Raw genomic sequence first — 56846 nt, 5'->3', positions numbered from 1 at the left:
ACAGGGCACGCAGGAAGAAGAAGCCGCGCGCCTGCTCGGTGCCAACGGCTGGCAAATGTTCTGGCATGTCACCGTGCCGAACATCAAGTGGGGCCTGATCTATGGCGTGGTGCTGTGTACCGCGCGGGCCATGGGTGAATTCGGTGCGGTGTCGGTGGTCTCCGGGCACATTCGCGGGGTGACCAACACCTTGCCGCTGCACGTCGAGATCCTCTACAACGAATACAACCACGTGGCCGCGTTCGCCGTGGCGAGCCTGTTGCTGATCCTGGCGCTCTTCATCCTGCTGCTCAAGCAGTGGAGCGAAAACCGTATCAACCGCCTGCGCGCCAGCGCCGCGGAGGAATAATTCATGTCGATCGAAGTGCGTAACGTCAGCAAGAATTTCAATGCCTTCAAGGCGCTGGACAACATCAGCCTGGATATCCACAGCGGTGAACTGGTCGCGCTGCTCGGCCCCTCGGGCTGCGGCAAGACCACGCTGCTGCGGATCATCGCCGGTCTGGAAACCCCGGATAACGGCAATATCGTTTTCCACGGTGAAGACGTTTCCGGCCACGACGTGCGTGATCGCAACGTCGGTTTCGTGTTCCAGCACTACGCCTTGTTCCGCCACATGACCGTGTTCGACAACGTCGCATTCGGCCTGCGCATGAAACCGAAAAACCAGCGCCCGAGCGAAAGCCAGATCGCGGTCAAGGTGCACGAACTGCTGAACATGGTGCAGCTGGATTGGCTGTCGGATCGTTATCCGGAGCAGTTGTCCGGTGGGCAACGTCAGCGGATTGCGTTGGCCCGCGCCTTGGCAGTGGAGCCTAAAGTGCTGCTGCTCGACGAACCCTTCGGCGCCCTCGATGCCAAGGTACGTAAAGAGCTGCGCCGTTGGCTGGCGCGTTTGCACGAAGACATCAACCTGACCTCGGTATTCGTGACCCACGACCAGGAAGAGGCGATGGAGGTTGCTGACCGTATCGTGGTGATGAACAAGGGCGTGATCGAGCAGATCGGCTCACCGGGTGACGTCTACGAAAATCCGGCCAGTGATTTCGTTTATCACTTCCTCGGCGATTCGAACCGCTTGCTGCTGAGCGACGACAATCACGTGCTGTTCCGCCCGCATGAAGTGTCGTTGTCCAAGCATGAGCTGGAGGATCACCATGCGGCGGAGGTGCGTGATATCCGGCCGTTGGGCGCGACCACGCGGGTGACGTTGAAAGTAGAAGGGCAGACGGATTTGATCGAAGCTGAAGTGGTGAAAGATCACGACAGCCTGATCGGCTTGGCCAAAGGTGAAACACTGTTCTTCAAACCCAAGGTCTGGCAGAAAGTCGCCAGCCTTTAAGATCAAAAGATCGCAGCCTGCGGCAGCTCCTACAGGGGTTTCGGTTGGTCACACATTTTGTGATCGACCAAACCCACTGTAGGAGCTGCCGCAGGCTGCGATCTTTTAAAGCGGCCTAAGCCGCCGCTTTTTTGTTCGGATTAACCCGCACCACCCCCGCCCGCGCCTCGATCTGCTCTTTCAATTCATGCCGCATCCCGAGCATGAACGCCAACTCGGCCACCACAAACAACGGCCCGACGATCAGCCCCGATACATCATCGACAAACGCCGGTTTGCGCCCTTCATAGTGATGCCCGACAAACTGGATCACCCAGCCGATCACAAACATCGCCAGGCCGCTGCTCAACCAGACCATGGTGCTTTGCTGCGCCAGCACATGCCCGGCCCACACGGATAAACCCATCAGCACCGTCATCAATACCCCGAGCTTCACTTCCAGCCGCAGATAAAAACACGCCGAAGCCAGCGCCACGACAACGGCTGGAGATATCCACAAGCCGCCCAGCGACCATTCCGGCCGCGACAACAAAACCGCCACCGCCACCACAATCAGCGGAATGCCGATAAAGTGGCTGGCGATGTTGCGCGGATCGCGGTGGTAGGCGGCGTATTGACTGAGGTGGTCGACGAGGCTTTTCATTGTTGTTCCTCCGGTAGGGTTGATCGCATCATCCCTCGGGATCAGGGTTCGCTCTGTCAGGCAGGCGACAATCCAGGAGTGTTTATGCAAATTCGTTCACGGTTGATGAGCGGCCAGTGGTTCAGTCATCTGCCGGCGTCCTTTCAGGATAGCTTGCTGGCGGCGGCCCGGGAGCGGCGGCTGACGGCGGGGCAGCGCTTGTTCCAGCGCGGCGATGCGCCGTGCGGCTTGTACGCGGTGCTCGATGGCGTCGTGCGGATCGGCGCGGTGAGTGAGCAGGGCAAGGAAGCTTTGTTGAGTCTGGTAGAAGCGCCGCACTGGTTCGGCGAAATCTGCCTGTTCGATGGTCAGCCACGTACCCATGACGCCTACGCTGTGGGGCCGTGCACGTTGCTGAATATTCCGCAGGCGACGCTGCTGAAACTGCTCGATGAGAACCCCGTGTACTGGCGGCATCTGGCACTGCTGATGAGCCACAAACTGCGCCTGGCCTTCATCAACCTCGAACAACTGAGCCTGCTGCCGGCCCCGGCACGTCTGGCTCATCGCTTGCTGATGATTGCCGAAGGCTACGGCGAACTCGACTCGCCGCGTCGTGTACTGCAACTGCCGCAGGAGCAGTTGGCGTCGATGCTGTCGCTGTCGCGGCAGACCACTAACCAGATCCTCAAGGATTTGCAGGGGCAGGGGATTATCGGGCTTGGCTATGGCGAGATCGAAATCATTGATGCTGCGCGGTTGCGCGCCCTGGCCACGATCTAGGATCTAACACCGAACCATTGTAGGAGTGAGCCTGCTCGCGATAGCGGTCTGTCAGTCACAGATTGATCAACTGACAGATTGCTATCGCGAGCAGGCTCACTCCTACAGGGGATTTGTGCGGGATCAGGAGCCGCGATAGGTCGAGAAGCCGTAAGGGCTGAGCAGCAGCGGGATGTGGTAGTGCTGATCGGTCTGCTTCACTTCAAAAATCACCGGGATTTCCGGGAAGAACGTGTCGTGCTTGATCTTCTTGTAGTACTCGCCGGTCTTGAACACCACGCGGTATTCACCCGCTTCAAAAGGCTGTTTGGCCGGGAACAGCTCGGCAATTCGCCCCTGTTCATTGGTGGTGCCTTGGGCCAGCGGCTGCCAGTTCTGGCCGACGTGTTTTTCCAGGGTCACGTTGATGCCCGGCGACGGCAGGCCGTTTTCCAGGTTGAGGACGTGCACGCTCAGCGGATTGCCGGCAGCCAGAGCCAGGCTGGAAAAAGCGCTCAGGCCAAGCGCGGCGAAAGACATGCGCAAAGTGCTCATGGATGAATCTCCTTATTGGGAACGGGTAGTGGCCAGACCGGTTTTCTCGGCAGCCTTGATCGCACAGTTTTCGTCTTGCTCGCCGCCGCCGGAACCGGCCACGCCCATCGCACCGACCAGTTCATCAGCGGCGAACAAAGGGATGCCCCCACCAAGCAGCAGCAACTCGTCGAGGGTATTGAGATTGGCGGTTTCCGGGTTGCTGCGGGCACGTTCGGCGAACAGCCGGGTGGCAGTTTTGGTCGACAGTGCGGTGTAAGCCTTGCGCTGGCTGGCGGCGGTGTTGTGCGGGCCGACACCGTCGCCGCGCAGGGTCACTAGCAGATTGCCGCCCCGATCGAGCACCGACACCGTGCCGGTGCAGTTGGTCATTGCCGTGTCGGCGAGCAGGCGTGCGGTTTTCAGGTCGAGATCAGCGTGGCGCGGTAGCTCAGGACTGGCGGCAGCGACGCCACTGAGGCCGATCATCAGGCTTGCAACGAGGAATTTGACGGTCATGGACAGGCTCCAAAAGCGAAGGTCCTCACCTTAATCGCCGGTCCTCGTCAGAACCTCGTCAGTCTGATTACAAGTTTGTAATGGGCAACGCCGCCGAAGACGCCTAGCCTGTGTGTCTGAATAATCGAGGTGTGCCATGCGTTTGCTGGTCGTAGAAGATGAAGCCAAAACCGCGAATTTCCTCGCCAAGGGCCTGGGCGAGTCGGGTTTTGCCGTGGACGTGGCGCTCAATGGTCTCGATGGTCGTTACTTTATCGAGCAGCAGGAATATGACCTGATCATCCTCGACGTGATGCTCCCCGGCCTCAACGGCTGGCAATTGCTGCAGCTGATTCGCCAGCGCGGCGCCACGCCGGTGTTGTTCCTCACCGCCAAGGACGCCATCGAAGACCGCGTGCGCGGGCTCGAACTGGGCGCCGACGATTACTTGCTCAAACCCTTCGCCTTCGCCGAACTGCTCGCGCGGGTGCGCACCTTGCTGCGGCGCGGGCCGATGCGCGAAGCCGAGTCGTACAGCATCGCCGATCTGGAAATCGACGTGCTGCGCCGCCGCGTCAGTCGCGGCGGCCAGCGCATCGCCCTGACCAACAAGGAATTCGCCCTGCTGCAATTGCTCGCCAGTCGCCAGGGCGAAGTGCTGTCGCGCACGCTGATTGCCTCGCAGGTATGGAACCTGAATTTCGACAGCGACACCAACATGGTTGAAGTCGCGGTGCGGCGCCTGCGCTCGAAAGTCGATGATCCGTACATGCCGAAACTGATTCACACCGTGCGCGGCGTCGGTTATCAACTGGAAGCCCCTGACGATGCGCTCTAGGTCGATCGCCTGGCGCCTGGCGCTGGCGTTCGCATTGGTCTGCGCTTTGGTGTTGAGTGCGATTGGTGTGTTTCTCTATCGGTCGCTGGCCGCAGAAATCGCCTACCGCGACGACCTCGCGTTGCTCGGTCGACTGGAGCAGGTACGCGCCTTGCTTGCCGACAGCGACAGCCTCGACGCTTTGCAGGCGCGGCCGCGGTTGTATCAGAACATGCTCGGCAACCTCGACAGCCTGTTGCTGGTGCGCCGCGCCGACGGTTCCAGCGTGATCGCCATCAACCCGCGTCAGCGCGATCTGCCAACCCTCAACGCGATCCCCCGCGAGCAAACGCCGCAGCGCCGCGACGTGCTGACCTGGCAAGCGCCGGACGGTGCCGAGCTGGCGCTGTTATCCGGTGAGGCGCAAGGGCCGAACGGTGAACCGCTGACGATCATCGCCGGCAAGGTGCTGAGCGAGCGCGAGTCAATGCTCGGCAGTTATCGCATGCGCTTGTACTTGTCCGTTGGGATCGGTGCGTTACTGGCTTTTGCCTTGGGTCTACTGCTACTGCGAAGGGGCCTGCAACCGCTACGTCAGTTGAGCGAAGCGGTGCGCGGCATCGATCTGCGCAGCCTCGATCAACGGTTGCCCGACCATGGCACGCCCGCTGAACTGCTTGAACCGGTACAGGCGCTCAACGGCATGCTCGCGCGGCTGGACGACAGCGTGCAGCGGCTGTCGCAGTTCTCCGCCGACCTCGCCCATGAAATTCGCACGCCGTTGCACACCTTGCTCGCCAGCAACGGGCAAGCGCTGAATCATCCGCGCAGCACGGCGGAATATCAGGAGGTGCTGGCCTCGAACATGGAAGAGTTCGAACGGCTCAAACGCATGGCGGAGAACCTGATGTTCCTCGCCCGCGCCGAGCAGGCCGAGCGAGCGCTCAATCTGCAGACACTGGTTTTGCACAGCGTTGGTAGTGAACTGTGTGATTACTTTGAAGCCTTGGCGGATGACCGAGATCTGCGGCTGGACAACCAACTGCACGGCGAACTGCTTGCCGATCAGCAACTGCTGCAACGGGCGCTTGGCAATCTACTGGCTAATGCTGTGCGTCATGCTGACTCCGGAACCGTGATCAGCCTGCGTCGCCGTGACGAGTCGGGCTGGTGCTGGTTACAAGTGCACAACCATGGCCAGGCGATTGCGCCGGAGCATCTGGGCAAACTGTTCGACCGCTTCTACCGCGTCGATCCATCACGGGCAGAGCCGGGAGATTCGGGCGGGTTGGGGTTGGCGATTGTGCAGTCGATCATGCAGTTGCATGGGGGACAGGTGCGGGTCGGCAGTGATGCTGACGGCACCGTTTTTGAGCTAGGGTTTGTGGTGAGCAAGTGGTGCTTAAATAGAGAGGCTAATCAGATTTAAATTGGCTTGCAAAAAATATGCATTAAATAGAATGCATATTTGCTGATTTTTCTAAAATGCATCGTAAGTAATGCAGGCATCCACAATGGAAAAAATAGGTAAGTTGATTAGAGAGCTCCGTAAGGCTAAGGGACTTTCTCAGCAAATGTTAGCCCAACAGTACGGCATGAGCCGCGCGACAATTTCTGGTATCGAAAACAACACCGTTTCTGAGATTGGCTTGCGAAAGGTGGAGGCAATACTGAATGGTTTGGGCTATGAACTCGCTGCGGTTTCTCGACCGTCCCGTCCGACGCTCGATACGCTGAAAAAGGAAAACTTCCATCGCTAAGCCAATCTATCAGCTGAACAGTTCTCGTTAGCTGAGCATCAGCGCAAGCCATCCCGAAACTGCCCCGGCGTCAGCCCCGTCCAGCGCTTGAACGCACGGCTGAAGCTGCTGGTATCCGCAAACCCCAGCAGGTAACTCACCTCGCTCAACGAACACTGCGGATCGCGAAGATGCAGCAGCGCGAGGTTCTCGCGGCTCTCGTTGAGCAACGTATCAAAGCGATAACCCTCATCCGCCAGATGCCGTTGCAAACTGCGCAAGCTCAGGTGCAACGCCTGGGCAATCCGTTCAGCACTCGGCTCGCCTTCCGGCAATTGTTCTTCAATAGCATCGCGCACCTTGCGCTCCCAAGTCAGCGGCTTGAGCTGGGCCATCGTACGTTTCAGCACTGCCTCATTATGTTCAGCGAGCTCCGGGTTGGCGTCGTCGAGGTGGCTGTCGAAATCGGCGAGGGCGAATTCCAGGCGATCCTCGGCACAGCCGAAATGCACCGGGGCGCGGAAGACTTTGTGCCATTGGTGCGCATCGCTCGGCTCCGGACGGCGCAGATACACGGCGAGTGGCGCGTAATCGCGGCCGAGGCGATTGCGGCAGGTGCGCACGTAGATCGCGGTGAACGCATCGATGGCTTCGAAGGCTGGCGCCGGATTGCCTGACGGAATTTTCAGACGGAATTGATAGCGGTCTTCGCTGCGGCTCAGTTCCAGCTCCAGCGCATCGCTGACCACCGGGTGATAACGCACGATGCGTTCGAACACCTCACGCAAGCTACCGCTGGCGACCAGCGCGTAACCGAGGGCATGGAAGGTGGTCGGGCTGACAAAGCGTGACACGCGCAGCCCGATCGCCGGGTCGCCGCTGACCTGCACGGCGATTTCCCACAGGCGTGTAGTGCCGGACAGCGGGTAGCGCGCGTTAGGGTCGTCCATCAAGTCTGGATCGAGCCCGGCCTGTTGGCACAGGGCAATGCTGTCCAGCCCCAGCGCATCGAGTTGCTTGCGCAAGGCACGGGTCCAACTGGCGAGGGAGGTCGGTTCCTTCATGCTGATTGGCGCTTCCGGTCAACAGGTTGGCGTTCTCGGCTACCGCAATTGAAGCCTTGGCGAGGCACGATGCGAACATCATAAACCCGAGGATGGAAGCATGGACGGTACTTCTGCAAGTCCCCAGCGACACAATGCGGCCCAGCGATCAGCGCATATTCGCCAAGTGGTGCTGGCCAAAGGCGTCGAATTGCGTGAGCGTTACCCGATTCTCAAGCATCAGGATGCGTTGGGCGCGGGGATTCTGGCCTTTGCCCTGATCGGGATGATCGGCTCGGCGACGCTGTACATCACCGGCCATATGGCGTGGTGGGCGTGCCTGTTGCTCAATGCTTTTTTTGCTTCGCTGACCCATGAACTGGAACACGACCTGATCCACAGCATGTATTTCCGCAAGCAGCGCGTGCCGCACAATTTGATGATGGGCCTGGTGTGGCTAGCGCGGCCGAGCACGATCAACCCGTGGATTCGTCGGCATCTGCACCTCAATCACCACAAGGTTTCCGGCACTGAAACCGACATGGAAGAACGCGCGATCACCAACGGCGAGCCGTGGGGTTTTGCGCGCTTGCTGATGGTCGGCGACAACGTGATGTCGGCGTTCATCCGCATGCTGCGGGCCAAGACCTGGGCGCACAAGTTGAGCATCGTCAAGCGCTCGCTGAAGGTCTACGCACCGCTGGCGCTGGTGCATTGGGGGGCGTGGTATGTGTTTCTCGGTTTTCATGCGGCCAATGGCATCGCCTATCTGTTGGGTTCGCCGATCGAGTGGTCGGCGACCACGTTATCGGTGATGCAGGTGATCGATATCGCTGCTGTGGTGATCATCGGCCCGAACGTGTTGCGCACCTTTTGCCTGCACTTCATCAGCTCGAACATGCATTACTACGGCGATGTCGAGTTGGGTAATGTGCTGCAGCAGTGTCAGGTGCTGAACCCATGGTGGTTGTGGCCGTTGCAGGCGTTCTGCTTCAACTTTGGCAGCAGCCACGGGATTCACCATTTTGTGGTGAAAGAGCCGTTTTATATCCGCCAGATGACCGTGCCGGTGGCGCATAAAGTGATGCGGGAGATGGGGGTGCGGTTTAATGATTTCGGCACGTTTGGGCGGGCGAACCGGTTTGTTCGTCGGGATGAGGTGGTGAGTAAAGAGGTGCGTACAGCTCAAGCTTGATGGCTGACTGCACGGGCCTCATCGCGAGCAGGCTCACTCCTACAAGGGGAACGCATTCCAACTGTAGGAGTGAGCCTGCTCGCGATAGCTATACCTCAGGCAGCATCAATCTGGCTGGAAAGGCGACTCACTCAAAATCACCCCAGTCTCCTCGACATACTGCTGCCAATGCCCGATCAGCGCGCTGAGCTTCTCCGGCTGACTCTCCGCCAGATCATGAATCTCCCCCGGATCATTGCTCAAATCATAAAGCTGCCAGGTCGCCGGCCCTACCGGCCCGGGGATCCACACGGCTTTCCACGATCCCTGCCGAATCGCCCTTCGCCCAAACAATTCCCAACCCGTCACCGTGTGCTCGTCATGCACCTGCGCAGTCTCGCCAGACAAGAATCCCAGCCACGATTTGCCACGCAACGGCGCCACCGGTTTGCCGTGCCACTGCTTGCCCGGATGACGCACGCCAGCCAGATCGAGAATCGTCGGCGTGATGTCCATCACCGTGCCGAAGCCATGGCTGATCTGCCCTTTGATCGCCAACTGCGGGTAGTGCAGCAGCGCCGGCACGCGAATCCCGCCCTCAGTGGTAAACGCTTTGAACAGTCGCGACGGCGCGGTCGCTACCTGTGCCCAGTTCGGCCCGTACCAGACGTAAGAGTTGGCCCGACCAATGTTATCGAGGCTGTTGTCGTAGTGCTGGCTGAGGTACGTCACCAGTTCCGGGCCGAACTTGGGGAACGCTTCAAGCAGCGCGCCTTCGGCACCGTTGTCGGACATGAACAGGATGAACGTGTTGTCGAGTTGCCCTTGCTGGCGCAGGTAATCGACTACCCGGCCGATGTTCCAGTCCATGCGCTCGACCATCGCGGCGTAGACCTCCATCGCCCGCGCGGAAATCTGTTTTTGTTCGTCGCTCAACGCGTCCCATTGCTGGGTCAACTGAATCAGCGGATGTGGCTCAACGTCCGGCTCGATCAGGCCGAGGGCTTTGAGTTTTTCCAGGCGTTCCAGGCGCAGCACTTCAGGGCCGGCGTCATAGCGGCCACGGTATTTCTCGACGATGTCGGCGGGTGCCTGCAGCGGCCAGTGCGGCGCGGAGAACGGCAGGTAAGCGAAGAACGGCCGGGTCTGGTCACGCTCCTTGAGGTACTGCAGCAACTTGTCGCCAAAGGCATCGGAGGAATAGAAATCCTTCGGCAATTCGTCGAGAAACCGGTCATCTTCGATGTACAGCGCCGGGGTCGATTTCAGCAGGCCCGGTGTTTGTTCATCGTAGGTCGGCTCGAACCCATAGTGGTTGGCCGCGCCCGGCAGCAGCGAAAACGAACGCTCGAAACCCCGCGCATGCGGCGCCAGTTCAGCTTTCAAACCGAGGTGCCATTTGCCGCTCATCAACGTTTGATAACCGGCCTCGCGCAGCAGCTCGGGCAGCGCGACGACGCGGTCGTTGAGGTAACCCTCGTAACCCGGTTTGCCGATCAGATCCGGGGTCAGCGTCTCGGCCATGGTGCCAATGCCGGCGATGTGGTGGTCGGTGCCGGTCAGCAGCATCGAGCGGGTCGGCGAGCAGGTCGGTGCGGTATGAAAATCGGTCAGGCGCAGGCCATTGTTGGCCAATGCATCGAGGTGCGGCGTGGCGATTTCGCCGCCGAACGCACCGATGTCGGAGAAGCCTAAATCATCAGCCAGAATCACCAGAAAGTTGGGACGTTGCGGCATTGCGAAACTCCTGTTCAGCAGGCAATGAACGTCAGCGGCAGATCGCGGATCTGCGCAGGCTGGCTCGGTTGGTAGTGGTCATTACTGGTCAGTTCGTGGAGCAGTTCTTCGCGCAACTGATGGAAATCGAAACTGCTGCGCTGGCGCGGATGCGGCAGGGCGATGTCGACCACTTGCTTGATGCGCCCCGGGCGCGGCTCCATCACCACCACGCGGTCGGCGAGGAAGATCGCTTCTTCGACGTCATGGGTGACTAGGATCGTGGTGATCTTTGCGCGGTCACGGATCGCCAGCAGCTCGTCCTGCATCTGCTGGCGGGTCAGCGCATCGAGCGCGCCAAAGGGTTCATCGAGCAGCAGAATGCGCGGGCTGGCGACGAGGCCGCGCGCAATCGCCACGCGCTGCGCCATGCCGCCGGAGAGTTGGTGCGGATAGGCGCGGGTGAAGTCGCGCAGGCCGACCAGGTCGATGAAATCGTCGATGCGTTTTTGCTTTTGCGCCGCGCTCAACGGCTCGTTGACCAGGCCCAGGCCGATGTTGTCGGCGACAGTCAGCCACGGAAACAAGCGGTGCTCCTGAAAGACAATGCCGCGTTCGCCGCCGATGCCGCTGACGGCTTTGCCATCGACGGTGATCTGCCCGCGAAATTGCGTATCAAGACCCACCAGCAAACGCAGCAAGGTGGATTTGCCGCAGCCGCTGGAACCGACGATGGCGACGAATTCGCCCTCGGCGATGTCCAGGTTGAATTCGCGAATCGCCTCCAGTTCGAAACCGTCGACGTCGAAGGATTTGCCTACGTGGGTGAAGCTGACAATGGGTGCGTTCATGCGTGTCTCCAGCGGGTCGCGCGAATTTCCAGGCGTTGGCCAATAAGGTTGAGCAGGGCGCCGGTGAGGCCGACGAAGAGCATGCAAGCCATGATCAGATCCATGCGCAGCAGTTGTTGCGCGCCGATCATCTGGCTGCCGATGCCGCCGTTGGACGGCATGAAATATTCGGCGCCGATGGTGCCGAGCCAGGCGTAGATCAGGCTCAGGCGCAGACCGGCGAAAATCCCCGGCGCGGCACCGGGCAGCACCAGTCTGCGCAGGCGTTGGCCGAGGCTCAGGCGCAGCACTTGTGCGGCTTCGTTGAGTTGCGGCGAAAGGTTGGCGACGCTGCGTTGCGTGGCGATAAACAGCGGAAAGAATGCGGCGAGGGCGACGAACACCCACTTCGCCAATTCACCCAAACCGAACCATGCGGTGAGCAGTGGAACCCAGGCGAAAATCGCGATCTGACGCAGCGCGGCGAGGGTCGGGCCGAGCACACGTTCGCTGGTGCGGGACAGCCCCAGGAGCAAGCCGAGGGCCAAACCGAGTCCGCCGCCCAGCAACAAACCGCCGAGGGTGCGACCCAAGCTGAGGGCCATGCCACTGATTAGCGAGCCGTCGAGCAGTCCGTCCCACGCCGTAATCAGCACGGCCAGCGGGCTCACCAGAATATTCGGATCGACCCACTGTTGATCGTTCGCCAACTGCCACAACGCGAGCAACCCCAACGGCAGCAGCCACGGTTGCAGACGCTGCCAGCCTTCATAACGCGGGCCGCGACGAATTTCCGCGGTGGCTGGGTGCGGCCAGTGCACCAGTTTTTTATCCAGCAGACCGATGCCGCGATCCATCGCCACGCCGATCAAACCGATCACTACGATGCAGACGAAAACGATGTCGAGCATGAACAGCTGGCGCGCCCAGACCATCAGGTAACCGATGCCTTCGCTGGAGGCGAGCAACTCGACTGCGAGCAACGATGTCCAGCCCGCAGCCAGCGCCAGACGCACGCCGGCCATGAACGCGGGCAGGGCGGCGGGCAGCACCAATCGACGGATCAGCAGGCGCGGTGGCAGGCGCAACACGGCAGCGGCTTCGCGCAGTTTCGGCTGAGCGTCACGCACGCCGACCAGCGTGTGCAAGGTCACCGGGACGACGATGGCTTTGATCAGCACCACCAGTTTCAACACTTCACCGATGCCGAAAAACACCATGAACAGCGGAATCCAGGCCAGCGTTGGCACCTGCGCCAGACCGGCGAAGGTCGGGAAAATCAGACGCTCCAGACGGCGGCTGAAACCCAGCGCGGCACCGAGCACCGCACCGGCGGAAATCCCTGCGAGCAAGCCCCAGAACAAGCGTTGAAGGCTGATCCACAAATGGCTCCACAGCTCGCCTTGCGCCAGCTCGACGGCGCTGTTCCACACCAGCGACGGCGCCGGCAGGATCTGTTCGCTCATCCATTCGTTGCGCGCTGCCAGCCACCACAAAACGAACAGGCCGACGGGCAACAGCCATGGCAACAAACGTTGGTTGATGGTCGGTGAAATGCTTCGGCTTTTCAGTGGCGGCGCTGGCAGCGGCAAACTGAGCAGGGATTGACGGGCCATGGGTGACCTCCGTTGTCGGGGTGGATCGAGATCGAGTCAAGATCAAAAGATCGCACCCTTCGGCAGCTCCTGCATGGGACTGCGTTGCCCCTGTAGGAGCTGCCGAAGGCTGCGATCTTTAGCGGTATTAGCGACAAACTAAAAGTTATAAGTAATAAATAAAAACGTATTTAAAGAGATAAGCAGCGCCATTTAAGGCTTCCAGCCCACACGCATCCAATGCATTCGAAGAATATTTTCGATGCTGTAAATGCATACGCCGCTGCAAGCCCCGAAGTTGTTCGCTTAGCGTTAAAAGCTATAAAAATGTTCTTTTATAGTATTTAAGCGAAGGTGCTGCTTCGGCCTACTTTCGGCTCCTTAATGCCTGTATTGATCAAGGAGCCGCACCCATGAACCTTCCTTTCAAACGTGTCATCAGTCTGTTTGCCGCCCCGGCGCTGGCGGGTTTTCTCACGCTGACGGCGCATGCCGATGAGTTGAAGGAAATCCGCATCGCCGTGCCTGACCTGAGCGCCGGAACCCAGCACAGCGGCGGCGGTGTGGTCGACGTGTTGCGTGATCAACAGATCTTCGAAAAGGCCTTTGCCGATCAGGGCATCAAGATTCAGTGGAATTTCTTTAAGGGTGCGGGGCCGGTGATCAATGAGGCGTTTGCCAATGATCAGGTTGATCTGGCGTATCTCGGGGACCTGGCGGCGATCATTGGCAAGTCCAACGGCCTCGATACGCGGCTGCTCAGTGCCGGTGCGCGTGGGGTGAAGCAGTATCTGGGCGTGGTGCCGGGTTCCGGGATCAAGACCTTGCAGGATTTGAAGGGCAAGCGTGTGGCGATCTTCAAGGGTACCGCGACGCAGTTGTCGTTTGATGCGGCACTGGCCAGCCAGGGCTTGAGCGAGAAGGATCTGAAAGTCATCAACCTCGACTTCACCGGCGCGACCGCTGCGCTGGCGGCGAAGCAGATCGATGCATCGTGGGGCAGTTCCGGGTTGGCTGCATTGCAAGTCAAGGGCTTGGCCGAGTTGCCGCTGAACACCAAGGATTTGGGCGGGGCCGGCAGTGTGCAGTCGGTGCTAGTGGGCAGCGGCAAGTTTGTTGATGGGCATCCGGAGGCGGTGGCGAAGTTGTTGAAGGCGCAGCAGCAGGCAGTAGAGTGGCTGACGCAGGACAGCAACAAGGATGCGTACGTGCAGTTGGTGTCGGGGCTGGCGAGTTATCCGCCGGTGATCCTCACTGAAGATTTGAAAGATCAGAAACTGAGCGAAGTATTCCCGTCGACGCTGGATCCGGCGTTCCTGGGTAGCTTGCAGGACAAGGTCGATCTGGCGGCGCAGCAGAGACTGATTCGCAAGCCGTTCAAGGTCAACGATTGGGTGGCGCCTGAGCTTGCAGCGGCCAAGCTCTAAAAGCAAAAGATCGCAGCCTGCGGCAGCTCCTACATCGATCCAGGTAGGAGCTGCCGCAGGCTGCGATCTTTTGATCTTTAAACAGCGACGCTGACTTCCTGCCGATCCACCGCCACCAATGTCTCGATCAGCGCCCGCGCCGCCGGCGACAACCTGAACCCGGTACGGCTGACAATCCCGCAACGCGCATTCATGCTCTCCAGGTTCTGCGGCAAATTACGCCAGTGCAGCAGCACCAGCGAACCCTTGGCGATGTCCTCGACGAACGCCTCCTCCGTGCCCACGCCAATCGCATTCGATTGCAGCACCACTTTCACCAGCGCTGGAAAATGCTCGGTCTCGATGGTCGGGGAAAAATCGATACGTCCACTGAGGTTCGCCAGCAATTTACGAATGCCCGGCGGGATCCGTGTGGTCGCCAGCGGGTAGTCGAACATGTCGTTGGTCGACAGGCTTTCCTTGGCCAATAACGGATGCCCCGGACGGCAGAAAAACACCCCGCGCTTGGGCGTCAGCGCCTGGGTCTGAAAGTTCGGATCCGCCTCGAAATGACGGATATCGGCGATAAAGAATTCGATCTCTTCACGGCTCAGCGCGCGACTGAGTTTTTCCCAGTTATCCACCTGAAAACAGGTGCGCACTTTCGGGTGCGCATTGATGAATTGCGCCACCGCATCCGGTACCAGTTTCACCGCCGGTGCCGGGCCGCAACCGAAGTGCACCTCGCCGGCATCGAGCTTGGTCATCTGCGTCACTTCAGCGCTGAGCATCGCCGCGCCTTGCACCAGGCTCAGGGCGTGCTGCAGCACCACCTGACCCTCGGGCGTGGGGCGCAAATCCTTGTTGCCGCGATCCACCAGCACGCAGCCGAACTCCTGCTCCAGCCCTTGAATACTGCGGCTGAACGCCGGTTGAGTGATGCCCATCGCGTCCGCCGCACGGACAAAACTGCGGTGTTCGTTGAGGGCGATGAAGTAACGCAACTGGCGAAGATCCATATGCTTTTCCGGCATCCTAAAAATAGCTCGAAGGCATTTGCGACGAGGGTTGCTAGAGGTTTTAAATGCAAGCTCTTATTCCGTCAACGAAGCATGTGAATATCTATTAGATGTAAAAGGAATATAGATAGAGCGTTGTTTCGCTGCCGTCCAACCGTAAGCAGTCGATGAGGGTCTACCCATGAGCAATGCCGCACTCGCAGTAAAACCCGCTGTCCATGCGCTGGAAATTCATCCGGTGGCCGGTCGTATCGGTGCCGAGATCCGTGGTGTGCATTTGTCCGGTGAACTGGACGCCGACACAATCGAAGCCATTCAACAGGCACTGGTTCAGTACAAAGTCGTGTTCTTCCGCGAACAGACTCAGCTCGACGATCAGCGCCAGGAAGCCTTCGCCCATTTGCTCGGTGAACCAGTGGCGCACCCGACCGTGCCGTCGCGGGAAGGCACGCGTTATCTGCTTGAGCTGGACGGTGCCGAAGGTCAGCGCGCCAACTCGTGGCACACCGACGTGACCTTCGTCGACGCTTACCCGAAAGCCTCGATCCTGCGCTCGGTAGTGGCCCCGGCATTCGGCGGCGACACCCTGTGGGCCAACACCGCGACGGCGTACAACGGCTTGCCAACCGAGTTGCGTGAACTGGCCGACAAACTGGTCGCCGTGCACAGCAACGAATACGACTACGCCAGCGCCAAGCCGGACGTCTCGGCGGAGAAGCTGGAGCGCTATCGCAAGGTCTTCACCTCCACCGTTTACGAGACAGAGCACCCGGTGGTGCGCGTGCACCCGATCAGCGGCGAGAAGAGCTTGTTGTTGGGGCATTTCGTTAAACGCATCAAAGGTTACTCGCAGGCAGACTCGGCGCATTTGTTTGGGCTTTTGCAGAGCCATGTGATCCGCCAGGAAAACACCGTGCGCTGGCGCTGGAAGGCCGGTGACGTGGCGATCTGGGATAACCGCTCGACGCAGCACTATGCGATTGATGATTACGGGACTCAGGATCGCGTAGTGCGTCGGGTGACACTCAAAGGTGAGGTGCCGGTGGGTGCGAACGGGCAGCGCAGTCAAACCATCAAAGGCGCAGATATCGTCGGCGTCTGATCGGCTCCTGTAGGAGCTGTCGAGTGAAACGAGGCTGCGATCTTTTGATTTGAAGATCAGGATCAAAAGATCGCAGCGTGCCGCAGCTCCTACCGGAATCACCACACGCCGATCTGCACGACCTTCTCGGTTTCAGGCTCACCATAGCGAAACCGCTGCCCACGCAAATCGATTTCCTGATGACTGATGGTCGTGCGTCGCTTCAACCCGCGCACCCACTCAAACAAATACCCCGCATGCTCCTCGCGCACCGCCGCGAATTCCGGGTCATCACCCAAATCGCACAACTCCTGCGGATCATTCAGCAGATCAAACAACTGTGGCCGAAAACCGTCGTACGCCAGGTATTTCCAGCGCTCGCTGCGCACCATTGTCATCCGGCAACGATCGATCGGCTGGCCCAAGCGCTCACGTGCCGGGGCCTGAAAGGCGTAGTCGTATTCGCTGATCGCGTAGCGGCGCCAATCCGGGTTTTCTCCGTGAAGAAGTGGAATCAAGGAACGCCCCTCGAGCCGATGCGCCGCGTCCGGCAGCCCCAATGCTTCAAGGAATGTCGGTAACGCATCAATGGTTTCCGCCAGTCGATCATCCACCGTTCCCCGGGTGACATCTGCCGCCGCCCGAGGATCACGCACGATCAGTGGCACGCCCACCGCTTGCTCCAGCAAAAATTCTTTCTCGCCCAGCCAGTGATCGCCCAGAAAGTCGCCGTGATCGCTGGTGAACACGATCAGCGTGTCATCCCAGCGTCCATTGCTCTGCAAAAAGTCGAACAGCCGCCCGAGCTGATCATCCACTTGCTTGATCAAGCCCATGTAGGTGGGGATTACAGTCAATCGTACTGCGTCACGGGAAAAGTTAAGGCTTTCCTCATGCTGGCGAAAGGCAGTGTATACGGGGTGTTTGCTGGCTTCGGAGGGCGTCGCGCGGACCGTTTCGAGAATCGATTTCGTACTGTACAGAGCGTGGTACGGAGCTGGTACGATGTAGGGCCAGTGCGGTTTGATGTAGGAGAGGTGTAAACACCAGGATTTCTCGCCTTGCTCGGTGATGAAGTCGATGGCTCGATTTGTAGTGTAGACAGTCTCTGAGTGTTGCTCGGGAATTCGTGCTGGCAAATTCGCATGACGCATTTGCCAGCCGCTGAGGATTTCACCATTCGCGCCTTCGGCGGCGTTGGCCCAGTCATGCCAGGGGTTTTTGCCGTCGAAACCCTGTTCGCGCAGGTAGTGGGTGTAGGGCGCGGATTCGCGTTTGTCATCGAACAGCGGATCGTCGGGATAGATACCGTCGTGGCGCATGTAGGGTTCGAAACCGACTTCGTTGAGGATCTCGGCTTGCTCGCTTTGCGGATTGATCGCCAGCCGTTGCAAGGCATCGACATTCGCGGTGGCGTGGGTCTTGCCGACCAGCGCGGTGCGAATGCCGTGGGGGCGCAGATAGTCGCCGATGGTCAGTTCTTCCAGCGGCAACGGCACGGCGTTCCACGCCACTTGATGGCTACTCACATAACGCCCGGTATAGGCCGACATCCGCGACGGCCCGCAAATCGTGCCTTGGGTGTAGGCGCGGCTGAAACGCACGCCGGCGGCGGCCAGGCGATCGATGTTTGGTGTGTGCAGATGCGGATGGCCGTAGCAGGACAGGTAATCGCGCCGCAGTTGATCGCACATGATGTACAGCACGTTGCGCAAGGGGTTTGGCGAGTTGGACATGGGTTCACCGGTCAGAGAGACAGGTGGGGTTTTTCGCTTTCAGTGGGGGTGTTCGGCAAGTGCATTTGGGGAATGGGGTTTATGCAGGGAGTGCATCGGTGCCTTTACTGGCGCTATCGCGAGCAGGCTCACTCCTACAGGGGAATGCATTTCAAATGTAGGAGTGAGCCTGCTCGCGATAGCGGTCGATCAGACGGCAAGTCTATCCAGCGAACACACCTCCTCATCCACCGCATCAATCACCTTGATCTGCTCAATCATCGCCTCGGCCAACGGCGACAACCGATACCCCGCGCGGCTGACAATCCCATAACGCGTATACAGCTCCTCAAGATCATCGGCTAACCCTTCAATCCGCAAACACACCAATTCACCCTTGGCCTGGTGCAGCGCATCCGAATACGCCCCGACAATCCCGATCGCATCCGAGCGCAGCACCACACTGAGCAGACTCGAGCTGTTTTCACATTCGACATTCGGGGTGAAATCCGGCCGCCCACTGAGGTCAACGATGACCTTGCGCAAGTTTGGCGGCCGAATACTCACCGCCAGCGGATAGCTCATCAACTGCTCGGCGCTGACCTTATCGAAACCCGCCAGCGGATGCCCGGCACGGCAACAGAAATGCCATTTGCGCGGTCGCAGCCGGTGCGTCAGATAATCCGGATCCGCCTCGAAGTAGCGTGTGTCCGCGACAAAGAATTCGAATTCCTCGCTCATCAGTCGCTTGCTCAGACTCTGCCAATCATCAACCTGAAACTGCACCCGCGCTTTCGGGTAGCGACCGATGAAGCTGCCAATCGCGCGCGGGATCAAACCGGCCGCCGGCGCCGGTCCACAACCGAAGCGCAATTCCCCTGCCTCCAGGCCATTGAACTGGCTGATCTCGTTCGCCATCTGCTGCGCGCCACTGACCAGTCGCCGTGCATGTTCGAGCAGCACCTGGCCCTGTTTGGTCGGCGGTAATTCCTTGCGCCCGCGATCAACCAACTGGCAGCCGACGCTGTGCTCCAGCGCCTGAATGCTGCGGCTGAAGGCGGACTGCGACAGGTTCACCGCCTGCGCGCCGGCGACGAAGCTGCGTTGTTCAGCCAAGGCGATGAAGTGACGAAGTTGGCGCAAGTCGATATGCATTTTTCACATAAAAAATATCCGGGAAATGCATTGGATATGCATTAGGTCGACTCCTTATAAAGGCAATCTCTTATGCAGTAAATATTTGTAAATCCATAAATAAATAACTTAAAAGAATATGCAGCGCTGAAGATGTCTGTGTGTTTTTTGACCAGGAGCCGCGCCATGAGTCCGTTGAACCTTGCGTCACCCCTAACGCCACGACGGCTCAAACGCCTGCCTCTGGCCCTGTTGCTGGCAGGGAGCGCCAGCTGGACTCATAGCTACGCGGCGGAAACGCAAGTGCCGACGCCGGTACCCGCAGGCAAACCGGCGGCCAACAGTTCGCAGTTGGAAACGGTCACCGTGACCACTCGCCGCCGGGAAGAAAGTTCGCAAGATGTGCCAACGCCGATGAGCGTGGTCAGCGGCCAGAATCTCGAGACGCAGCGGGTTTACCGGATTCAGGATTTGCAGCAATTGGTGCCGAGCGTCAACGTCGCTTACATGCATGCGCGGCAGTCCAGCGTGTCGATCCGCGGTCTGGGCAATAACCCGGCGAGCGATGGTCTCGAAGGTAGCGTCGGGCTGTACATCGACAACGTCTATCTGGGTCGCCCGGGCATGGCGGTGTTCGACTTGATGGACATCGAACAGCTCGAAGTCTTGCGTGGGCCGCAGGGCACGCTGTTCGGCAAAAACACCACCGCCGGGGTGATCAACATCAGCACCCGCGCGCCGACCTTCACGCCTGAGCGCAGCATCGAAACCTCGGTTGGCGAAGACGGTTATTTCCAAACCAAAGGCACGATTTCCGGACCGCTCAACGATGAATTGGCCGGGCGTTTTTCCGCTTATCGCACCCGTAGCGACGGCGATATCAAGAACGAATACAACGGTCATGATCTGAACGGCGGCTCGCGCGAAGGCTTTCGTGCACAGCTGCTATTCAAGCCTAACGAAGACTTTAATCTGCGCTGGATTGGCGACTACAACGAAGAGGATTCCAGCGCCGGTACCCGCGTGCTGTACAACACCGGGCCGACCATCAACGGCGTCAATCTTTACTCGGCGCGCGCGGCTGCCGCTGGCGCAACGCTGGTCAACGGCTCGCACCGCAAGGTCAACCTGGACAACGACCAGCACGTCACCGTGCATCAGGGAGGTACCTCAGTCGAGGCCAACTGGACGCTGCCAAGCGACTTCACCCTGACCTCGATCAGCTCGTATCGCTTCTGGAATTTCACCCCGAAAAATGACGACGGTCTCAATGTCCCGGCGACCTACAACGCCGGTGTGTCGGTGGAGGACAAACAGTATTCACAGGAATTTCGCCTGGCTTCGCCCAAGGGCGAGTTCTTCGATTACGTGGTTGGCGCCTACTACTTCGGCTCGGACCTGGATAACAAATCCTTCGCCTATTACGGCCCGCAAGCCGACATCTGGAACGGCACACCGCGTGGCGCGTTGGCCAATGTCGGCAGTGTCGGCAACGGCCACATCAAGACCGACAGTTTCGCGCTGTTCGCCCAAGGCACCTGGCACCTCACCGAGCGTCTGGATTTCACTGCCGGCGTGCGCGGCACCTATGAAGAAAAATCCGCGTGGGTAACGCGTGATGCGCCGGTCGGTGGCGCGGCAGTCACCGGTGCTGCCGCCACCGCGCGGCGCGGTCGTACCGGCGCTTACGATTCCGGCGATCTCAATCAGTACAGTTCCAGCCCTAGCGGATTGCTCAACCTCAGCTATCGCATCACTGACGATGTGCTCGGCTACGCGACGTTATCCCACGGCGAGAAATCCGGCGGCGTTAACCTCGCTGTCGGCTCTGCACCGACGGCGGGCGCCGATTCACTTTTGATTGGCACTGAGCGCGCCAACAACGCCGAACTCGGTTTCAAAAGCACCCTGTGGGATCACCGCCTGCAACTCAATGCCAACGTGTTCTGGACCCAGGTCAACGCCTACCAGACCAACGCCTACGACGACGTCAACCGCGTGCAATACCTGACCAACGCCGGTTCCGTGCGCTCGCGCGGCGTCGAGTTTGAAAGCACGATCGTCCCGCTGCGTGGCCTGACCCTGAACTTCAACGGTTCGTACAACGACGTCAGCTACCTCTCGTACAAAGATGCGCCGTGCCCGCCGGAAATCAGCCAGGCGCCAGGGGCTCCAGCCTCTTGCGACCTTAGCGGCCATCAAGTGGTCGGTGCTTCGAAATGGATCGGTAACGCCAACGGCGAATACAAATGGAATCTCGATAACGGCTTTGAACCGTACGTCACCGGCAGCTACGCCTTCCGCTCGAAAGCGGTGGGCACGGTCGAGGATTCCGATTACGGACAGATCCCGAGCTACGCAGTGGTCAACCTCTCCACCGGCCTGCGCGGCGACTTCAATCAGGGTCAGTGGGACATCTCGCTGTGGCTGAAAAACGCCTTCGACAAAACCTATTACACGACCCTGTGGACGGGCGGCAACGGCGGCTATGAAGGCCTGCTCGGGACTCCGCGCACCCTCGGCGTCACCGGTCGCTACGACTTCTGATTCGTCACTCAAGGAGCTGCATCATGTTGCGTATCAAAACGGCTTTTCCGCTGTTGTTGTCCGGCGCGGTGTTTAGCGCGGGCGCCTTCGCCGCACCGAGCGTTTACCCGACCGGTGTCACCCGTTACGACCCGGACAAAGCCTTCAATCAGTACGTGATTTTCAGCGGCGCTGACAAGCAGACGCACCTGATCGACATGAATGGCAACGAGGTCAAGAGCTGGCCGCAGGCCGGTTTCCCGTCCGCGATCATCGACCCGAAACTGGTCGGTGGCGAACGTGGCCACGTGCTGCTGCAACTGAGTGACAAGGACCCCGGCAAGCTCGGTTCTGCCGGTAATGGTCTGGGCAATCAGAGCGTTGGTGAACTGGACTGGAACGGCAAAGTGGTCTGGCAGTGGGGCGACAAGGCACCCGGTGGCGCGGCACAGCAGCATCATGATCAGCGCCGCTTGAGCAACGGCAACACCGTTGTTCTGGCGAACAGGGTGCACAAGGTCAAAGGCTTCAAAGTCCCCGAGGTGATTGACGATGCGATCTATGAAGTCAGTCCCGACGGTGCGGTGAAATGGCAATGGCTGGCCTCGGAACACCTCGACGAATTCGGCTTCACGCCCGCGCAATTGAAGCTGGTGCGGGCGAGTGAGGACGCCGACTACCTGCACATCAACAACCTCAGTGTGGTCGGGCCGAACAAGTGGTTCGATGCCGGCGACAAGCGTTTCAATCCGGACAATCTGTTGTTCGATTCACGCAACGCCAACTTCATCGCGATCATCGATAAAGCCAGCGGCAAAGTGGTCTGGCGTCTGGGGCCGAACCTGCCATTGGCCAGCCCGAAAACCGCGCGGACCTTGCCGCGTCCCGTGGATCAGTTTGTCGGCCAGCATGACGCCCACATCATTCCTGCCGGACTGCCTGGCGCGGGCAATGTGCTGGTGTTCGATAACCAAGGCTCGGCGGGTTATCCCAATGTCACCCTTGGGCTGATTTCCGGTTCGCGGGTGCTGGAAATCGACCCGGTCAAAAATGAAATTGTCTGGCAGTACAGCGCGGCGAATTCGAAGCAGCCGGGGTGGGCGTTTTACAGCTCGTTCATCAGCAGCGCGCGACGTTTGCCCAACGGCAATACGTTGATCGACGAAGGCATGAACGGGCGGTTTTTCCAGGTCACGGCCGGCGGCGAAAACGTCTGGGAATACGTCAGCCCGTACCTCGGCAAGGCGCCGGGCAGCGACGCCATCAGCAACTGGGTGTATCGCGCGCTGCCTGTGAGTTATGACTGGGTGCCCGTCGGCACGCCACGTTCGGAAACGGCGGTGATTGCGCCTGCCATCGGTGTGCAACAGACCAACGCCAGCCGTTAGTTGATTTGGAATTAATGTTCGACTGATTGGCAATAAGTTATGAGTAACTCGAACAGTACTTATTGCAATTTAGTTAGTTGCTCACATGGACAGCAGGGGAATGTCGAACCATTCTCTGAGTCGTGAGTTTCCAGGAGGAAACTTGCTCTCATCGGAAGACACTTATCCCAACGATAAAGGAAGTCGCATCATGTCGAGCATTAATGGCACTTATCTGAATTCCAACTCTGGCGCCAAGCTGGTGATTACCGATGGTAATGATTCCAACGGCTCGTTCAGCGGAACATTGAGTCAGGGTGGCGTGAATTACGACATCCGTTATGGAAACTACCATTTCCAGAACAGTACCGGTAACCCGACCACCATTGCAGTACTTGCTCAGAATGGTAATAGCGGTTATCAGACATGGACACTGTTTTCGCCGGATCATAACTACGCAAAATTGCGCGCTGCCGGCTCCCGTACAAACTTCGATGGTGATGTGGTGACCCTGGGCGGGGAATTCGTCAAACAGTAGTCTTGTTTAAAAATTTAAAAGGCCGTTGCACGAAAGTGCTCCGGCCTTTTTTTATTCAGGAAAAATTATCATCAATTATCTACTTGGTATTAGTCGTCCTGCAAAACTGTGTCAGTCGTGGTTGATGCGTTGCATGAATACTTTTAATGCCTGAAAAGCATGCATTTTTTCACCTGTCGCTGCAGCCCACGTGGCACGTGGCTTTGGTGGAATTGATCAATTCATATATTCCATAAAAGACTATGCATAACGTTAAAGATTACTTTCGGAGATAAGCGCCAAGCCCAATGATTCACCCGTCGATCTGCCGTGGGGGATTCAACAAGCGGTTGATCGACAGTTTTTGTAGAGAACGCAAAAAGACCGCAGGGAGTGAATCAATGGGCAATGTCCAGACCGCCGCCAGCACAGAGCAATTGCTGTGGCGTCAGACGCCGAGTGGCGAGCTGGTCGATCTCGGCCGGCCGCATCGTGTGCCGCTGGGGCAGTTGCGTTTGCAGCGTGCACCGAAAGGCATCTTGAGCCGTCGCGAGGCGTTTCTGCTTGGCTTGCTGGCGTTGTTGGCGCATGGCGCGGTGATCTACTGGACCAGCCAGAAGCCGACGCCGGTGCTGCCGATCGTGCCGCCGGAAATTCCGCCGATGACCATCGAGTTCTCGCGCCCGGCACCGCCGGCGCCACCGGTTGTCGAGCCGCCGCCACCTGCGCCAGTGGTTGAACCACCACCGCCAGTGGAAGACGAACTGGCGGTAAAACCACCGCCACCCAAACCGGTTCCGAAACCCAAACCGGTGGTTAAACAGGCACCCAAACCAGCACCGAAAGCGGTCGAGCAACCACCGGCGCCGCCACAACCGGCCGCTCCGGTTGCAGCGCCAGCGCCACCTGCGCCTCCCGCGCCGGCACCGGTAACCCCGGCTTCAGCGAATGCTGCGTACCTGAAAAACCCGGCGCCGGAATACCCGTCGCTGGCCCAGCGTCGCGGTTGGGAGGGCACGGTGTTGCTGCGCGTGCATGTGTTGGCCAACGGCAAGCCCGGCGAGATCCAGATTGCCAAAAGCAGTGGCCGGCAACAGCTCGACGACGCGGCACTCAACGCCGTGAAACGTTGGAGTTTCGTCCCGGCCAAGCAGGGTGATGTCGCCCAGGATGGCTGGGTCAGCGTGCCCATCGATTTCAAGATTCATTAAACCGAAACCAAATTCGCGCGAAACGTTTACACGAGGGAATCATCATGACGTTACTGGCATCTCCACTGGAATCCATCGAAAGCGCGGTGATCTGGCTGCTGGTGGTATTTTCCGTCGCCACCTGGGGCCTGGCATTGCTCAAGGCTGTGCAGTTCGGTCGTTTGAAGGCGCAGGATCGGCGCTTTCATAAACGCTTCTGGGCGGCGTCGAGCCTGGATTCCGCCGCTGAATTGAGCGAGACCCAACCCGGTGCCGCCGCGCGAGTAGCACAGGCAGGTTACGCGGCGATTCAGGTGGGCGAGGCGCCGCAGGCCAATGATTTGAGCCAGGCGATCAACCATCAGGATCGACTGGAGCGCGCTCTGCGTCAGCAGATTGTCCGCGAACGCCGTTCGCTGGAAACCGGTCTGGCCGTGGTTGCGAGTATCGGCAGCACCTCGCCGTTCATTGGTTTGTTCGGCACGGTGTGGGGAATCATGGAAGCGTTGAAAGGCATCAGCGCAGCGGGTTCGGCAAGCCTGGAAACAGTCGCCGGCCCAATCGGTGCGGCACTGGTCGCCACCGGTGTGGGGATCGCCGTCGCGGTGCCGGCGGTGCTGGTTTACAACTACTTTTTACGTCGGTTGAAACTGACGGCGGCGGATCTGGATGACTTCGCCCACGACTTTTACAGCCTGGCGCAGAAGAGTGCGTTCCGCGTGTTGATTCACCCGACCGCGCATAAGGTTGCAGCGCCGGGCAACGCGACAAAAGTGAAGGAGGCGTCCTGATATGGCCTTCTCCACGCAAGACAGTGACGAGGTGCTCAGCGAGATCAACGTGACACCGCTGGTGGATGTGATGCTGGTGCTGCTGGTGGTGTTTATCGTCACCGCACCACTGCTGACCAACGCGATCCCGATCAACCTGCCGAAGACCGAAGCGGTGGCGCCGGTCGAACAGAAGGATCCGCTAGTGGTGAGCATCGACGGCGCCGGCAAGCTGTTTATCAACAAGGATGAGATTCAGCCGGACCTGCTGGAATTCAACCTCAAGTCGGCCAAGGCAAAGGACCCGGAAGTTCGCGTGCAGTTGCAGGCGGAAGACGGGGTGAACTACGGCGAAGTGGCGCGAGCCATGGCTTCGATCGAGCGGGCGGGGATTACCAAGTTGTCGGTGATTACTGCGCGGTAACAGATTCAACGTTTTTCCGGGGCCGTCTCCTTGGCAGGGTGCGGCCCTTTTTTTATTTCTGGCGTTAAAAGCAAAGCCCTCACCCTAGCCCTCTCCCAGAGGGAGAGGGGACTGACCGCGTTGTTCGGCCGCTGTACACCGACATGTGAAATCCAGTCGAGCTCAGGATTTGAAAGGCCAGGAGATCGGCTCCCTTTACCCTCGCCCCCTTGGGGGAGAGGGCTGGGGTGAGGGGGAAAAGCTTTCAAGCCATGCAAACATCTCATATTCAATTCAGATCTTAATAAATAGCTTCTTATTCCTTAACGAATATAAATACCCTCCCTATACTCGTTCAGGAACAGACACGACGCAGGAGAGCTCCCCATGCGCAACGAATCAATCCGCTACCTGATTGTGCCGGGCTGGCAAGGATCGCCAGAAGATCATTGGCAAAGCCACTGGCAGAACAGCCTGCCGAACAGCGCGCGGGTCGAGCAGGCCGATTGGCTGACGCCGCGTCGCGAAGACTGGGTCGCGGCCCTGGCCGAGGCGATCGCCGCCGACAGTACGCCGGTGATCCTGATCGCCCACAGCCTCGGCTGCATCACCGTTGCTCACTGGGCTGCCACTGCGCCGTTGCAATATCTGCGTCAGGTGCGCGGCGCCTTGCTGGTCGCGCCGGCCGATGTCGAGCGCCCGGCCTGCGCACCCGCGCTGCGCAATTTCGCACCGATCCCGACTGATTTGCTGCCATTCCCGAGCCAAGTGGTCAGCTCCGACAACGATGCCGCGGTGAGTGCGCCGCGTGCCATGGAGCTGGCGCGCAACTGGGGCGCCGAGGCGGGAATTCTTGCCGGTGCCGGGCACATCAATGTGAAGTCCGGGCATCAGCGTTGGGAGCAGGGTTTTGCCTATCTCTATCGCCTGCAAAACCGCATGGAACACCACGCCCGCCGCCGCGCCTGATTTTTATTTCTTTCAACGCCCCCGTCTGCCGGCGGTTTTGGGCGGGAGTCTGCCATGAGTTTCGAAACTTTCGGTCAGCCATTGCTGACCTTTCCCGACGCTGAAAAAAGTCCCCTGAGCATTCGCGCCAAAGCGCTGGTGTTTGTCGACCCGCGCTCGCGTCAGTTGCGCGAAGAATTGGAGCAGTTAGCCCCGCGTTCGATTTCAGTATTGATTCGCGGTGAGACGGGGACGGGTAAAGAGCTGCTCGCCCGGCACATCCATCGCGCCAGTGATCGCAGCGGCTTATTCGTCTCGGTCAATTGCGGCGCCATCAGCCCGACTTACGCCGACGCCGAACTCTTCGGCTATGCCGCTGGCACCTACAGCGGTTCAGCCAGCAGTCGCGCCGGATGGTTCGGTTCGGCCAATGGCGGCACCTTGGACCTCGATGAAATCGGCGACTTGCCGCTGCCAATCCAGATCAAATTGCTCGCCGCGTTGGAGAACCACGAAGTCACCCGTGTCGGTGCACATCAGCCGAGTCCGGTCGACGTGCGTCTGGTCGCCGCCACCAGCATTGATCTGGCACAAGCGGTGGATGCCGGGAAATTCCACGAGCGGCTCTATCACTACCTCAGCGAAGGCCATCTCGAACTGCCGGCCTTGCGCGCGCGCACCGGCGATATCCTCTCGCTGGCAGAGTATTTTCTCGGCATCTACAGCCAGCGTCTGGATCTGCCGGTGCCGCTGATCAGCGAAGCGGCGCAGCACGTGCTCGAACAGCACAGCTGGCCGGGCAACACCCGCGAGCTGGAAAACGTCATTCACTTTGCCTTGCTGGTGAGTACCGGCGACGAGATTCTGCCGGAGCACCTGAATCTGCCGCCGCTACTGACCCAGATCGAGGCCCAGATCAACCAGATCCTCTCCACTGGCACCACAACCGACCAGGCCGCCCTCAAGCAACTGCTGAAAAACACCGGCCTCCTGTAGGAGCTGGCGAAGCCTGCGATCCTTTGATCTTGCTTTTCAACGTTTTAACTTGTTGAAAATCAAAAGATCGCAGCCTGCGGCAGCTCCTACATGTCTAGCCTGCGTGTATGAGCAAAATGGAATAACAACGTGAATAAACGTTATTGTCCGGGAATAAAAAATCCCGGTATTGTCCGACCCACGCCAGCGATATCACTTCACTGGCACACGTATTAATGCCGTCGTCGATGACGACCGTGATTTTCGATAAGGACACTGCATGAAAAAGGTTCTGTTGTTTACCGCATTGGCGGCTGCTCTGACTGCTTCCCTGGCCAATGCCGGCGAGAAACTGGTGGTTGCCGCGACACCGGTTCCGCACGCTGAAATCCTCGAGCTGATCAAACCGACCCTGGCCAAAGAAGGCGTGGATCTGGAAATCAAAGTGTTCACCGACTACGTTCAGCCGAACGTACAAGTGGGCGAGAAACGTCTGGATGCCAACTACTTCCAGACCCTGCCGTACCTGAACAGCTTCAACCAGGGCAAATACAAGGACGACAAGTCCAAGTACCTGGTGACCGTGCAGGGCGTGCACGTTGAACCGTTCGGTGGCTACTCGAGCAAGTACAAGACCCTGGCAGAACTGCCGGACGGCGCGACCATCGCGATCCCGAACGAAGGCAGCAACAGCGGCCGCGCACTGATCCTGCTGCAGAAGGCTGGCCTGATCGAGCTGAAAGACCCGAAAAACGCTCTGGCAACGCCGAAAGACATCGCCAAGAACCCGCACAACTTCAAGTTCAAGGAACTGGAATCGGCGCTGCTGCCACGCGTTCTGAAGGAAGTTGATCTGGACATGATCAACACCAACTATGCGCTGGAAGCCAAGTTGAACCCGCAGAAAGATGCGCTGGTGATTGAAGGCGCTGACTCGCCATACGTGAACTTCCTGGTGGCCCGTGAGGACAACAAGAACAGCGACGCGATCCAGAAACTGGCCAAAGCCCTGACCAGCCCGGAAGTCAAAGCGTTCATCGAGAAGAAGTACAACGGCGCGGTATTGCCGGCGTTCTGATCTGACGCTTGAGTAAACCCCTTCAAGGTGTGAAAACGCCGATGGCCAGTGATGGTCATCGGCGTTTTTGTGTGTGCGTTGAAAAGCCCTTCACCCTAGCCCTCTCCCGGAGGGAGAGGGGACTGATCGGGGGATGCTGTAGAAGTACACCGACTTGAAAGATTCTGCCGAATCCATAATCGACTCGATCTTTCAGGTCGATGTTTGACGCAAGACACCTCGGTCGGCTCCCTCTCCTAGAGGGAGAGGGGACTGATTGGGGGATGCTGTAGAGGTACGCCGATGTGAAAGATCTCGGCCGAATCCATAATCGACTCGATCTTTCAGGTCGATGTTTGACGTAAGACACCTCACCCCAGCCCTCTCCCTCCGGGAGAGGGCTGGGGTGAGGGGCTTTTGATTTACGCTGTGGCCTTCAACGCCCGGCGCAACGCCACCAACAATTTCACAATCTCCTGCGGATCCAGTCGCTGCGGCACTTTTACGTCCATGTTCTCTTCCTTGTTATGAGTTTGGCCAGGGGAGTCTGGCCAAAAGCTGTTCGTCCTTGGAGGGCTTTCGTGAAAAAAAGATCCGTCCTACAGCGCAAAGAAAAATAGCCTTCTTATTCCTTCCCGGCAAATCCACAGGTTAGTTTTTTGGGTGATATCAATATGCTTTAACGGTATTTAAATTCTGGTTTTTATACCTATAAAGTCGATGCTTGTCGGACAGCCATCCGCTGCCCATGGACTGCATCACCGCCGCTTACCGAGCGGCGTTCAGGACGTTTCATGACCTTCGATTACGCATTTATCCTCAGCACCCTGCCGGCGTTTCTCAAAGCCGTGGGCGTGACGCTGCAGGTGGGTTTTATCGCCATTGGCACCTCGCTGCTGGTGGCGCTGATCAACGCAACGATTCTGGTGTTCCGCACGCCTTACCTGCAAAAACTGGTCGGCCTGTATGTGGAACTGGCGCGCAACACACCACTGCTGATCCAGTTGTTCTTCGTCTACTTCGCCTTGCCAGCAGTGGGAATCCAGGTGTCCGGTTTCACCGCCGCGATCATCACCATGACCTTCCTCGGCGGCGCTTACCTCACCGAAGTGCTGCGCGCCGGCGTCGATGCGGTGCCGCAGGCGCAACTGGAATCCGGGCGCTCCATCGGCCTGTCTCACGGCCAGTTGCTTCGCTATGTGATCCTGCCGCAAGCGGGGATCCTCAGCCTGCCGTCGCTGTTCGCCAATTTCATTTTCCTGCTCAAGGAAACCACCGTGGTCTCGGCGGTGGCGGTGCCGGAAATTCTCTACACCACCAAAAGCTACATCGCGCTCTATTACAAAACCTACGAAATGCTCGCAGTGCTGACATTGATCTGCGTGCTGCTATTCCTGCCGCTGTCGCTGCTGCTCAGCCGTCTGGAAAGGAGGCTCCAGCATGGCCAGTTCGGGTCTTGAATTGCTCTGGGTGTCGTTGCCGCAATTGGCCAAAGGCGCGGGACAAACCTTGTCGATCTCGTTTCTGAGCATTGCCATCAGCACGGTCGGTGGCGTTTTCTACGGTGTGTTGCGCACGCTCAACGTGACATGGCTGAACGCGATCCTGCGGGTGTATCTGGAGCTGTTCCGGGCGATTCCGGTGCTGGTCTGGTTGTACCTGTTGTTCTTCGGCTTGCCGATTTTCTTCGGTCTGAGCATCCCGAGTTTCTGGTGCGCGGTGCTGGTGCTGTCGTTATGGGGCGCGAGTGAGGTCGGCGAAGTGGCGCGCGGTGCGCTGCATTCGTTGCCGCGCGGGCAGCGTGAAGCAGGCCTGTCGATTGGCCTGAACGCCGCGCAGCTCTACGGCTACGTGCTGCTGCCACAAGCGCTGAAACGCATGACGCCACCGACCATCAACGTCTACACGCGAATCATCAAGACTAGCTCGCTGGCGGTGCTGATCGGCGTGGTGGATGTGATCAAGGTCGGCCAGCAGATCATCGAACGCACCTACGAATCAGTGCTGATCTACGGCGTGCTGTTTCTGTTTTTCTTTTTCATCTGCTACCCGCTGTCGGCCGCCTCGCGCGTGCTGGAGCGGCGCTGGACGCAAGCATGAGCGCATTGATCGAATTTCACGGCTTCAACAAATTCTATGGCGAACAGCAGGTGCTCAACGGCATCGACCTGCAGGTGCAGAGTGGTGAAGTGATCGTCATCCTCGGCCCTAGCGGTTGCGGCAAAAGTACCTTGTTGCGTTGCCTCAATGGCCTGGAAGAGGCGCACAGCGGCAGCCTGAAATTTCTCGGCCGTGAGCTGCTCGGCAAGTCCACTGACTGGCGTGAAATCCGTCAGCAGATCGGCATGGTGTTCCAGAGTTATCACCTGTTCCCGCATATGAGCGTGCTCGACAATCTGCTGCTTGGCCCAGTCAAGGTGCAGAAGCGTCAACGCCGCGAAGCGCAGCAACAAGCCGAAGCCTTGCTCGAACGCGTGGGTCTGGCGGACAAGCGCGATGCCTTCCCGCGTCAGCTCTCCGGCGGCCAGCAGCAACGCATCGCCATCATCCGCTCGTTGTGCATGAACCCACGGGTGATGCTCTTCGACGAAGTCACCGCTGCCCTTGATCCGGAGATGGTCAAGGAAGTTTTGCAGGTCATTCAGGGCCTCGCTCGTGAGGGCATGACCCTGCTGATCGTCACCCATGAAATGGCCTTCGCCCGCGCGGTGGCCGACCGCATTGTGTTCATGGATGCCGGGCGCATCCTTGAGCAGAACCCGCCCGAGATTTTCTTTACGAACCCGCAAACCGCACGCGCGCAGCAGTTTCTGGAGAAGTTCTCCTTCGTTGCAACACTGCCAAAAACGAATCCGACAAAGGAACTGGAACTGCTATGAAAACTGCCGCTTTTTTACTGCCCCTGCTCAGCCTCGCCTTGCTTGCCGGTTGCAGCAAGACCGAAGAACCACCAAAACCGAAAGTCGCCAGCGAAAGCACCGCGCCGGCCGGTTATCTGGACAAGATCAAGGCTCGCGACAAATTGATTGTCGGCGTCTTCACCGACAAGCCACCGTTCGGTTTTGTCGATGAGGCCGGGCGCTACGTCGGCTTTGATACTGATATCGGCCGGCGTTTCGCCAAGGATCTGCTCGGCGATGAAAACAAGGTCGAATTCGTCGCGGTTGAACCGGCGAGCCGCATCCCGTTCCTGCAAAGCGACAAGGTTGACCTGATCCTCGCCAACATGACCGTCACGCCTGAGCGCAAGGAAGCGGTGGAATTCACCAACCCGAATCTCAAGGTTGCGGTGCAGGCGTTGGTGCCGCAAAGCAGCTCGGTGAAAAACCTGGATGATCTGGCGACCCGCACCACCATCGTCACCACTGGCACCACCGCTGATATCTGGCTGACCAAGAATCACCCGGACTGGAAACTGCTGAAGTTCGAGAAGAACTCTGAATCACTGCAAGCTCTCGCCAACGGGCGTGGCGATGCCTACGCGCAGGACAATCTGGTGCTGTTCAGCTGGGCCAAGCAGAACCCGGGCTATCGCGTGCTGGAAGACAAACTGGGTGCCGAAGCACCGATTGCGCCGGCGGTGAAGAAGGGCAATATCGAACTGCGTGACTGGGTGAATACCGAGTTGACCAAACTGGGCGAGGAGAAGTATCTGCTCAAGCTGTATGACCAATATGTGCGTAAAGAATTGAGCGATGACACCAAGCCTGAGAGCGTGATTGTCGAGGGTGGCAAGTGGCAGGGGTGATTGTCTGTCAGGTCGGTGGTGAGGCTCAAGGGCAATCCCTCACCCCAGCCCTCTCCCGGAGGGAGAGGGGGCCGACCGAGGTGTCTTGCATCAGACATCGACCTGACAAACAGAGTCGATTATGGATTCACAGAGTCATTTTCAGGTCGGCGTAATTCAACAGCATCTCCCAATCAGTCCCCTCTTCTGAAGGGAGAGGGAGCCGGCCGAGGTGTCTTGCATCAGACATTGACCTGCGGAAACGAGTCGATTGTGGATTCACAGACGCATTTTCACGTCGGCGTCACTCTTGAGCATCCCCCAATCAGTCCCCTCTCCCTCAGGGAGAGGGTTAGGGTGAGGGGCTTTTGCCTGGAACGCTCAATCCGGCCAGTTCCACGCCGGCTCATCCAGTACCCGCTGCCCGACAATCCCGGTCTGCCCCAGGGTTTTCTCCAGCACAATGCAATTGCACTCCGGGTCCTCCTGCAACGCCGAAATCAACCGCCGCGCATGGGACACCACCCACACCTGACATTGCTCAGACGCACGAATGATCAACCGCGCCAGTGCCGGCAACAGATCCGGATGCAGACTGGTTTCCGGCTCGTTCAGTACCATCAGCGACGGCGGTCTCGGCGTCAGCAACGCCGCGACGAGCAGCAGATAGCGCAACGTCCCGTCCGACAACTCCGCTGCCGATAGCGGCCGCAACAGGCCTTCCTGATAAAACTCGATGGCAAAGCGTCCACCGGCCTGCGCTTCGATATGCACGCGTGCACCAGGAAACGCATCGGTAATTGCCGCACGCATCGCGTCGCCATCACCAATCTCGATGATGGTCTGCAACGCCGCCGCCAGATCGCGGCCGTCGTGATGCAGCACTGGCGTGCGCGTACCCAGTTGCGGTTGACGCACCGGCGCGTCGGCGTCGCTGCGAAAGTGATCGTAGAAACGCCAGCGACGAATGAACTCGCGCATCTGGAACACTTCCGGCGAGCTGCGCAGGCTGCCGACCTGGTCGAACAGGCTGTCGAAGTTGGGCGTGTGTTGCGCCAGCACATCCCATTTGCGTTCGGCGCGTGCGCGGATCATCGGCCCGTCACGATCCACCAGCAGGCTGGCGGGACGGTAGAGCGCGCCGGCCCAGATGCATTCGCGCTTGATCTGCGGGTCGAGGCTGAAGCGCGAGGGAATGGGGCGCGAATGTTCGGGCACCATGAAGTGCCCGTTGGAGTCGGGCAGACCGAGGCTGATCGAGTAGCTGAAATCCTCCCCGGCGAACCCCAGGCGCAATCGCTTCACACCCTGACGCACCGTCGACTGGATCGGCACTTCGCCGTTGCGCATGCGCCGGCTGATGGTTTCCGGCCCGGCCCAGAACGTCGAATCCAGGCCACCCTCACGGGCCAGCGCATTGACTACGCCGCCCTGAGCGGTTTCCGCCAGCAGGCGCAAGGCCCGGTAAAGATTGGACTTGCCGCTGCCGTTGGGCCCGGTGATCAGGTTCAGCCGGCCGAGCGGGATCACCAATTTATTGATCGAGCGGTAATTGGCCACTGCCAGGGTGTTGAGCATGGAATTCCTTCTCTTCAGGCGCCCATTGTAGGAGCTGCCGCAGGCTGCGATCTTTTGATCTTCTAAAAAAACATCAAAAAATCGCAGCCTGCGGCAGCTCCTACGGGGAAATATTGTGATCGCGCAGGCGAAGGCGGAACCCTGTTCTAAGCTCACAGTCGTATCGTCACTTGCACGTTCGTACACAGGAAGGAGTCTGCATGGCGAGTCCCGGTTTGAAAACAGCGGTCATGCTGAGTCTGTTCACCTTGGTGACCGCCTGCGGCGAAAAAAAAGCCCCTGAGGAATATTTGCCCAGGGTCTTCGTACAGGAAGTGAAACCCGCGGATTACGCGGCTTCGGTGACATTGACCGGTGACGTGCAGGCGCGCGTGCAGACGGAGTTGTCGTTCCGTGTTGGCGGCAAGATCATCCAGCGTATGGTCGACGTCGGCGACCGCGTCACGGCCAGACAGGTGCTGGCCAAACTCGACCCTAAAGACTTGCAGACCAACGTCGATTCCGCCCAGGCCCAGGTTGTGGCCGAACAGGCGCGGGTGAAACAGAGCGCTGCGGCGTTCGTGCGCCAGCAGAAACTCCTGCCCAAGGGCTACACCAGCCAAAGCGAATACGACTCCGCCCAAGCGGCGTTGCGCAGCAGCCAGAGCGCCTTGAGTGCGGCGCAGGCGCAACTGGCGAACGCCAAGGATCAACTCAGTTACACCTCACTGATCGCTGACGCGCCGGGCGTCATCACCGAGCGTCAGGCCGAAGTCGGCCAGGTGGTGCAGGCCACCGCGCCGATCTTCAGTCTGGCCCGCGATGGCGACCGCGATGCGGTGTTCAACGTGTATGAATCGCTGCTCGCCGAGCGTCCTGCGGACAACAGGATCACCGTCAGCCTGCTCGACAACCCCGAGATCAAAACCACCGGCACCGTGCGCGAAATCACCCCGGCGGTGTCGGCGCAATCCGGCACCGTGCAAGTCAAAGTCACCCTCGACAAGCTGCCGCCGGGCATGCAACTCGGTTCGGTGGTCAGCGCCACGGCCAAAGGCTCGGGCAAGTCGGCGGTCGAGTTGCCGTGGTCAGCGCTGACGAAAAACATCAGCGATACGGCGGTGTGGATGGTCGATGACAAGGGCGAGGCGCAATTGCACAACGTCACGGTCGGCCGCTACCTGACCGGCAAAGTCATCATCAGCGAAGGGCTCAAGGGCGGCGAGAAAGTCATCGTCGCTGGTGGGCAGTTGTTGCATCCGGGCATGAAAGTCGAGATCGCCGAAAACACCTACAAGGATTTGCAGCCGGGAGTACAGCCATGAAGTCTCTGTGGCTGTTACCCGTTGCTGTGATGTTGGCTGCGTGTTCGAAGAAAGAACCGCCGCCCGAGCCGGTACGCCCGGTGCTGTCAGTCCAGGTCGAAGCGTTGAGCGAGGAAAACCTCGGGCGTTTCGCCGGCAGCATTCAGGCGCGCTATGAGAGCAACACCGGTTTCCGTGTGGGCGGGCGCATCGCTAGCCGTAACGTCGATGTGGGGGCCGAGGTCGAGAAAGGCACGTTGCTCGCCACCCTCGACCCTTCCGACCAGCAGAACCAATTGCGTTCGGCGCAAGGCGATCTGGCGAAAATCCAGGCGCAATTGATCAACGCACAAGCCAATGCGCGCCGCCAGCAGGCGCTGTTTGATCGCGGTGTCGGTGCACAGGCGCAACTGGACGTCGCCAACACCGATCTGAAAACCACCCAGGCTTCGCTGGATCAGGCGCGCGCGGCGGTCAACCAGAGCAAGGACCAACTCGGCTACACCGAACTGCGCGCCGACCACCGTGCCGTGGTCACCGCGTGGAACGCCGAGGCCGGGCAGGTCGTCACGGCTGGCCAGCAAGTGGTGACGCTGGCGCAACCGGACATCAAGGAAGCGGTGATCGATCTGCCGGACACCCTGGTCGATCAGATCCCCAGTGATGTGGTGTTCTCGGTGGCCGCGCAACTCGACCCGAGCATCAACACCACCGCGATCATCCGCGAAATCGAACCGCAGGCGCAAAGTGCCACGCGCACCCGTCGTGCCCGTCTGACCCTGGCCGATACGCCGGACGGCTTTCGTCTCGGCACAGCGATCAGCGTGACCCTCAGCTCGGCGATCAAGCCGCGAATCGAATTGCCCGTGACGGCGCTGCAGGAGGTCGATGGCAAAGCGCGAATCTGGGTCATCGACACGCAAAACAAAACCGTCAGCCCCCGCGATGTCACCGTCGTCAGCCGTACCGACAGCAGCGTCGTACTGGCTGGCGGCGTAAAGAACGGCGAGCGTGTGGTCAGCGCCGGCGTCAACAGCCTCAAACCCGGACAATCGGTAAAACTTGACGAGGACAGTCAATGAAAGGCTCTTTCAACCTCTCCGAATGGGCCCTCAAGCATCAGTCATTCGTCTGGTACCTGATGTTCGTTGCGTTACTGATGGGCGTCTTTTCGTACTTCAACCTGGGCCGCGAAGAAGATCCGTCGTTCACCATCAAAACCATGGTCATCCAGACCAAATGGCCGGGCGCGACTCAAGAGGAAACGCTCAAGCAGGTCACCGACCGCATCGAGAAGAAACTCGAAGAACTCGACTCCCTCGACTACGTGAAAAGCTACACGCGCCCCGGCGAATCAACGGTGTACGTGTACCTGCGCGACACCACCAGCGCCAAGGACATCCCGGAAATCTGGTACCAGGTGCGCAAGAAGATCGATGACATTCGCGGACAGTTTCCCCAAGGCATTCAGGGGCCGGGATTCAACGACGAGTTCGGTGACGTGTTCGGCTCGGTGTACGCGTTTACCGCCGATGGCCTGACCATGCGCCAACTGCGCGATTATGTGGAACAGGCCAGGGCCGAAATCCGCAACGTGCCAGGGCTGGGCAAGATCGAAATGGTCGGCCAGCAGGACGAAGTGATTTACCTGAATTTCTCCACACGCAAACTCGCTGCACTGGGCATCGATCAACGTCAGGTAGTGGAAAGCCTGCAATCGCAGAACGCCGTAACTCCGGCGGGGGTGATCGAGGCCGGTCCCGAGCGGATTTCCGTGCGCACCTCCGGGCAGTTTGCTTCGGAGAAGGATCTGGCCGAAGTCAACCTCAAGCTCAATGACCGCTTCTATCGACTGGCCGACATCGCCGAGATCAGCCGTGGTTACGTAGATCCGGCGACCCCGGAATTCCGCTTCGACGGCAAACCGGCCATCGGCCTGGCGATTGCCATGCAGAAGGGTGGCAACGTCCAGGAGTTCGGCAAGGCCTTGCATGCGCGCATCGACCAACTGACCGCGGACTTGCCGGTGGGCGTTGGCGTGCACACCGTTTCCGATCAGGCTGTCGTCGTTGAAGAGGCTGTTGGAGGTTTCACCAGCGCGCTGTTCGAAGCGGTGATCATCGTGCTGGTGGTGAGTTTTATCAGCCTCGGTGTGCGCGCCGGGCTGGTGGTGGCGTGCTCGATTCCGCTGGTGCTGGCGATGGTCTTTGTGTTCATGGAATACAGCGGCATCACTATGCAGCGGATTTCCCTCGGCGCATTGATCATCGCCCTCGGCCTGTTGGTGGATGACGCGATGATCACCGTGGAGATGATGGTCACGCGCCTGGAAATGGGCGAGAGCAAGGAGGAGGCCGCGACGTACGCCTACACCTCGACGGCGTTCCCGATGCTAACGGGGACGCTGGTGACAGTCGCCGGTTTCGTGCCGATCGGCCTCAACGCCAGTTCCGCCGGTGAGTACACCTACACGCTGTTTGCGGTGATTGCCGTGGCCATGATTGTGTCGTGGATTGTGGCGGGGTTTTTCGCGCCGGTGATCGGCGTGCACATTCTCAGCGCCAACGTGAAACCTCATGAAGCCGAGCCGGGTCGCGTCGGGCGTGCGTTCAATGGCGGTCTGTTGTGGGCGATGCGCAATCGCTGGTGGGCGATCGGTATCACCGTGCTGCTGTTTGCCCTGTCGATTTTTTGCATGCGCTTTGTGCAGAACCAGTTCTTTCCGGCATCGGACCGCCCGGAAATTCTCGTCGACCTGAACCTGCCGCAAAACGCCTCGATCGACGAAACCCGCAAAGCCGTCGACAAACTCGAAGCGACGCTCAAGGGTGACGCGGACATTGTGCGCTGGAGCACCTACATCGGTCAGGGCGCGATCCGTTTCTACCTGCCGCTCGACCAGCAATTGCAAAACCCGTACTACGCACAACTGGTGATCGTCAGCAAGGATTTCGAGGCCCGTGAGGCCTTGACCCAACGTCTGCGCGAACGCCTGCACAAGGACTTCGTCGGCATCGGCAGTTACGTGCAAGCACTGGAAATGGGCCCGCCGGTGGGGCGTCCGATTCAGTACCGGGTCAGTGGCAAGGACATCGATCAGGTGCGCAAGCACGCCATTGACCTCGCGACCGAACTGGACAAGAACTCGCACATCGGCGAGATCATCTACGACTGGAACGAGCCGGGCAAAGTCCTGCGCATCGACATCGCCCAGGACAAGGCGCGGCAACTCGGGCTGTCGTCCGAAGACGTGGCGAACCTGATGAACAGCATCGTCAGTGGCTCGCCGTTGACCCAGGTCGATGACGACATCTACCTGATCAACGTGGTCGGGCGCGCTGTGGATTCCGAACGTGGTACGCCGGAAACCCTGCAGAACCTGCAGATCGTCACGCCGAGCGGCACGTCGATTCCGCTGCTGGCGTTCGCCACCGTGCGTTATGAACTGGAGCAGCCGCTGGTGTGGCGTCGCGACCGTTTGCCGACCATCACCATCAAGGCCTCGGTGCGCGACGAGATCCAGCCGACCGATCTGGTGAAAATCCTCAAGCCGTCGATTGATGCCTTCGCTGAAAAGCTCCCGGTCGGCTACAAAGTCGCCACTGGCGGTACGGTCGAGGAGAGCGGCAAGGCCCAAGGGCCGATCGCCAAGGTGTTGCCGTTGATGCTGTTTTTGATGGCGACGTTCCTGATGATCCAGTTGCACAGCGTGCAGAAGATGTTCCTCGTCGCGAGTGTCGCGCCGCTGGGGCTGATCGGCGTGGTACTGGCGTTGGTGCCGACCGGTACGCCGATGGGTTTCGTGGCGATTCTGGGGATTCTCGCGCTGATCGGCATCATCATCCGCAACTCGGTGATTCTGGTGACGCAGATCGATGAGTTCGAGAAGAAAGGTTATGCGCCGTGGGATGCGGTGGTCGAAGCGACCGAACATCGGCGCCGACCGATCCTGCTGACCGCAGCCGCAGCGAGCATGGGCATGATCCCCATTGCCCGGGAAGTGTTCTGGGGGCCGATGGCCTACGCGATGATTGGCGGGATCGTGGTGGCGACGCTGCTGACGTTGCTGTTCCTGCCGGCGCTGTATGTGGCCTGGTACAAGATTCGCGAGCCGAAAAAAGAGACGCAGTAAAAACGAGCGCTTCGCGCTCATCGCGAGCAGGCTCACTCCTACAGGGGAACGCATTCCAACTATAGAAGTGAGCCTGCTCGCGATGGCGTCTGAGCTGACTACATGGATTTACGCCAGACACTCGCCAACCAAGGCTGCTGCTCGCGCGGTAGCCCCGCCGGCCGATAGTAATGCTCAAGCTCGACAAAACCCGCTGCCGTCAACAACCCGCGCCACGCCTCAAGATCGTGATACGAGCCATAACGCGGCCCGTTCCAGCCTTCACGGTTATCCCCACGCGGATTGGAGCTGAACAACACGCCACCGGGTTTCAACGCACCATGCAGTTGCTTGAGCACCCTTGGCAATTCCTGCAACGGCACATGAAAAAGCACCGCGTTGGCGAAGATCCCGTCGAAGCGTTCAGCCGGCAGATCGAGCTTCAGAAAGTCCTGTTGGAGCACCTCGCAACCACTGTCCTCACGGGCCATTCGCGCAAACTCTGGCGAACCGTCGAGGCCGACTGCGATGTGGCCCATGCGCGTAAACGTTTGCAAATCGCGGCCCGGGCCGCAGCCGAAATCCAGAATCGTGAACGGCGCCACACCTTGAATATGCCGCAGCAACGCATCGATGTTCTGGCTGACATCGTGATTGCGGGTGCCTTCACGAAAGTCTTCGGCCACCGAGTTGTAGTGGCCGAGGGTGGTGGCGGTGATCTGTTCGAGATCGGTGGGGGTCTGCTTCATGGTCGGGATACGCGGGCAATTGGGATTTGCCGAATATACGCCATCGGGTTCGGGGCTGCTGCGCAGCCCATCGCGAGCAGGCTCACTCCTGCATTTGAAATGCGTTCCCCTGTAGGAGTGAGCCTGCTCGCGATAGCGGTTGTGAAGTTGCTACATGAGCCCGGCCCGGCTCAGCGCTTGTTCAACCCCCGCGCCAACCGATCCCCACCCAACTGAATCACCGCCACCAACGCCACCAGCAACACAATCACCGTCAGCATGATCTGGCTGTCAAAACGCTGATAGCCGTAGCGATAGGCGATATCTCCCAACCCGCCAGCGCCAATCGCCCCGGCCATCGCCGACGAGTTGATCATCGTCACCAGCGTGATGGTGAACCCGCCGACAATCCCCGGCAGCGCCTCCGGCAACAGCACATGCCAGACGATGTGCCAACGCCGGCAGCCCATCGCCTGCGCCGCCTCGATCAAGCCATGATCAACCTCGCGCAGGCTCACTTCGGCAATCCGCGCAAAGAACGGTGTCGCGGCAATTGTCAGCGGCACAACAGCGGCCCAGACACCGTAGGTCGTTCCGACAATCAACCGGGTAAACGGAATCAGCGCGACCATCAGAATCAAAAACGGGATCGAGCGAAACAGGTTCACGAACGCGCCCAAGGCGCGGTTGAGTACCGGCGCTTCATAGATCCCGCCCTTGTCGCTGGTGACCAGAATCACCGCCATGGGAATCCCCACCAGCAGCGCTATCAGCGACGACACGCCGACCATCAAAAACGTGTCGATGAAACCCTGCAGCAAGCGATCAAACCACATAACCCAATACCTCCACGCGTTGCGCCCACGGTGCGGCGCGTTCGCGCAACTGCTCGGCTCCGAACGCTGAATCACTGACGGCCAGCAACAGTTGCCCCAACGCATGCCCCTGAATCCGTTCGACGCCGCCCTGTAGCAACTTTACCCGGCCACCGAGTGCAGCAAATAATGCCGCCAGATCCGGTTCGTCGCTGGCGCTGCCGGTGAATTGCAAGCGCAGCACCACAGCAGCATCGGAGGAGGGCGGCTGCTTCAGCAAACGGCTTTGCAACTCCTCCGGCAGCGCGTGTTGCAGCGGTGCGAGCAAGGTCTGGCTAACCTCGTGCTGCGGATTGCCGAACACTTCCCACACCGGGCCTTGTTCGACCACCCGCCCGTGCTCAAGCACGACGACGCGGTCGCAGATTTCGCGGATCACTGCCATCTCATGAGTAATCAGAACGATGGTCAGACCCAGGCGTTTATTGATCTCGCGCAGCAGGCCGAGGATCGACTGGGTGGTCTCCGGGTCGAGCGCCGAAGTGGCCTCGTCGCAGAGCAAAATATCCGGGTCATGCACCAACGCCCGGGCAATACCGACACGCTGTTTCTGCCCTCCGGAGAGCTGCGCCGGATAAGCCTTGTGCTTTTCCTGCAGGCCAACCAGTTCGAGTAGTTCGCGAACCTTTTTTTCTCGTTGCTCTTTCGGCACGCCAGCGACTTTCAGCGGCAGTTCGACGTTCTGCCAAACAGTCTTGGCCGACATCAGATTGAAGTGCTGGAAGATCATGCCGATGCGTCGGCGCAGGGCGACAAGACGGTCTTCATCGAACTCGCCGATGTCGACCTGATCGATCAGCACTCGCCCCGAGGTCGGTTGTTCCAGACGATTGATCGTACGGATCAGCGATGACTTGCCAGCGCCGCTGCGGCCGATGATGCCGAACACTTCGCCGCGCTGAATCGCCAGATCGATGCCTTGCAACGCGGCGACCGGGCCTTGCCGACCGTTGTAGGTTTTGCCCAGACCGATGAAGCGTACGTGGGCACGATTCAGCTCGGGGTGCAGCTCGGTTTTTTCAGCATTGTGTGGCTCTGGAATATCCAGTCGCCGTTGGATCGCGGCCGTCATGCTCAGCTTTCCCAGCCGGCTTGATACAGCTTGCCGTGGGCCTTATCCAGTGCCGCGCGAACGACCGGCGAATGCTGGTAGATGTCGACGAATTTGATCAGGCGCGGATCGGTTTTGCTCTTCGGCTGGATGACGAACTGGATCACGTATTCCTTGTGATCGAGACCGTCGAACAGCAGCGCCGAACCGGCATCGAAAGTCTTCGCCAGACGAATGTAGGCCGGGTAGCCCTGGACCAGATCTGCGTCGTCATAGGCGCGTACCAATTGCACGGCTTCGACCTGGAGGATTTTGATCTTCTTCGGGTTGGCGACAATGTCATCTTCGGTGGCTTTGTAGCCGACGCCCGGTTTCAGCGTGATCAAACCAGCCTTGGCCAGCAGCTGCAAACCACGACCACTGTTGATCGGGTCGTTGGCGATGGCAACGCTGGCGCCCTCTGGCAACTCGTCGAAGCTTTTGTATTTTTTCGAGTAGAGACCGACGTTGTTGATGATCCCCGGTGCGAATGGCACCAGATCAAAACCCGACGCAGCCTTGGCGTTTTCGAGGAACGGGATGTGCTGGAAGTAGTTCACGTCGATGTCGCCGGCGGCGAGACTGACGTTCGGTGCGATCCAGTCGGTGAACTCCACCAGCTCGACTTTCAGGCCTTGTTTGGAGGCCTCTTCGACGGCGGCTTCCAGCGGAATGGCGAAGGCGGCGGTGGTGCCGATTTTCAACGGGGCGTCGGCGGCGAAGACGGCCGAGCTGAACAGGCCGAGGGCCAGGGCCAGTGCTTTGACTGGGTGGGACAGGCGTTTTTTGGTCATGATGGTTTTTCCAGTCAGTGCATAAATTTGTGGTGTATTGGATGGCCTCTTCGCGAGCAGGCTCGCTCCCACAGGGGAAATGCATTCCAAATGTGGGAGCGAGCCTGCTCGCGAAGCTTTTAATGCCGGTACGACGATCCGGTGTGTTGCTCAGGCAATTGCGCCGCACCGTGAAACAGCTTCTCGCGCAAGCTGCCCGCGTCATAAGCGGTCTTGTACGAACCACGCCGCTGCAGCTCCGGAATCACCAGCTCAATGAAATCGACATAACTTTCCGGGGTAACAATCCGGGTCAGGTTGAAACCGTCGAGGCCGGTCTCGGCGATCCACGATTCCAGCTCATCCGCCACTTGCTCCGGCGAACCGACCACGGTGATGTAACGGCCACCGAGGGCGTGCTGGTCGAGCAATTTGCGCCGGGTCCAGTCGTTGTTCTGCAGGTTCTTGGTCGCCGACTGAATGGCGTTGCTCTTCACGTACTGGATCGGTTCGTCGATTTCGTACTGGGAAAAGTCGATGCCGGTCGACGCGGAGAAATGCGCCACGCCGGCCTCGGCGCTGGCATAGCTCAGGTACTCGGCGTGCTTGGCCCATGCGGCCTCTTCGGTCGCGCCAACGATGACGTTGAGGCCCATGAACACCTTGATGTCGTCGGGGTTACGCCCCGCTTCAACGGCGCTGGCGCGGACCTTGTCGACCTGAACTTTGGTCGATGGTTTGTTCTGACCGCTGATGAATACGCACTCGGCATGACGCCCGGCGAACAGTAGGCCGCGATCAGAGCTGCCGGCCTGAAACAGCACTGGCGTGCGTTGTGGTGACGGTTCGCAGAGGTGATAACCCTCGACCTGATAGAACTCGCCCTTGTGCTCGACCTTGTGCACTTTTTCCGGGTTGGCGTAGATCCGTTGTTCGCGGTTGTTGAGTACGGCACCGTTTTCCCAACTGCCTTCCCAGAGCTTGTAGAGCACTTCCAGGTACTCATCGGCCTGGTCGTAGCGACGGTCATGTTCGACTTGCTCGCTGAGGCCCATGGCTTTTGCGGCGCTGTCCAGATAACCGGTGACGATGTTCCAGCCCACGCGTCCGCGACTCAGATGATCGAGCGTGGACATGCGGCGGGCGAACAGATACGGCGGCTCGTAGGTGAGGTTGGCGGTCAGGCCGAAGCCTAGATTTTTGGTCACCGCAGCCATGGCTGAAACCAGCAGCAGCGGGTCGTTGACCGGCAACTGGATCGACTCTTTCAGCGGCACATCGACTGAGTTCTGATAGACGTCGTACACGCCGACGATGTCGGCAATGAACAGGCCGTCGAAGAGTCCGCGCTCCAGCAATTGCGCCAGTTCAGTCCAGTATTCAATAGTGTTGTAGCGCGTCGAGGTGTCGCGCGGATGCGTCCACAAGCCATGGTTGATGTGGCCGATGCAGTTCATGTTGAACGCGTTGAGCAGGATCTTCTTTTTTGCAGCGCCCATCAGATCGTCCCTCGCAGCGGAGGGTTTTCATCGTTGAGGTAATAATTGCCCACCGCGTGATATTTCCAGCGCACTGGATCGTGCAAGGTGTGCACGCGGGCGTTGCGCCAGTGGCGGTCGAGCCCGCGTTCGGTCCGCGGGGCCCGGCTGCCGGCCAATTCGAACAGCGTGCTGCCGGCGGCGGGGGAAATATCGGTGCTGATCGCCCGGGCTTCAGCAACGGCAATCGAAGCCGCAGCGACGGTTTGTGCGTTGGTCTCAGCTTGCGCGGCGTCGAGGAATTCTCCAGCGCGCTCAAGCAAGGCTTCGGTGGCGTGCAGGCGAATGCTCAAGTGGCCGAAGCTCTTCAGCGTCAGTGGATCTTCGGTGGCTTTGTCGTTGCCGGAATCGATCCACGGGCGGGTTTTGCTGCGCACAAAATGCAGGGCGTCTTCGTAAGCAGCGCGGGCGATGCCGGTGTCGATGGCGGCGTGAAGGATCTGCGCCAACGGGCCAACGGTGGTTGGCCGTTCGAAAGCACTTTGAAACGGCAGTACGTCTTCAGCCTCTACGTAGACGTCTTCGAACACCACCGAACCGCTGCCGGTGGTGCGCTGACCGAAGCCGCTCCAGTCGTCGATCACGGTCAGGCCTTTGCTGTCGCGGGGGACGAAGGCCAGTTGCTGCACGCCGTTTTCATCGACAACCGAGGTCGGAATGCGCTGGGCGTAAATCGCGCCGGTCGCATAGAACTTGCGGCCGTTGATGCGATAACCGTCGCCGTCGCGCTTGAGGCTGGTGACGCGGTCGTGAGCGGTTTTCGTGCCCAGTTCCGCCAGTGCATTACCGAAGCGTTGGCCGGCGAGCACTTCGGCGTACAGCCGTTGTTTTTGCGCGTGGCTGCCGTTTACGCGCAGCACTTCCAGTGCGTAAAAATGGTTCTGCGGGATTTGTCCGAGCGAGCCGTCAGCCTGAGCGATCAGCGCGATGACTTTGGCCAAAGTTACGTTGGACACGCCAGCGCCGCCGTATTCCTTTGGCACACTGATGCCCCACAGGCCCGAGCGGGAAAACACGTCGAGTTCCGGCAGTGGCAAGCGACGTTCACGGTCGCGCAGGGCGCTGTCGCGTTTGAAATCTTCGGCCAGATCGCTGGCGACGATCAGGGCTTGCTCATCGCTGGTGATGACCGCGACGTGATGGGAAAAAGTCATAGGTTTCTCCATTGCACTTGAGAAAGTGTGCGGTCGTCTCAGATCCAGGAATGGCGAGCAGGCAAAGTGCCGTTGAGGCGATAGGCGCCGACCGCGTGATATTTCCAGCGCACCGGGTCGTGCAGCGTGTGCACCCGGGCGTTGCGCCAGTGGCGGTCGAGGTTGAATTCGGCGAGGGTCGCGCGGCTGCCGGCCAGTTCGAAAAGCTTCTCGCTGGCGAGCAATGAGATTTCCGTGGTCAGCACTTTGGCCTCGGCCACGGCAATCGATGCACGGGCGGCAGATTCGGCGGTCAGCGGTGCGGCGTGCACCTGATCAAGAACTTTGCCGGCCTTGCGCAGCAGCGCTTCGGCGGCGTGCAGTTCGATTTTCAGTTTGCCGATGTCGGCGATCACATAGAGGTCATCACTGGCGCGATCAACTTTGGCGTCGATCCATGGCCGCGCGCGGGTTTTGACGAACTCGATGGCGTCATCGATGGCGCCACGGGCGATGCCGGCATCAATGGCCGCTTGAATCAGCTGCGACACCGCGCCTTGGGTGTTGGGGGTTTCGTTGATCTTCCAGTTGTCGACGACCAGGTTCGATTCGACGCGAACGTTGTTCAGCAAAATCGTGCCGCTGGCGGTGGTGCGCTGACCGAAACCCGACCAGTCATCAACAATGCGCAACCCCGGCGTGCCGCGACGGACGAAGGCCAGCACTTGCTTGCCGTCATCGTTGAGCGCCTTCACCGCGACCCAGTGCGCAAACAGCGCGCCGGTGGAATAGAACTTCTGGCCGTTGATCACGTAATCGTCGCCGTCGGCGGTGATCCGTGCTTTCAGTTCCAGGGTGTTTTTAGTGCCGCGCTCCGGACCGGCATTGCCGATGCGCCAGCCTTCCAGAACACTCTGGAACAGCTGCTGTTTCTGCGCCTCGGTGGCACTGCCGAGCACCAGATTGATGATGCCGAACTGGTTCTGCGGGATCTGTCCCAACGCCGGGTCGGCGGCGGAAATGATCGCGAACACCTCGGCCAATGTGACGAATGAAACCTGCGGGCCACCGTATTCGCGCGGGATGGCAATGCTGCCCAGACCGCTACGGGTGAACTGTTCGATTTCCGACCATGGCAGCTTGCGCTGACGGTCGCGTTTGGCCGCCTGTACGCGGGCGACTTGCGCCAGCTCATGGGCGGCCTTGATGGCTTGGGCGTCGTTGCGCAAGACTTGCGCGGGCAACAACAACGGGGCGATGTCCAGATCCGACTGGACGTTTGCGTCTGCCAGACTGGACATCAGTGCCGCTCCTTGGCTGCACGCAATGCCCTGGCGATCTGCACTGGGGTGATTGTGTTCCGGACCATACTACCTACCTCACATCTCATGAAAAACGCCGCAAAAGTGCGGCGAACGAAAGAATGTCCGGTGGTCCGGTTCATATACCCTAAGCGTGTATAAATATTAAATAAACTAACTTTTAGGAATATGCATAGAAGGGGGGATGGTCGGGTTGGTTAACAATGGGTATCGGTTTAAATGATCCTTTGTGGCGAGTGGGCTTTCACCCCGTTCCGCTGCGCAGCGGGCGCGAATCCTGCCACTCGGTAGAGTTGTAGATGCCGGGGTAGCTTCGCTGTCCAACGGGGCAAGCCCCCTCGCCACGGGGGATTGGCGTTTACTCAGTCGCGTGGCTCGGCGGCTTTGAGGATGGGCCTCAGCGGCACCTTCAGGTAAGGGTTTACACAGCCGATCTTCAACGTACGCGGTGGCGCCCAGCGCGAGTTGTTGCCAACGCGGTCGATGACGCAGTACGTCACGTCGAGGCGCAGATCTTCCCCGGCTTCGACGATGACCGCCGGCGGCACCCAGACCTGAATCGGCAAGCCGACATCCGCTGCCGTGACCGGTATCAGGTCCATGCGCACATCGCCCCAGCGCAAGGTGATTTCATCGTCCTCGGCCATGTTTATGTAAGGCTCGATGGTCAGCGGTACGCCGCGTTTGATCTGGTTCGGATTAACCCCCTGACGGCGGATGGTGTCGGGGATCGTGACGGCTTGCAGTTGCTGGTTTTCATCACCGCACAGTGCCGATGGCTGGCCACCGGGACAATCGAGTTTGACTTGCACCCGGGTGGCTGCCGACAGCGCCTGACCCTGGCCAACCTGCATGACCCGATAGTGGATGCGGGCAGTGCCGCTGGCAATGAAGCTTTCCGGCACTCGCAGGCTGACTGCGGCGCCGATATCCTCGACGGTCAGAACCTTTGATGCGACATAGCATTTGTTCCAGAACAGTTCGATCAGGTCCCCACAATCCATATCGGGATAGGGCGCCACGTCGACCGAAAGATGGGCAGCAGCGGCCAGATTGATGCCGGCTTTTTGCGCGGGCGCCAGGATTGGCGCTGCCAGTTCGGGGGTGTGCGAAGTGTGAGTCATCGATTTCTCTCCTTGAGCTTGCAACGAAGTCCGTTTCTGAAGAACAAAGGCGTGAATCAACAGGCAACACAGCCGAGAACTTTCATCAAGGTTGAATATGCGTTGATTGAACTAAGTAGCGCCGGTTGGCGACTAGATAAGAGTGTGCGGCAATGAGTGTCAATAGACGTACTTAGTTAATCCGTGAATTACGTATTAATCAGAAGTGTCCTACATTGACGAGGCCGAATGCCTAGGTCTATTAGCGAATAGAGCTACGAATCTCAGTGGTTTTCAGCCGTTTCGATAAGCCGCTATCAGCACCCAGTCTTTGGGTGACGACAGTTTTACAGCACGGTTTATCTGTTGCAGGAGATATATATGTTCTGGATGGAACATGTTTGATTAGTATTTGCTCAAGCGGGTCGTTCAGGCGGGATAACGTAACTTCCATCCGTGGAAGTTGACGTTTGGTGCATCAAGATTCTCAAGCGTGATTCAGGAACTTGCTGAGAAACTGTTTAGTGCGTTCTTCTTTCGGGTTGGCAAACAACGCTTTGGCTTCACCCTGTTCAACGATCACACCCTTGTCGAAAAACACCACACGGTTGGCCACATCGCGGGCAAACCCCATTTCGTGGGTGACGATGACCATGGTGCGTTTTTCTTCGGCGAGACCACGAATGGTCGCCAGCACTTCACCCACCAGTTCCGGGTCGAGGGCCGAGGTCGGCTCGTCGAACAGGATCACTTCCGGCTCCATCGCCAGCGCCCGGGCAATCGCCACGCGCTGTTGCTGGCCGCCGGACAGACGACGCGGATAAGCGTCCTCCTTGCCCGCCAGACCGACTTTGGCCATGAGCTTCTTGCCCAGGGCAACGGCGGCGTCGCGCGGCATTTTCTTGACCACGATCGGGCCTTCGATGACGTTTTCCAGCGCAGTGCGGTGGGGGAACAGGTTGAAGTTCTGAAACACGAAGCCCACGTGCTGGCGCAGGTTGCGCACCAACGCTTGCTGCTGGTTCAGCGGGCGGCTGGTATCAATCTCGATATCGCCGACCTTGATCCGGCCGCTGGTGGGTTGTTCAAGAAAGTTAAGGCAACGCAGGAACGTCGTTTTCCCCGAACCGCTGGGGCCGATGATCGCGACGACCTCGCCTTCCTTGACCTCGAGGTCGATGCCGTTGAGCACGACCTGACCCTTGAATTGCTTGGTCAGTTTTTCCACGACAATCATCGTCAGGACTCCTGGTCGTGCCGATTGACCCGCTCTTCCAACTTGTTCTGGAAGTGCGAAAGCACTGTGGCCAGAATCCAGTAGATCAGCGCGGCGGCAAGATACATGGTGAAGACTTCGAAAGTCCGGGCGGTAATCAACTGTGCCTGACGGAACAGCTCCGGTACCTGAATGGTGGCGGCCAGTGCCGTGTCCTTGACCAGTGAAATGAAGCTGTTACCCAGCGGCGGCAAGGCCGTGCGCATTGCTTGCGGCAGAATGGCCCGGCGCAGGGTTTGCGCGCGGGTCATGCCGATGCTCGCAGCGGCTTCCCACTGGCCACGTTCGATCGAACCGATCGCGGCACGGAGGATTTCACAGGCGTACGCGGCCATGTTCAGCGAAAAGCCGATCAGTGCCGCCGGCAGCGGATCCAGTTCGAGACCCAATTGCGGCAAGCCGTAATAGATCACGAACAGTTGCACCAGCAATGGCGTGCCGCGAAAGAACGACACGTAGATGCGCGCCAGCCAGCTCACCGATTTGAAACGCGACAGGCGCATCAGTGCCAGGCCGAAGCCCAGCAGCAAACCGAAGAACATTCCGCCGAGGCTGAGGATTACCGTGTAATACGCGCCCTTGAGCAGGAAGGGCGCGGAGTCCAGTGCGAGTTGGAAAGCTTCTTCCATTATTGAGTGACGTCAGCGTTGAAGTACTTCTCGGACAGCTTCTTCAGGGTGCCGTCGGCACGCAGTTCGTCGAGGGCCTTGTTCACGGCGGCCAGCAGTTCAGGCTCGCCTTTGCGCAGGGCAACACCGGCTTCCTGACGGGAGAAAGCTTCACCGGCAGCGACGGTTTTCGGCGCTTTCTTGGCGTATTCCAGTGCGGCCAGACGGTCGATCAGAATGGCGTCGGTGCGGCCGTTGTTGAGGTCGGCGAACTTGGTCGGATCATCATCGTAGGTGCGCACGTCAGCGCCCGGCACGTTGGCGCGGACCCACTGCTCGTAGTTGGTGCCCAGGCCCACACCGACTTTCTTGCCGGACAGGTCATTGGCGGTCTTGATGTTCAGCGCCGCTTCTTTGCTCTTCAGCACCAGCGCCTGAATACCGGAAACGGTGTACGGCTCGGAGAAGTCATACTTCTTTTTGCGCTCGTCGGAGATGGTCACTTGATTGACTACGACATCCAGACGCTTGGATTCCAGCGCCGCGAGAATACCGTCCCACTTGGTTGGCTGAACCTTGGCTTTGACGCCGAGTTTTTGTGCCAGCGCTTCGGAGAGTTCTACTTCGAAACCGGACAGTTTGCCGTCGGCATCGACGAAGCTGAACGGAGGATAAGTGCCTTCCAGGCCGACGTTGATAACGCCCTTGTCCTTGATCTGTTGCAGCTGCTCACCGGCTACTGCCTGGCCGATCAGGCCGGCGCTCAGCGCCAGGCCCAGCGAACCCACCAGCAGATTGCGACGTAGTGCGGAAAAATTCATGACGAGCCCCTGTGTTTTCTTATGGAAGACGCTAAAGGAAAGTTGGCGAATGGGTGATTCGTGCGCCTGCGTTATCGTGCCCTAAAGCAGCTTATGCGTCTTGCGCGAAATTCGCCTGCGGCGAGACTATAAGATGTCTGTTTTAGACTTGAAAATACTTAATATTGAAAATGATATTCTTTATTGGAATATGAGGATCGTTCCCACGCTCTGCGTGGGAATGACTCTAGGGACGCTCCGCGTTCCAGCGCTCAAGGGGACGCGGAGCGTCCACGGCTGCATTCCCACGCAGAGCGTGGGAACGATCTCGCTACAGGAAATCCTTGTAAGCAAACAAAGCCGGCGCCCCACCGGTATGCAGGAAGATGATCGGCCCTTCATCAAAACGCTGACGCCCGATGCCATCGAGCAACCCCGCCATCGCCTTGCCGGTGTAAACCGGGTCCAGCAGTACCGCTTCCTGACTGGCCAGCAATTTCACTGCAGCCAACGTTCCGGCATTCGGTTCGCCATAACGCGGGCCGAAATATTCGTCCCACAACTCGACCTTGAAGCTGGCCGGCAGCTCGACGCCAAGCAGATCCGCCGTACGTTCGGCCAGCCCCTGCACCTTAGGCCGCTGATCTTCTTCACTGCGCGAAACCGTCACGCCGATCACCGGCAATCGCGGCAACACTTCGCTCAGCGCCAACGCCAGACCGCTGTGCGTCCCGGCGCTGCCGGAGGCCAATACCACTGCAGCGAAATCGAGTCCGGTGTCCTTGATCTGCTCGGCCAGTTCCAGGCCGGCACGCACGTAGCCCAGAGCACCGAGCGCATTCGAGCCGCCGATCGGCACCAGATACGGCTTCTTGCCGTTACTGCGCAGCCGCACGGCGAGGGCGGCCAATTGTTCGTCAGCGTTGTCGAGGTTGTCGACCAGCTCGACCTTGGTGTCGAACAGATCCAGCAGCAGACGGTTGCCGTTGCCGGTGTAGTCGCTGTCGTCGGTGCCCAGGGGATTTTCCAGCAGGGCCACGCAGCCAAGACCGAGTTTGGCGGCGAGTGCGGCGGTCTGGCGAACGTGGTTCGATTGCAGCGCGCCGGCGGTGATCAGCGTGTCGGCGCCTTGCGCGAGGGCATCGGCGCCGAGGTATTCGAGTTTGCGCAACTTGTTGCCGCCCATGGCCAGAGGCGTCAGGTCATCGCGTTTGATGTACACCTCGCGGCCGAGCCAGGTGGACAGGCGTTCGAGTTTTTCCAGCGGCGTGGAGTGACCGAGCAGGTCGAGACGGTTAAAGCGTTCCAGCTGTTGTTTGATCATGAGTCCGTACTGGCGGAGAAAGATGAAAGGACTATAGGCACGTGCTTTTGCAGGGGCAACCGTCAAGCGCTTATAGCCAAATCGACTGAGCCCAGCACTATCGGTTCTTAATTCGCCTTCGCGACCTTGCCGTAAAGTAGGCGCCGTTGACGCGGCCAGACAGTCCGGCCGCCCGTGAGGAGTCTTTACCGTGAGCGAGCGTTCCAGCCATTGGCAATTGCAGACCATCGTCAGTCAACTGCGCAGCGCGCGGGATCAGTGGCGGGCACAGAACGGCCGGGCCTCCGGCGAGCAGGGCGGGCGCGAGTTGCCCTCGCGGGCGGCGATGGCGGAGATTCTCGAGGCGCTGTGTGGTGCGTTGTTCCCGATGCGCCTGGGCCCGGTGGATCTGCGTGAAGAGAGTGAAGACTTTTACGTCGGCCACACGCTTGATGTCGCACTGAATGCCTTATTGGCACAGACTCGACTAGAGTTGCGTTACGTCGCCCGCCACAGCGCGCAGGCCGATACTGAAGTCGAGGCCCGTGCAATTCAGATCGTGCAGGATTTTGCCTTGGCCTTGCCGAGCCTGCGCACGCTGCTCGACACCGATGTGCTGGCGGCCTATCACGGTGATCCGGCGGCGCGCAGTGTCGATGAAGTGCTGCTGTGCTACCCGGGGATTCTGGCGGTGATTCACCATCGTCTGGCGCACCATTTGTATCGCGCCGGTTTGCCGTTGCTGGCGCGGATCAGTGCGGAAATCGCCCATTCGGCGACGGGCATCGATATTCACCCGGGGGCGCAGATCGGCCGTAGCTTCTTTATCGATCACGGTACCGGTGTGGTGATTGGTGAAACCGCGATCATTGGCGAGCGGGTGCGGATTTATCAGGCGGTGACGTTGGGCGCCAAACGCTTCCCGGCGGACGAAGACGGCCAGTTGCAGAAGGGCCATCCGCGTCATCCGATCGTGGAAGATGATGTGGTGATTTACGCCGGGGCGACGATTCTCGGACGCATCACCATCGGTAAGGGTTCGACCATTGGCGGCAATGTGTGGCTGACGCGCAGCGTGCCGGCGGGGTGCAATCTGACCCAGGCCAACTTGCAGCACGATGACGGCACGCAAAAGTAAGATCCCATGTAGGAGCTGCCGAAGGCTGCGATCTTTTGATCTACAAAAACCACAGCAAAAGATCGCAGCCTTCGGCAGCTCCTACAGGTATGGGCATAAGGCCATGTTGCTGTTGAACGAATTCCTCCAAACCCGCGTCATACACCTCCTTGGGCTACTGTAGGAAAACTACCGTCGAGCCCTGCGATTAGTCCTTACCACCCTATCCATGTTTAACTTGAACGTTCATTCAAGTTAAACCGGTGGTTCGCTGCCCGCTCACAACAGGAGGCTTGCCTTTGCTGAGTCCGATCATTTCAGCCACGATTCAACCCCTCGAGGTGCACGTTTCATGAGTGCATCGTCCACCCCCGCCAGCGGCCTGGTACGCATGAATCCGCCGGTGTTCTATTTCGCCGCGACGGTCATTCTGCTGTTTGGTCTCGTCGTCATTGCCATGCCGGAGCAGGCAGGTGCCTGGCTGCTGGAAGCGCAAAACTGGGCGGCCAACACGGTCGGCTGGTACTACATGCTCGCGATGACGCTGTATCTGGTCTTCGTGGTGGTCACCGCCTTATCCGGCTACGGCAAGATAAAACTCGGTGCCGACCACGACGAGCCCGAATTCAGTTACCTGTCCTGGGCCGGCATGCTGTTCGCCGCCGGGATCAGCATCACGCTGTTCTTCTTCTGCGTCTCTGAACCGCTGACTCATATGCTGCAACCGCCGCAAGGCGAGGCCGGCACGGCGGATGCGGCGCGTCAGGCCATGCAGATTCTGTTTCTGCACTGGGGCCTGCATGGCTGGGGCGTGTTCGCCTTCGTCGGCATGGCGCTGGCCTATTTCGCTTACCGCCACAACCTGCCGCTGGCCCTGCGCTCGGCGCTGTATCCGCTGATTGGCAAGCGCATCAACGGCCCGATCGGTTACGCGGTCGACGGCTTCGGCATCATCGCCACGGTGTTCGGTCTGGGTGCCGATATGGGTTTTGGTGTGCTGCACCTCAACTCCGGTCTCGACTACCTGTTCGGCATCGCGCACACCCAGTGGATTCAGGTCGGCCTGATCACGCTGATGATGGGCGCGGCGATCATCGTTGCCGTTTCCGGTGTCGATAAAGGCGTGCGGGTGATGTCCGACATCAACATGCTGCTGGCCTGTGCGCTGTTGCTGTTCGTGTTGTTCGCAGGTCCCACCCAGCATCTGCTCAACACCTTGATCCAGAACCTTGGCGACTACCTCGGCGCCTTGCCGATGAAGAGTTTTGACCTCTATGCCTACGATAAACCGAGCGACTGGCTCGGTGGATGGACAGTGTTCTACTGGGCCTGGTGGATTGCATGGTCGCCGTTCGTGGGTTTGTTCATCGCACGGATTTCCCGTGGCCGCACCATCCGCGAATTCGTCTTCGGCGTGCTGCTGATTCCGCTCGGTTTCACCCTCGCGTGGATGTCGATCTTCGGCAACAGCGCGCTGGATCAAGTGCTCAACCACGGCATGAGCGCGCTGGGCATGTCGGCCATCGACAATCCGTCGATGAGCATTTACCTGCTGCTGGAAACCTATCCGTGGAGCAAAACCGTCATCGCCGTGACGGTGTTTATCAGCTTCGTGTTCTTCGTCACCTCGGCCGACTCCGGCACGGTGGTGCTCTCGACCCTGTCGGCCAAGGGCGGCAACCCCGATGAAGACGGGCCGAAGTGGCTGCGGGTGTTCTGGGGCGCGATGACCGCGCTGATCACCAGTGCGCTGCTGTTCTCCGGCAGCATCGATGCGCTGAAGTCAGCGGTAGTGCTGACCTCGTTGCCGTTCTCGTTGATCTTGCTGCTGATGATGTGGGGCCTGCACAAGGCGTTCTATCTGGAATCGCAGAAGCAGATCGCGCAACTGCATTCGCTGGCCCCGGTTTCCGGTTCGCGGCGCGGCACCGGTGGCTGGCGTCAGCGTCTGAGCCAGGCAGTGCACTTCCCGTCGCGTGACGAGGTGTACCGTTTCATGGACACCACGGTGCGCCCGGCGATTGAAGAAGTGACGGCGGTGTTCGTCGAGAAAGGCCTGAACGTGGTCACCCAGCCGGATCCGGCGAATGACAGCGTCAGCCTCGAAATCGGCCATGGTGATGCGCATCCGTTCATCTATCAGGTGCAGATGCGCGGCTACTTCACGCCGTCCTTCGCCCGTGGCGGTATGGGTTCAAAGCAGCTCAACAATCGCCGTTACTACCGCGCTGAAGTGCATCTGAGCGAGGGCAGTCAGGACTACGATCTGGTCGGTTACACCAAAGAGCAGATCATCAACGACATCCTCGACCAGTACGAACGCCACATGCAGTTCCTGCATCTGGTGCGTTGATCGGCGGCTGGGCGCCGGGACGTTTACGACTCGGCGCTCAGCACCATGAACAACACCATCGCCGCCACCGGCACGCCGAATACCGCACTGCCAATGGCTAGTTCCGATCCCACGGACTGGCCGGCATGCACCACCCCCACCGCACCATTGATCACCGTCAACGCCAGCCACAGGGCGGCGAAGCCGTAGGCCATGGTCTGCCGGCTGAAGCCGATGCGCTCGCCGATGTAGAGCATCAGCGCGAGCAGGACCAGGCCGAAGAAGATGATGATGGCGGTGTGCATGGCGAGCTCTGTCTGGTGGATGGGTATTGCCTGAAAGACCGCTATCGCGAGCAGGCTCACTCCTACAGTGGAGCGCTCTGTGGTCAACCCCGTTCCCTGTAGGAGTGAGCCTGCTCGCGATAGGGCCACCTCGGTAGTCTTTAAAGCATAGCCAACCCGGCCCCCGCCATATTCATCAGGTGCTTTCGCGTTCGATGACTTGGCATTGCAGCAGGTTCAGGCGTTGCACCTCGTCGCTTGGTAATACCCCGAGACTTTCCAAAACGCGCGTGGCGGCAAGCACGCCAATCTCCAGCGCCGGTGGTTTGATCGTGCTCAGGCTGGGCAAAAGCATCTCGGCGAAGGGGTAATCACCGAAGCCTAGAACGGCGCAGTTTTCGGGGATTTTAATACCTGCGCGTTGCCCGGCGAGCAGGCCGCCGGCGGCGAGGTTGTCGTTGGCGAAGATGATTGCATCGGGGCGCGGTGAGGCGTTCATCAGGGCATCCATCGCCTGTTTGCCGGCTTCGAACGGTGCGCGATCGGCATCGGGTGCGAACACCCAAGGCTCCAGGCCGGATTCGCGCAGGGTCGCGGCATAGCCGTCACGGCGCTCCAGTGCGCTGAGGTCTCCCGGCGCACTGTTCTGCACGAAGGCAATGCGTCGGTAGCCTTTTCCCAGCAGATATTTCGCCGCCGTCACGCCCACTTCAAAATGCGAAAAACCGATCTGCATCGGCTCGCGATCCGGTTGGTAATCCCACGTCTCGATCACCGGCACATCGGCCTCGGCGATCATCTTTTCCGTGCCCGCGCTGTGAAAATGACTGGTCAATACCAACGCCGCCGGCGACCAGCCAAGAAACGCACGCACGGCGTTTTCTTCTTGTTCAGTACTGAAGTAACTCGACGCCAGCAACAGTTGATAACCGTGACGACTGAGGGTATCGCTGAAGCCTTGAATGGTATTGGCGAAGATCGGCCCGGAGATGTTCGGAATCACCATGCCGACGATTTTCCCCCGTGCCGAGGCCAGCCCGCCGGCCACCAGATTCGGTACGTAACCCAACTCCGCCACCACTGCC

General features: G+C 59.4%; 52 protein-coding genes (2 of these 52 running past the window's edge). 27 read left to right on the top strand and 25 right to left on the bottom strand.

Translation table 11 applies throughout. The features are described from left to right. Both cysW and AK821_RS07130 read left to right on the top strand, forming a co-directional pair. Positions 1–349: the end of a sulfate ABC transporter permease subunit CysW gene (gene cysW / locus AK821_RS07135; RefSeq protein ID WP_038367233.1), read on the top strand. It extends 524 nt beyond the left edge of the window; the window shows 349 of its 873 coding nt (coding positions 525–873); its start codon lies off the left edge, out of view; its stop codon occupies positions 347–349. A 3-nt stretch (positions 350–352) separates the two neighbouring features. Next, a complete protein-coding gene (locus AK821_RS07130) occupies positions 353–1342 on the top strand; it encodes a sulfate/molybdate ABC transporter ATP-binding protein (RefSeq protein ID WP_016987602.1) in 990 nt (329 codons plus the stop codon). A gap of 115 nt (positions 1343–1457) precedes the next feature. On the opposite strand, the gene AK821_RS07125 is transcribed toward AK821_RS07130, so the two are convergent. Continuing rightward, positions 1458–1985 (bottom strand): Mpo1 family 2-hydroxy fatty acid dioxygenase, encoded by a 528-nt coding sequence (locus tag AK821_RS07125; RefSeq protein ID WP_064389037.1) that lies wholly within the window; start codon positions 1983–1985, stop codon positions 1458–1460. Between the two features lie 84 nt (positions 1986–2069). Here AK821_RS07125 and AK821_RS07120 point away from each other — a divergent pair, with 84 nt between their 5' ends. After that, positions 2070–2747, top strand: coding sequence for a Crp/Fnr family transcriptional regulator (locus AK821_RS07120; RefSeq protein ID WP_064389036.1), 678 nt, complete (start codon positions 2070–2072; stop codon positions 2745–2747). Positions 2748–2870: 123 nt separating this feature from the next. On the opposite strand, the gene uraH is transcribed toward AK821_RS07120, so the two are convergent. Together uraH and AK821_RS07110 are read right to left on the bottom strand one after the other, a co-directional pair. Beyond that, entirely contained in the window at positions 2871–3281 is a 411-nt protein-coding gene (gene uraH, locus AK821_RS07115) for a hydroxyisourate hydrolase (RefSeq protein WP_064389035.1), read from the bottom strand. 12 nt (positions 3282–3293) lie between these two features. Then, positions 3294–3779, bottom strand: coding sequence for a GlcG/HbpS family heme-binding protein (locus tag AK821_RS07110; RefSeq protein WP_064389034.1), 486 nt, complete (start codon positions 3777–3779; stop codon positions 3294–3296). Between the two features lie 136 nt (positions 3780–3915). Here AK821_RS07110 and AK821_RS07105 point away from each other — a divergent pair, with 136 nt between their 5' ends. The 3 genes from AK821_RS07105 (at position 3916) to AK821_RS07095 (ending at position 6335) form a co-directional block, all read left to right on the top strand. After that, positions 3916–4596, top strand: coding sequence for a heavy metal response regulator transcription factor (locus AK821_RS07105; RefSeq protein WP_007917671.1), 681 nt, complete (start codon positions 3916–3918; stop codon positions 4594–4596). Beyond that, positions 4586–6004: a heavy metal sensor histidine kinase gene (locus AK821_RS07100; RefSeq protein WP_064389033.1), complete on the top strand. Its 1419-nt coding sequence runs from the start codon at positions 4586–4588 to the stop codon at positions 6002–6004. Before AK821_RS07105 ends, AK821_RS07100 begins: the two co-directional genes overlap by 11 nt. 85 nt (positions 6005–6089) lie before the next feature. Further along, on the top strand, positions 6090–6335 hold the full coding sequence (locus tag AK821_RS07095; protein WP_064389032.1) for a helix-turn-helix domain-containing protein: 246 nt from the start codon (positions 6090–6092) through the stop codon (positions 6333–6335). A gap of 38 nt (positions 6336–6373) precedes the next feature. Here AK821_RS07095 and AK821_RS07090 read toward each other — a convergent pair whose 3' ends face one another. After that, positions 6374–7378 carry an AraC family transcriptional regulator gene (locus AK821_RS07090; protein WP_064389031.1) on the bottom strand — a complete coding sequence of 335 codons (1005 nt, stop codon included), beginning with the start codon at positions 7376–7378 and terminating at the stop codon, positions 6374–6376. A 100-nt stretch (positions 7379–7478) separates the two neighbouring features. Between AK821_RS07090 and AK821_RS07085 the strand changes: the two genes are divergently transcribed. Then, positions 7479–8552, top strand: a complete 1074-nt coding sequence (locus tag AK821_RS07085; protein WP_064389030.1) for a fatty acid desaturase — start codon at positions 7479–7481, stop codon at positions 8550–8552. Between the two features lie 105 nt (positions 8553–8657). Here the strand turns inward: AK821_RS07085 and AK821_RS07080 are convergent, their stop codons facing one another. The 3 genes from AK821_RS07080 to AK821_RS07070 are packed head-to-tail and all read right to left on the bottom strand — an operon-like array spanning position 8658 to position 12693. Next, positions 8658–10268, bottom strand: coding sequence for an arylsulfatase (locus tag AK821_RS07080; protein WP_064389029.1), 1611 nt, complete (start codon positions 10266–10268; stop codon positions 8658–8660). A gap of 14 nt (positions 10269–10282) precedes the next feature. After that, positions 10283–11098, bottom strand: coding sequence for an ABC transporter ATP-binding protein (locus AK821_RS07075; protein ID WP_064389028.1), 816 nt, complete (start codon positions 11096–11098; stop codon positions 10283–10285). Then, positions 11095–12693: an ABC transporter permease gene (locus AK821_RS07070; protein WP_064389027.1), complete on the bottom strand. Its 1599-nt coding sequence runs from the start codon at positions 12691–12693 to the stop codon at positions 11095–11097. Before AK821_RS07070 ends, AK821_RS07075 begins: the two co-directional genes overlap by 4 nt. 392 nt (positions 12694–13085) lie before the next feature. On the opposite strand from AK821_RS07070, the gene AK821_RS07065 reads away from it, so the two are divergent. Further along, positions 13086–14099 (top strand): ABC transporter substrate-binding protein, encoded by a 1014-nt coding sequence (locus AK821_RS07065; protein WP_064389026.1) that lies wholly within the window; start codon positions 13086–13088, stop codon positions 14097–14099. Between the two features lie 77 nt (positions 14100–14176). On the opposite strand, the gene AK821_RS07060 is transcribed toward AK821_RS07065, so the two are convergent. After that, positions 14177–15097, bottom strand: coding sequence for a LysR family transcriptional regulator (locus AK821_RS07060; RefSeq protein ID WP_064389025.1), 921 nt, complete (start codon positions 15095–15097; stop codon positions 14177–14179). A gap of 181 nt (positions 15098–15278) precedes the next feature. Between AK821_RS07060 and AK821_RS07055 the strand changes: the two genes are divergently transcribed. Next, positions 15279–16199 (top strand): TauD/TfdA dioxygenase family protein, encoded by a 921-nt coding sequence (locus AK821_RS07055; protein WP_064389024.1) that lies wholly within the window; start codon positions 15279–15281, stop codon positions 16197–16199. Positions 16200–16297: 98 nt separating this feature from the next. Here AK821_RS07055 and AK821_RS07050 read toward each other — a convergent pair whose 3' ends face one another. Together AK821_RS07050 and AK821_RS07045 are read right to left on the bottom strand one after the other, a co-directional pair. After that, positions 16298–17914, bottom strand: a complete 1617-nt coding sequence (locus AK821_RS07050) for an alkaline phosphatase family protein (RefSeq protein WP_064389023.1) — start codon at positions 17912–17914, stop codon at positions 16298–16300. 189 nt (positions 17915–18103) lie between these two features. After that, positions 18104–19048 carry a LysR family transcriptional regulator gene (locus AK821_RS07045; RefSeq protein WP_064389022.1) on the bottom strand — a complete coding sequence of 315 codons (945 nt, stop codon included), beginning with the start codon at positions 19046–19048 and terminating at the stop codon, positions 18104–18106. Positions 19049–19213: 165 nt separating this feature from the next. Between AK821_RS07045 and AK821_RS07040 the strand changes: the two genes are divergently transcribed. From AK821_RS07040 to AK821_RS06980, 13 genes are all read left to right on the top strand, one after another. Further along, positions 19214–21574 (top strand): TonB-dependent receptor, encoded by a 2361-nt coding sequence (locus AK821_RS07040; protein WP_064389021.1) that lies wholly within the window; start codon positions 19214–19216, stop codon positions 21572–21574. 23 nt (positions 21575–21597) lie between these two features. Then, entirely contained in the window at positions 21598–22941 is a 1344-nt protein-coding gene (locus tag AK821_RS07035) for an aryl-sulfate sulfotransferase (protein WP_064389020.1), read from the top strand. 190 nt (positions 22942–23131) lie between these two features. After that, the gene (locus AK821_RS07030; protein WP_064389019.1) at positions 23132–23458 is read left to right on the top strand and encodes a hypothetical protein; all 327 of its coding nucleotides are present in this window, start codon (positions 23132–23134) and stop codon (positions 23456–23458) included. A gap of 380 nt (positions 23459–23838) precedes the next feature. Then, entirely contained in the window at positions 23839–24648 is an 810-nt protein-coding gene (locus AK821_RS07025) for an energy transducer TonB (RefSeq protein ID WP_064389018.1), read from the top strand. Between the two features lie 44 nt (positions 24649–24692). Further along, positions 24693–25418 carry a MotA/TolQ/ExbB proton channel family protein gene (locus AK821_RS07020; protein WP_064389017.1) on the top strand — a complete coding sequence of 242 codons (726 nt, stop codon included), beginning with the start codon at positions 24693–24695 and terminating at the stop codon, positions 25416–25418. Position 25419: 1 nt separating this feature from the next. Further along, positions 25420–25821: an ExbD/TolR family protein gene (locus AK821_RS07015; protein ID WP_064389016.1), complete on the top strand. Its 402-nt coding sequence runs from the start codon at positions 25420–25422 to the stop codon at positions 25819–25821. A gap of 366 nt (positions 25822–26187) precedes the next feature. Next, positions 26188–26769, top strand: coding sequence for an alpha/beta hydrolase (locus AK821_RS07010; protein WP_064389015.1), 582 nt, complete (start codon positions 26188–26190; stop codon positions 26767–26769). 54 nt (positions 26770–26823) lie between these two features. After that, positions 26824–27744 carry a sigma 54-interacting transcriptional regulator gene (locus AK821_RS07005; RefSeq protein ID WP_064389014.1) on the top strand — a complete coding sequence of 307 codons (921 nt, stop codon included), beginning with the start codon at positions 26824–26826 and terminating at the stop codon, positions 27742–27744. Positions 27745–28003: 259 nt separating this feature from the next. Next, positions 28004–28801, top strand: coding sequence for a MetQ/NlpA family ABC transporter substrate-binding protein (locus AK821_RS07000; RefSeq protein WP_007918708.1), 798 nt, complete (start codon positions 28004–28006; stop codon positions 28799–28801). A gap of 773 nt (positions 28802–29574) precedes the next feature. Beyond that, the gene (locus tag AK821_RS06995) at positions 29575–30240 is read left to right on the top strand and encodes an amino acid ABC transporter permease (RefSeq protein ID WP_064389013.1); all 666 of its coding nucleotides are present in this window, start codon (positions 29575–29577) and stop codon (positions 30238–30240) included. Then, on the top strand, positions 30221–30880 hold the full coding sequence (locus tag AK821_RS06990; protein ID WP_064389012.1) for an amino acid ABC transporter permease: 660 nt from the start codon (positions 30221–30223) through the stop codon (positions 30878–30880). The genes AK821_RS06995 and AK821_RS06990 overlap by 20 nt, the downstream gene beginning before the upstream one ends. Further along, positions 30877–31659, top strand: a complete 783-nt coding sequence (locus tag AK821_RS06985) for an amino acid ABC transporter ATP-binding protein (protein ID WP_064389011.1) — start codon at positions 30877–30879, stop codon at positions 31657–31659. Before AK821_RS06990 ends, AK821_RS06985 begins: the two co-directional genes overlap by 4 nt. Further along, positions 31656–32528, top strand: a complete 873-nt coding sequence (locus tag AK821_RS06980; RefSeq protein WP_053116498.1) for a transporter substrate-binding domain-containing protein — start codon at positions 31656–31658, stop codon at positions 32526–32528. The genes AK821_RS06985 and AK821_RS06980 overlap by 4 nt, the downstream gene beginning before the upstream one ends. Positions 32529–32888: 360 nt before the next feature. Here the strand turns inward: AK821_RS06980 and AK821_RS06975 are convergent, their stop codons facing one another. Next, entirely contained in the window at positions 32889–34085 is a 1197-nt protein-coding gene (locus AK821_RS06975; RefSeq protein WP_064389010.1) for an AAA family ATPase, read from the bottom strand. A 200-nt stretch (positions 34086–34285) separates the two neighbouring features. Between AK821_RS06975 and AK821_RS06970 the strand changes: the two genes are divergently transcribed. Genes AK821_RS06970 through AK821_RS06960 form a run of 3 tightly spaced genes read left to right on the top strand, consistent with a single transcriptional unit; the run spans position 34286 to position 39500 of the window. Then, on the top strand, positions 34286–35389 hold the full coding sequence (locus AK821_RS06970; RefSeq protein WP_064389009.1) for an efflux RND transporter periplasmic adaptor subunit: 1104 nt from the start codon (positions 34286–34288) through the stop codon (positions 35387–35389). Then, positions 35386–36450 (top strand): efflux RND transporter periplasmic adaptor subunit, encoded by a 1065-nt coding sequence (locus AK821_RS06965; protein WP_064389008.1) that lies wholly within the window; start codon positions 35386–35388, stop codon positions 36448–36450. The genes AK821_RS06970 and AK821_RS06965 overlap by 4 nt, the downstream gene beginning before the upstream one ends. Further along, positions 36447–39500: an efflux RND transporter permease subunit gene (locus AK821_RS06960; protein WP_064389007.1), complete on the top strand. Its 3054-nt coding sequence runs from the start codon at positions 36447–36449 to the stop codon at positions 39498–39500. The genes AK821_RS06965 and AK821_RS06960 overlap by 4 nt, the downstream gene beginning before the upstream one ends. Before the next feature lie 98 nt (positions 39501–39598). On the opposite strand, the gene AK821_RS06955 is transcribed toward AK821_RS06960, so the two are convergent. From AK821_RS06955 to AK821_RS06900, 12 genes are all read right to left on the bottom strand, one after another. After that, complete coding sequence (locus tag AK821_RS06955) at positions 39599–40228, bottom strand: class I SAM-dependent methyltransferase (protein WP_064389006.1); 630 nt, start codon at positions 40226–40228, stop codon at positions 39599–39601. Positions 40229–40398: 170 nt separating this feature from the next. Further along, complete coding sequence (locus AK821_RS06950) at positions 40399–41043, bottom strand: methionine ABC transporter permease (protein WP_034151854.1); 645 nt, start codon at positions 41041–41043, stop codon at positions 40399–40401. Continuing rightward, entirely contained in the window at positions 41033–42154 is a 1122-nt protein-coding gene (locus AK821_RS06945) for a methionine ABC transporter ATP-binding protein (protein ID WP_064389005.1), read from the bottom strand. The genes AK821_RS06950 and AK821_RS06945 overlap by 11 nt, the downstream gene beginning before the upstream one ends. Positions 42155–42156: 2 nt before the next feature. Next, positions 42157–42966 (bottom strand): MetQ/NlpA family ABC transporter substrate-binding protein, encoded by an 810-nt coding sequence (locus AK821_RS06940; RefSeq protein ID WP_007918730.1) that lies wholly within the window; start codon positions 42964–42966, stop codon positions 42157–42159. Positions 42967–43085: 119 nt separating this feature from the next. After that, positions 43086–44444: an LLM class flavin-dependent oxidoreductase gene (locus tag AK821_RS06935; protein WP_064389004.1), complete on the bottom strand. Its 1359-nt coding sequence runs from the start codon at positions 44442–44444 to the stop codon at positions 43086–43088. Continuing rightward, on the bottom strand, positions 44444–45637 hold the full coding sequence (locus tag AK821_RS06930; RefSeq protein WP_064389003.1) for an SfnB family sulfur acquisition oxidoreductase: 1194 nt from the start codon (positions 45635–45637) through the stop codon (positions 44444–44446). Before AK821_RS06930 ends, AK821_RS06935 begins: the two co-directional genes overlap by 1 nt. 38 nt (positions 45638–45675) lie before the next feature. Then, entirely contained in the window at positions 45676–46917 is a 1242-nt protein-coding gene (locus tag AK821_RS06925; RefSeq protein ID WP_064389002.1) for an SfnB family sulfur acquisition oxidoreductase, read from the bottom strand. Between the two features lie 383 nt (positions 46918–47300). Continuing rightward, positions 47301–48062: a hypothetical protein gene (locus tag AK821_RS06920; protein ID WP_064389001.1), complete on the bottom strand. Its 762-nt coding sequence runs from the start codon at positions 48060–48062 to the stop codon at positions 47301–47303. Positions 48063–48528: 466 nt separating this feature from the next. Further along, the gene (tcyN, locus tag AK821_RS06915; protein ID WP_064389000.1) at positions 48529–49278 is read right to left on the bottom strand and encodes an L-cystine ABC transporter ATP-binding protein TcyN; all 750 of its coding nucleotides are present in this window, start codon (positions 49276–49278) and stop codon (positions 48529–48531) included. 2 nt (positions 49279–49280) lie between these two features. Beyond that, positions 49281–49946 carry a cystine ABC transporter permease gene (gene tcyL, locus AK821_RS06910; RefSeq protein ID WP_064388999.1) on the bottom strand — a complete coding sequence of 222 codons (666 nt, stop codon included), beginning with the start codon at positions 49944–49946 and terminating at the stop codon, positions 49281–49283. Next, entirely contained in the window at positions 49946–50746 is an 801-nt protein-coding gene (gene tcyJ / locus AK821_RS06905) for a cystine ABC transporter substrate-binding protein (RefSeq protein ID WP_064388998.1), read from the bottom strand. Before tcyJ ends, tcyL begins: the two co-directional genes overlap by 1 nt. Positions 50747–51056: 310 nt before the next feature. Beyond that, positions 51057–52049 (bottom strand): D-cysteine desulfhydrase, encoded by a 993-nt coding sequence (locus AK821_RS06900; RefSeq protein WP_064388997.1) that lies wholly within the window; start codon positions 52047–52049, stop codon positions 51057–51059. A 190-nt stretch (positions 52050–52239) separates the two neighbouring features. Between AK821_RS06900 and epsC the strand changes: the two genes are divergently transcribed. After that, positions 52240–53166 carry a serine O-acetyltransferase EpsC gene (epsC, locus tag AK821_RS06895; RefSeq protein WP_064388996.1) on the top strand — a complete coding sequence of 309 codons (927 nt, stop codon included), beginning with the start codon at positions 52240–52242 and terminating at the stop codon, positions 53164–53166. Between the two features lie 370 nt (positions 53167–53536). Then, on the top strand, positions 53537–55498 hold the full coding sequence (gene betT / locus AK821_RS06890; RefSeq protein WP_163030199.1) for a choline transporter BetT: 1962 nt from the start codon (positions 53537–53539) through the stop codon (positions 55496–55498). Between the two features lie 23 nt (positions 55499–55521). On the opposite strand, the gene AK821_RS06885 is transcribed toward betT, so the two are convergent. Both AK821_RS06885 and AK821_RS06880 read right to left on the bottom strand, forming a co-directional pair. Next, on the bottom strand, positions 55522–55782 hold the full coding sequence (locus AK821_RS06885) for a hypothetical protein (RefSeq protein WP_064388994.1): 261 nt from the start codon (positions 55780–55782) through the stop codon (positions 55522–55524). 175 nt (positions 55783–55957) lie between these two features. Further along, positions 55958–56846, bottom strand: the 3' portion of a protein-coding gene (locus tag AK821_RS06880) for a LacI family DNA-binding transcriptional regulator (RefSeq protein WP_064388993.1). It continues 149 nt past the right edge of the window; 889 of the gene's 1038 nt are visible here — the last part of the coding sequence; its start codon lies off the right edge, out of view; it ends in the stop codon at positions 55958–55960.

Source organism: Pseudomonas sp. RIT-PI-r, from assembly GCF_001297015.1.
Taxonomy (GTDB): Bacteria; Pseudomonadota; Gammaproteobacteria; order Pseudomonadales; family Pseudomonadaceae; genus Aquipseudomonas.
The sequence above is the reverse complement of the archived record's forward strand: the minus strand, read 5'-3'. Positions and strand labels throughout refer to the sequence as shown.

Excerpts from the sequence above, each read along its gene's own strand:
- AK821_RS07025 (WP_064389018.1), top strand. The coding sequence starts at position 23,839 with ATGGGCAATGTCCAGACCGCCGCCAGCACAGAGCAATTGCTGTGGCGT.
- AK821_RS06965 (WP_064389008.1), top strand. The coding sequence starts at position 35,386 with ATGAAGTCTCTGTGGCTGTTACCCGTTGCTGTGATGTTGGCTGCGTGT.
- AK821_RS07075 (WP_064389028.1), bottom strand. The coding sequence starts at position 11,098 with ATGAACGCACCCATTGTCAGCTTCACCCACGTAGGCAAATCCTTCGAC.
- AK821_RS07000 (WP_007918708.1), top strand. The coding sequence starts at position 28,004 with ATGAAAAAGGTTCTGTTGTTTACCGCATTGGCGGCTGCTCTGACTGCT.
- AK821_RS07110 (WP_064389034.1), bottom strand. The coding sequence starts at position 3,779 with ATGACCGTCAAATTCCTCGTTGCAAGCCTGATGATCGGCCTCAGTGGC.
- AK821_RS06990 (WP_064389012.1), top strand. The coding sequence starts at position 30,221 with ATGGCCAGTTCGGGTCTTGAATTGCTCTGGGTGTCGTTGCCGCAATTG.
- AK821_RS07085 (WP_064389030.1), top strand. The coding sequence starts at position 7,479 with ATGGACGGTACTTCTGCAAGTCCCCAGCGACACAATGCGGCCCAGCGA.
- AK821_RS07105 (WP_007917671.1), top strand. The coding sequence starts at position 3,916 with ATGCGTTTGCTGGTCGTAGAAGATGAAGCCAAAACCGCGAATTTCCTC.
- AK821_RS07030 (WP_064389019.1), top strand. The coding sequence starts at position 23,132 with ATGTCGAGCATTAATGGCACTTATCTGAATTCCAACTCTGGCGCCAAG.
- AK821_RS07125 (WP_064389037.1), bottom strand. The coding sequence starts at position 1,985 with ATGAAAAGCCTCGTCGACCACCTCAGTCAATACGCCGCCTACCACCGC.
- AK821_RS06955 (WP_064389006.1), bottom strand. The coding sequence starts at position 40,228 with ATGAAGCAGACCCCCACCGATCTCGAACAGATCACCGCCACCACCCTC.
- AK821_RS07065 (WP_064389026.1), top strand. The coding sequence starts at position 13,086 with ATGAACCTTCCTTTCAAACGTGTCATCAGTCTGTTTGCCGCCCCGGCG.
- AK821_RS07100 (WP_064389033.1), top strand. The coding sequence starts at position 4,586 with ATGCGCTCTAGGTCGATCGCCTGGCGCCTGGCGCTGGCGTTCGCATTG.
- AK821_RS07130 (WP_016987602.1), top strand. The coding sequence starts at position 353 with ATGTCGATCGAAGTGCGTAACGTCAGCAAGAATTTCAATGCCTTCAAG.
- AK821_RS06950 (WP_034151854.1), bottom strand. The coding sequence starts at position 41,043 with ATGTGGTTTGATCGCTTGCTGCAGGGTTTCATCGACACGTTTTTGATG.
- tcyN (WP_064389000.1), bottom strand. The coding sequence starts at position 49,278 with ATGATTGTCGTGGAAAAACTGACCAAGCAATTCAAGGGTCAGGTCGTG.
- AK821_RS06935 (WP_064389004.1), bottom strand. The coding sequence starts at position 44,444 with ATGGGCGCTGCAAAAAAGAAGATCCTGCTCAACGCGTTCAACATGAAC.
- AK821_RS06980 (WP_053116498.1), top strand. The coding sequence starts at position 31,656 with ATGAAAACTGCCGCTTTTTTACTGCCCCTGCTCAGCCTCGCCTTGCTT.
- tcyJ (WP_064388998.1), bottom strand. The coding sequence starts at position 50,746 with ATGAATTTTTCCGCACTACGTCGCAATCTGCTGGTGGGTTCGCTGGGC.
- AK821_RS07055 (WP_064389024.1), top strand. The coding sequence starts at position 15,279 with ATGAGCAATGCCGCACTCGCAGTAAAACCCGCTGTCCATGCGCTGGAA.
- AK821_RS07050 (WP_064389023.1), bottom strand. The coding sequence starts at position 17,914 with ATGTCCAACTCGCCAAACCCCTTGCGCAACGTGCTGTACATCATGTGC.
- AK821_RS06960 (WP_064389007.1), top strand. The coding sequence starts at position 36,447 with ATGAAAGGCTCTTTCAACCTCTCCGAATGGGCCCTCAAGCATCAGTCA.
- AK821_RS07035 (WP_064389020.1), top strand. The coding sequence starts at position 21,598 with ATGTTGCGTATCAAAACGGCTTTTCCGCTGTTGTTGTCCGGCGCGGTG.
- AK821_RS07095 (WP_064389032.1), top strand. The coding sequence starts at position 6,090 with ATGGAAAAAATAGGTAAGTTGATTAGAGAGCTCCGTAAGGCTAAGGGA.
- AK821_RS07005 (WP_064389014.1), top strand. The coding sequence starts at position 26,824 with ATGAGTTTCGAAACTTTCGGTCAGCCATTGCTGACCTTTCCCGACGCT.
- AK821_RS07015 (WP_064389016.1), top strand. The coding sequence starts at position 25,420 with ATGGCCTTCTCCACGCAAGACAGTGACGAGGTGCTCAGCGAGATCAAC.
- AK821_RS07120 (WP_064389036.1), top strand. The coding sequence starts at position 2,070 with ATGCAAATTCGTTCACGGTTGATGAGCGGCCAGTGGTTCAGTCATCTG.
- AK821_RS06900 (WP_064388997.1), bottom strand. The coding sequence starts at position 52,049 with ATGATCAAACAACAGCTGGAACGCTTTAACCGTCTCGACCTGCTCGGT.
- AK821_RS07010 (WP_064389015.1), top strand. The coding sequence starts at position 26,188 with ATGCGCAACGAATCAATCCGCTACCTGATTGTGCCGGGCTGGCAAGGA.
- AK821_RS07040 (WP_064389021.1), top strand. The coding sequence starts at position 19,214 with ATGAGTCCGTTGAACCTTGCGTCACCCCTAACGCCACGACGGCTCAAA.
- AK821_RS06925 (WP_064389002.1), bottom strand. The coding sequence starts at position 46,917 with ATGTCCAGTCTGGCAGACGCAAACGTCCAGTCGGATCTGGACATCGCC.
- AK821_RS06995 (WP_064389013.1), top strand. The coding sequence starts at position 29,575 with ATGACCTTCGATTACGCATTTATCCTCAGCACCCTGCCGGCGTTTCTC.
- betT (WP_163030199.1), top strand. The coding sequence starts at position 53,537 with ATGAATCCGCCGGTGTTCTATTTCGCCGCGACGGTCATTCTGCTGTTT.
- AK821_RS06885 (WP_064388994.1), bottom strand. The coding sequence starts at position 55,782 with ATGCACACCGCCATCATCATCTTCTTCGGCCTGGTCCTGCTCGCGCTG.
- AK821_RS07080 (WP_064389029.1), bottom strand. The coding sequence starts at position 10,268 with ATGCCGCAACGTCCCAACTTTCTGGTGATTCTGGCTGATGATTTAGGC.
- AK821_RS07060 (WP_064389025.1), bottom strand. The coding sequence starts at position 15,097 with ATGGATCTTCGCCAGTTGCGTTACTTCATCGCCCTCAACGAACACCGC.
- AK821_RS06930 (WP_064389003.1), bottom strand. The coding sequence starts at position 45,637 with ATGACTTTTTCCCATCACGTCGCGGTCATCACCAGCGATGAGCAAGCC.
- AK821_RS07045 (WP_064389022.1), bottom strand. The coding sequence starts at position 19,048 with ATGCATATCGACTTGCGCCAACTTCGTCACTTCATCGCCTTGGCTGAA.
- AK821_RS06985 (WP_064389011.1), top strand. The coding sequence starts at position 30,877 with ATGAGCGCATTGATCGAATTTCACGGCTTCAACAAATTCTATGGCGAA.
- AK821_RS06975 (WP_064389010.1), bottom strand. The coding sequence starts at position 34,085 with ATGCTCAACACCCTGGCAGTGGCCAATTACCGCTCGATCAATAAATTG.
- AK821_RS06940 (WP_007918730.1), bottom strand. The coding sequence starts at position 42,966 with ATGACCAAAAAACGCCTGTCCCACCCAGTCAAAGCACTGGCCCTGGCC.
- AK821_RS06920 (WP_064389001.1), bottom strand. The coding sequence starts at position 48,062 with ATGACTCACACTTCGCACACCCCCGAACTGGCAGCGCCAATCCTGGCG.
- AK821_RS07070 (WP_064389027.1), bottom strand. The coding sequence starts at position 12,693 with ATGGCCCGTCAATCCCTGCTCAGTTTGCCGCTGCCAGCGCCGCCACTG.
- AK821_RS07020 (WP_064389017.1), top strand. The coding sequence starts at position 24,693 with ATGACGTTACTGGCATCTCCACTGGAATCCATCGAAAGCGCGGTGATC.
- uraH (WP_064389035.1), bottom strand. The coding sequence starts at position 3,281 with ATGAGCACTTTGCGCATGTCTTTCGCCGCGCTTGGCCTGAGCGCTTTT.
- AK821_RS06945 (WP_064389005.1), bottom strand. The coding sequence starts at position 42,154 with ATGACGGCCGCGATCCAACGGCGACTGGATATTCCAGAGCCACACAAT.
- tcyL (WP_064388999.1), bottom strand. The coding sequence starts at position 49,946 with ATGGAAGAAGCTTTCCAACTCGCACTGGACTCCGCGCCCTTCCTGCTC.
- AK821_RS06970 (WP_064389009.1), top strand. The coding sequence starts at position 34,286 with ATGGCGAGTCCCGGTTTGAAAACAGCGGTCATGCTGAGTCTGTTCACC.
- AK821_RS07090 (WP_064389031.1), bottom strand. The coding sequence starts at position 7,378 with ATGAAGGAACCGACCTCCCTCGCCAGTTGGACCCGTGCCTTGCGCAAG.